The sequence below is a fragment of the Dehalococcoidales bacterium genome (genome assembly GCA_028716225.1).
Classification (GTDB): domain Bacteria; phylum Chloroflexota; class Dehalococcoidia; order Dehalococcoidales; family UBA5760; genus UBA5760.
The window spans coordinates 55895-113565 of sequence record JAQUQE010000005.1 but is presented as its reverse complement, the minus strand read 5'-3'; the positions used below and the strand labels follow the sequence as shown (position 1 = coordinate 113565).

Sequence of the window (57671 nt, the reverse complement as noted above, 5' to 3'; positions counted from 1 at the left end):
GCAGTTCGTTAGCTCTCTGTTCGGCCAGGTGTCCATCCATACCCTTGAGCGAGGCCAGATAGACGATGGAGTCCATTACCGTCATCTTCCGGTACAGTCCCCTTTCCTCAGGCAAGTAGCCGAGCCGGTGTTTGCTTTCTTCACTCAGCTTCTCGCCGAGAATTGTCACGGTGCCCGAGTCTGGCTTGACAATGTCCATCATCATCCTGATGGTGGTAGTCTTGCCGGCGCCGTTGGGGCCGATCAGGCCGAATACCTCATTCCGGGATACGAAGAAGGACAGATCGTCAACGGCGACCTTATCCCGGTATGACTTGACCACATGACTGACTTCAACTGCGGGCATATTAGAATCCTTTCGGGTTTCTAATATAGCATGTTATCGGGAGTGTTGACTACCCGGTTACCTCTTTGCACGAACCGGTGTTTTCAATTTTTTGCCTGCAGTTTTTTCGAGTTATGCTCACTAGGAACATGATTTAAGCTACCTCTTGACTCTCCGCTAACCGGAGGTTTTATACTGCTATCGAAGATCTTCAAAATAGGGAGAAAGGGGTGTCATGTTCAAGATCGGTGATTTCTCACGCCTGAGCTTCGTTACGGTGAAGACCCTGCATTATTACGATGAAATCGGTTTGCTGAAACCGGTTAAGGTGGACCGCTTCACCGGCTATCGCTATTACTCGGCGGATCAGCTGCCCCGGCTAAACTACATCGTTTCCCTGAAAAACCTGGGGCTCTCGTTGGATGAGGTAGGCACGCTTATCAACAACAGTCTGACGCCCCGGCAGATGCGAGACCTCTTTATCCTGAAGAAGGCGGAGCTGCAGCAACGCTTGAGCGAGGAGCAGCGGCGGCTGGAGCAGGTGGAGAAGTTGCTTAATCAAATTGAAAAGGAGGGTAAAATGCCGGAATACCAGGTGGTAATCAAAGAACTGCCTTCGATGAAGGTTGCCTCGGTCAGGGGCACCGTGCCCACGTACGGCGATATTCCTATACTCTGGGATAAGATATGCCCCGTTTTTGAAAAGCATATGTCAATCATCACCGGACCGCCGCTGGCCATCTACCATGATATGGAATACCGTGAGAAGGATGTCGATATAGAAGTGGCTATTCCTATCAGCACCACCATACCGTTGCCCGATCCCATTAAGGTGCGTGACCTTCCCGCCGAGGCTAAGGTGGCCTCGATGATTCACCGCGGCCCATACGAGAAACTCCATGAGGCCTACCAGGCGATGATGGCCTGGTGCGAGGCTAACGGCTACGAGCTGGCCGGGCCGGACCGCGAGGTCTATCTCACCGGTCCCAACGATACCCAGGATCCGGTCGACTACTTGACCGAACTCCAGCAGCCCGTCAAAAAGGTCTAACCCGGTGGCTTGTCCTGACTCAAGGGTCCCCCTTCCCGGGAAGGGGGACCCTTGAGGAGAAAGATTAACAGTTACTTCCCGCCGTTTATCATCTATTGCTCGACAGGAACGGGTATCTGCGCGAGGATCTCTTCCAGCACGGCTTCCGTCGAGTGTTTTCGTAGCTTGGCTTCGGGTTTCGCGATCAGGCGATGTCCCAGGATAGGGGGAGCGAGATACTTGACGTCATCCGGGATAACGTAGCTACGACCCCTCACGGCGGCCAGCACTCTGGAAGCCAGATCGAGGCTCAGCGAAGCTCTCGGGCTGGCCCCCAGTTCAATACTCTTATGTTCGCGGGTGGCCCTGATAATAGCGAGGAGATATCTCCGTACCGATTCTTCCACATATGCCTGGCGAGACAGTTTCTGTAATACCAGCAATTCTTCGGCCTCGATAACACTGGAAAGACTCGCCAGGGGATTCTCCTGATGAAACCGTCTTAGAATGGTGTCCTCCTCGTCTTCGCCGGGATATCCCATGGTGATTTTCATCAGGAACCTGTCCAGTTGTGCTTCAGGCAGAGGGAAAGTTCCTTCCAGTTCTACGGGATTTTGGGTGGCAATCAGCAGGAAAGGACGCGGTAGCGGTATTGTTTCGAGGTCGACGGTAACCTGCTGCTCCTGCATACATTCCAGGAGGCTTGACTGAGTGCGGGGTGTAGCCCGGTTTATCTCGTCGGCCAGTACGATGTTAGCCATTATCGGCCCGGGGCGAAATTCGAACTCGGATGTCTTCTGGCTGAAGTAATGAATACCTGTGATATCCGATGGGAGTAGGTCGGGGGTGCACTGAATTCTCTGGAAATTACAGTTGATTGACCGGGCGGTTGTTTTAGCCAGCATCGTCTTACCTGTGCCGGGAACATCCTCAATTAAGACGTGTCCCTCGCAAAGTAGAGCTACCAGAATGAGCTCTACGGCATCCTTCCTCCCCACGATTACCTTACCGACATTTTCCATAAATCGCTCGGCGAATGTCGCTATCCGGTTCAGTTGCTGAACAAACTCCCCCATAATAAATTGTTCCTCCTTTATAACATAGGTGCTAAACTAACTCGGGTGACCCCGTCGTACTTTTCGTATTCTTTGCCAGCTTTGTTTTAGATTAAGTAACTCGTCTTTACCGGGCGTTAAGCCACCGTAGCGGACACCAACAAACTGCCTGGTAATAAGACTGAATTCCTCATGGAAATCAGGAAGCAGGTTAACCAGACTGATCTGGTATTCATACGCAGTCTGCGTCGGATAGCGGGGGCACCCTCTGGCAGTTGCCCAGCGTACCATCTGGCGATAAATCTGCTGAATTGAGGCTAGCTCCGGTGACAAGGCCCTGGTTTTTCTCCCCAGACGTTGTAATAAGAAGATCAGGAATCTGGTCAGGATGCGCTTTACCAGCCTGGTTACATCGGACTTAAATGCCCCGGACAGCGATTCCGTCTTTATCCCTGCCATACCGGCCAACCGCTGGTTTAGCCAGTTGAGCATCTGTCCGGATGCTCGCCATAAGGCAAAGATGCACCAAAAAGCGATGTTAATAAACAGCGCAAACTTGACGATGCTTCTTATCCACTGGGGCATACCGAATATCCCTGACCCGGCCGGTTCCCGGATGATTTCTCCGGGCATCTCGCCTGCGGCGGGTATTTCCGTGGGAGGGGAGGTCGGTAGCAAACTGGCCGCCCATATTAATGCTCTTTTCGCAACCTCCCAGGCCCATTTGGCTGTGTTAAGGATACGCTCGAAGAAATCAGGGTTGACTGTAGAGCCGCTGAGTACGCCTAGCACAATGACCAGGCTGATGCCGGTAATGAGAATACCCAACCAGCGGCCCCGATATATCTGTGAAATCGAACCGTCTGTCTGCTGGGCGTGGCCGATGGACAATCCTGATAAAGCGAAGGCAAAAAAGGCAACCGCAATAAGTACTGCGTGTTCCAGTACGCCTGTGAAATATGAGCCGATAATGAAGGTGACGATTAATACCGGCATGCCGAACTGGAATTCGACGACAAGATTGGGAAAATCGGCCTTGAGATTGACCAACCGCTGACCGAGCCACCAGATGACGATGCTTCCGATAAACAACAGGACCTCGGGCCGAAAGTCATATGGTGCCTGCTTTAGTGCTGCGGGAATTTCCTTTAGCCAGCTCTGGTTCCATAATGACAGGCTGTCGTAGATCTGAAGCTTAACCAGTAACAGCATAGCGCCGGCCCAGATAGACCAGCTAATGAGATTAAGGTAGACCTTGGCTAGCTTGAACTGCGCGACTGTCTTATTGATACCGAAGGCGATGGGATAAAGAGCCAAAAGACCAATAATGGACAATTGTCCCTGCAAAACCAGCCCGTTTACCAGCGACAGGATGGCAAAGAGCCAGCAACTCTCCATGCCGATTATGGCGATATATAGCGCAATTCGAGGCCAGCCTGCTTTCATCGGATCTCCTCTTTTGCGGTTACCCCGACGGCTTCACTTTGATTTGGCGTATCGTTCTCTTGCCAATCATGGTCGCCCGTGAAAATAGTAACTGACTTGTGCCCTCTTTTGTTAGAAGAAGAGAGCAGCCTGGATGCGGAGGCGGTTGGTTGGGATAGTACGAAGATGAGCGTGGTGCCCCATGGTAGATGTTTTCGCTCGCCTTGTATCAGTTCGGTGAGGAGGCCGCTGGAGAGCGGGGTGACTTTAGCTAACGCCTCCAGGATGCTTACCAGATGACCGGTTCCGCTGCCGGGGGGAATTACCGCCGGTCGGCCCGAGTCGGCAAGACGGGTGTTGACAAATAGGCCTACGGCGCTTTTGTGCTCGATAAAATGTTTAACCAGCGAAGCGGCGGTACTGAGAGCTGTTTCAAATAATTCATCGGTTTTGCCGGATGGTGAACCGGTGCGTTCATTACCGACTCCGTCGTAACCAAAGCTTTCCAGGTCAAGGATCAGGGCTAATTTTGGATTGGTCGTCGGTTCGAAAACCTTCACCTGTAGTTTCTGATGGATGGCGGTTGCCTTCCAGTGAATATAGCGGGGGCTATCTTGGGGAGTATAGTCGCGTATCCCGATCACCCGGCTCGGGTCCCGGAAAATGTGCTGTGCGGCTCTGCTTTCTCCTAAAGGATACCGGGATGGTATTACCCTTTCGTTGATAGCGAAAATCCGGGGATAGACAATGATAGAGTCGCTCACCTTCTTCAAGCGGGTACGTCGGTAGAAGCCGAAGATGTCCCCGGACGTAATTCTGATCGGCCCCAGGAGGTAATACCCCCGTCTCGGGCAGACCAGCTTGTGTTGCCAGCTGGCTCGGGCGTACCAGAGAAGTGCAATCACTTTGCTGAGCGTCCCGTCCTGCTCCGGGGAAGTTTCCGAAGTAAGCCCGGCTGGTATCTTGCTATCTACTTTCAGCCAGGGTAGTGGCAGCGGCTTATAGTTTACGACACGCATGTTTACTTCGACACACTCTCCGGGGAAAACGCGCTGGCAGTCCAGTGAATGTTGGCAATGAACCCTGACCAATGACAGATAGCTATACAGTTTAGCCAGACCGGCTGCCGATAGGATTAGCCCGAGCAGGACGACGATTAATACCTTGCCGTTCCAGGCAGCGATGATTAACCCGGTGAGCATTATTATCAGGCTGTATTTGCCCAGTAAGTAGCTGGTTGTTTGAGATGTTATGAGTCTCTCTACGGGTTTTCTGTGTGCCATTTTCTATTTAACTTCCCACTTGTAGACTTTCTACTGCCTTAAGTGAATCCGAGCTTTTGAATTCTCTTATCTGACGTATCAGAAGTACCATAGTTAAGGTGAACGCAATTGCGTCAGAAATGGGGAACGATAGCCACACTCCGTCCACCTGCCAGAGCTTCGGCAGTATGAATATCAGGGGAATCAAAAACAAAGGGCGTACCAATGAGGTAACCATTGATTGGTTAGCCTTGCCGATTGATTGGAAGACCAGGGAGCCGAGCATTGTGATGCCGAGTAAATAAGCGGCCCGAAATACGTAACCGGTGGCGTGCGAACTCGACTCAATAAGCAAGAGGTCGGCAGTAAATATTTTGATTATCGGCTCGGGAAAGAAATTTAAGACTATAAAGGCTGCTATGCAGCATATCGTAGCGGCGATGCTGGCAATCTTGATAGATTTCAGTACTCTATCGTAGCGCCTGGCTCCATAGTTGAATCCCAGTATCGGCTGAAGTCCCTGCCCGATGACTATACCCGGCATCAGGGCGAACATGATAACGCGATTGATGATGCCGTAGGCAGATATTGCCATATCACCACCGTAGGTACCGAGGACTCTGTTTACGAAGACAGCGGATACACTGGTTGCCGCTATTTGTGCAAATGACGCGATTCCAATGGTAAAAATATCCCTGGCGATATTCATTTCGACGCGTAGGTTTCCGGGATATATCTTCAGGCTGCTTTTGCCGGAAAAATAATATCTGAAAAGATATAATGTGGAGATTGTCTGTCCGATTACAGTAGCTAATGCTGCTCCCTTGATCCCCATACCGAAGCTTATAATGAATAAAGCATCAAGGCCGATATTAATCCCAGCTCCTATTGTCATGCTCATCATCGGAACATGGGCATTGCCCTGCGCTCTGATGGTACTGCTTAGTACCATGGCAAAAAATTGGACGGTGGTACCGGCAAAAATAATGAACATATAATCGTTGGCGTACAGGAGCACCGCTTCCGATGCCCCCATGAGCTTAAGCAAGGGGTCAATATTGGATAGGCCGACCGCTGCTATTAAAATCGATATTATTGAGTGACTGATGGCGTTACCCAGTGTGCGTTCCGCCTTCCGGGGGTCATTAGCTCCCAGTGCTCTGGAAATCACCGAGGCACTGCCTATCCCTATCATCTGCCCCAACCCCATTATCATCATTTGAATCGGGAAGGAAATGGAAAGCCCCGCAATTCCGAGCGAGCCGACGTAGCGGCTAATGAAGATAGTATCCACCACGTTATATAGGGTCATCACGAATAACCCCATGAACGCGGGGAGGGATAATTTCAATAACAGTCTGCCGACTCTATCGTCGTTAAGTACACTCTGTTGCTGACTATCCACGCCTTGAAGTTTCGTCCTTTCCGATTAATGCTCTCGCGGGGGTGCTGCTGAAAAAACAGGCTTGGGGGTCTATCCCAGTTTGGAGAGTATTTCCCTTAACTTGGTTACCGAAGCCAGCAGTTCCTTCATCTCCTCACTGGTGAGAGAGGACAATGCTTCTTTGATATTGCCCTTGACCATTGCATCTATTTCCGCTAATAGTATTCTGGCCTTTGCAGTGAGCGTTACATTGATTGTTCGCCTGTCTGATGAATCCATTTGTCTTTCAACCAGGTTCAGGTCAGCCAGCTTATCTATCAGATGGGTCATCTGCGGTCGAGGTATCAGTAACCTTGAAGCAATTTCAGCAATGTGCAACGTTCCTTCTTTCTCTAGCGTCTTCAGGATCTCATGGTGAAGCGGTGAAATGTCTTCAGGAAAACCGGCAGGTAACCTGGAGATCTTTTTCCGGGTGATTCTTGCGATAAGAGGTAGCGTAGAGAATAGATCGTCGCAGATGCTATTTAAACTACCGTCTGTCATTTCACACCTCCGGATGATACTGTTCACTTAGTTAATAATTAATAATATAAACTATAAAATGCTAACATTGCTTTGAGGTGTTGTCAAAGGATAGATCAGCCGAAGGTTCAATCCTCGTATTACGGTTCCGAAGGCCGAAACTCTACAAGATTATGTTTAGCACCATTGTAGTATAATTAATTAAAGGATTATACTGAGGCATCGTCTAACCTTAGACTATTTATCGTATTGTTTGCTTAGGGATCATTTACGGATCCGGGCCATAGGCGAATGGATATGATTTCCAATGGGGGCAAAGTATGGAAGATTATGAAAAGCTAGGCGTTTTTTACCTGGGAAGGCCCTACAATCTGGCAGAAAAGAAGCCCGGGGACGGGCTGTTCCTTTATGATTCCAAGGACCTGGTTACCCACGCTGTCTGTGTCGGCATGACCGGCAGCGGTAAGACGGGTCTCTGTATCTCGCTTTTGGAAGAGGCTGGCATGGATGGCATTCCGGCGATAGCCATTGATCCCAAAGGCGACCTCACCAATCTGCTGTTGACCTTTCCGGACTTAAGAACCGAGGATTTCCTGCCCTGGGTTAATCAGGAAGATGCTCGCAAGAAGGGCCTGTCTAATGAAGAATATGCCAGAAAACAGGCTGACCTATGGAAGAATGGTCTTGCTTCCTGGGGACAGAGTGGAGAGCGCATCAGGAGGCTGCGTCAGTCGATTAGCGCTGTGATCTATACCCCGGGCAGCAGTGCCGGCATTCCGGTATCCATCATGAAGTCGTTTGCCGCTCCACCTCAGGCAATTCGCGAGGACGAGGAATTGTTCAGAGAGCGCATTAGTATCACGGCCACCAGTCTGCTCGGGATTATTGGTATTGAAGCCGACCCGATAAGGAGCCGTGAACATATCCTCATCTCCACTCTGTTGAATAGAGCCTGGCAAGACCGGCGTGATATGGATATCGCAGATTTGATCCGACAGATCCAGAGTCCGCCCGTTAACAGGATCGGGGTGATGGATCTGGATTCTTTCTATCCTGCTAAAGAAAGGTTTGAGCTGGCACTAGCCTTGAACAATCTGTTGGCTGCCCCCGGTTTTCATACCTGGCTTGAGGGTGAATCTCTAGACATCAATTCAATATTGTATACTCCCGAAGGTAAACCTAAGATCGCAGTTTTCTCTATCGCTCACTTAAATGATGCCGAACGGATGTTTTTCGTTTCCCTGCTACTCAATCAAATACTGGGCTGGATGCGTACCCAATCCGGTACTACCAGTCTCAGATCCATCGTCTATATGGACGAGATTTTCGGATTCTTCCCGCCGGTAGCTAATCCGCCATCGAAAACGCCATTACTGACCCTGCTAAAGCAGGCACGAGCCTTTGGGGTAGGTATAGTACTGGCCACCCAGAATCCGGTCGATCTCGACTACAAGGGTTTATCTAACACCGGAACCTGGTTCATCGGTAGGCTACAGACCGAACGGGACAAATCACGGGTACTGGAAGGTCTGGAAGGGGTAGCTGCAACCAGCGGCATGAAATGGAACCGTCAGGCTATGGAACAGACTCTGGCCGGCTTGGGTAGCCGGGTGTTCTTGATGAATAACGTTCATGACGACGTACCACTGGTGTTTGAAACCCGTTGGGCAATGTCATACCTGCGCGGTCCGCTAACACGGAATCAGATCAAGGGGCTCGTTGACCCGATCCGGACTCTATTCACTGCCTCATCTAAGGCGGGTGTCTCCGATACGGATACCTCGGGTCTAACTCAACCGGTACCAACAGTGGTAGGTAGTGATACTACCGGGGTCAGAGAAGTGCGACCAGTTCTACCGCCCAGAATAGACCAGTATTTCGTTCCTTTCAGGAGCAGCCAGCCGGCCGGACAAGGGCTTTTTTACCAACCGGAACTTATCGGAGCCGGTAAGATACATTTCAGCAATACAAAAACCGGGGTAAATTTCATCAAGGACGTGGTTTACAGAGTCCCCTTTACTGAAGGCCCTGTTGCCGTCAACTGGGATAGCGCTGTCGAGAGTGATCTTGACGTGAATGATTTTGAGCCGTCACCAAGGGAGCCGGCTCGGTATGGTAATCTACCGAAAATCGCCACCAGTGCCGACAGCTATAAATACTGGCAGAAGGAATTCTCGGGCTGGCTTTACCGGAATCAGAAGCTGGATTTGTGGAAAAGTCCCGGTTTCAAACAGTTTTCCAATGTTGACGAGTCCGAGAGTGAATTCAGGGTAAGGTTACAGCAGTATGCCCGAGAAAAACGGGACGAAGCTACTGAAAAACTGCGGCAAAAGTATGCCGGTAAAATCGCTACGTTGGAGGAGAGGATGCGCCGTGCCCAGGCCGCCGTTGAGCGTGAGAAGGACCAGGCGAAACACCAGAAAATACAGACGGCGCTATCCTTTGGAACGACTCTCTTGGGAGGATTCATGGGCAGGAAAGTTTTCAGCGCCGGTTCGCTGAGCGGAGCTAAGTCTGCTATGAGCGGAGTAAGCCGCTCCAGGAAAGCGTCTCAGGATATCGGCCGGGCGAAGGACACAGTTGAGTCTATCAAGCAAAGACTGCAACAGCTCGAGGCTGATTTCAAAGCCGATACAGACCAACTGGCAGCGAAAATGGATCCTCTTGCGGAAAGACTGGAGCAAATCTCAATACGCCCCACCAAGTCAAACATCTCAGTTCAACTTCTGGCGCTTTGCTGGTTGCCATACTGGCAGGAAACGACCGGCAAACTTACTCCTGCCTGGTGATGGTGTGCAGTCAGCAGGCATAAAGAGAGACGAGTTGGCAGAGGGTGTTCCTATTTGAAAGCTTTGCCGAGAATGTTTTTGAGCCCCTCACCACCCTTGCTCTGGACAAACGACAATATGATGGGAATGAACTTGCCGATCATACCGCTGTCTAGCCCTAATTTCGAGAATCCGCCGGCAAGACCCGCCAGAGAGCCCAAACCGCCTGCGGCACCACCGAGACCGGGAATCATCTTACCCAGATCGCCCAGACCACCCGGCATATCCCCGCCGCCGGATGGCGCCGCACCGATAATCTTATCCAGACCGGGTATCGCCGCGGACATCTTGGAAAAATCAGAACCGCTCATTTGCTCTTTAGCCTGCTTGAAAAGCAACCCGGCCCCACCCTTGGCCTGAGTCTCACTCACCCCCAGATTTTTGGTCAATTGGTCGATTAGTTCCACACTTCACCTCCTGTCTATCGATAACGTAGCTTACGGTACCCGACAGAATATCGTTGCCTTATGGTCGTATGATTGGTAGATTCCCGGCAACCTCGTCACTTTCTATTTGAAGATGAAAAGCGCTATTCCGAAAAGGACTACGCCAACAGCAATAAGGGCGGAAATACCGACACCAACTCCGGCGGCAATCAAGCAACATCCTATCACCCCGAGAATTCTCGCAATAATCGGCCCCATCACCATTTTCTTAATACCCATACCTTTTCATCCTTTCTGTAGATTTTGTTATTTGAATATCTTTGGATTATGCAGACCAAAGCTACACTAGATTTATCTTATTGTCAATAGGTAATTTATGCTTTGCCCGCTAACGTATTGCCGGCTGAGAGCATCAAAAGGATAATCAAGTTGGACAAAGTCGTAAAAGTATCCCTGGGAAGCACTGTAGCGGGTAAGGGAGGGCTTGAGTGTCTTAGATGGTCATGAACTATTCTCTGCTAATACCATGGTAGTGCTTCGCTCGTAGATAGTGTTGACAACGGGTATGGCAGTGCTATAATTCGGGGATAAATAGGGTATAGGAGGTTTTGGAGATGGTATTTTCCAGCGAAGTTCGTGACAAAGCGTGGGAAAGATCCGGGGGAAAGTGTGAATGCACCCGGCCGGGACATGGGCATACGGGGAGGTGCAACCAGCCGCTGCTGAAGACTACGAAGGGCAGTGAAGCCAGTTCATATGGTTGGACGGTAATCAGTGTGAGCGGCCTCTATAAGAAAGAAGTGGACGACTGCAAGATTTACTGTATGAAATGCGCCGAAGCATTTGCCAAGACCCCTCCGGCGAAAATGAGGCCCGCTGTAAAGGGGATGAAGCCTCCCATTCGTCCAATTAAGAAATAGGCGCTGGTCTAGTTGTGATTGGGCGTGGAAGGATGAGCAAATAACGCTCATCCTTCGGCTTTTGTTGTTGGCGTGTCTAGGAAACTGTCATACAGTAGGAAGTGATTTGGTTGTGTATTGGGTTGAATCTGATAGACAGCAATAAAATAGAGCCCCACGATTTTCCGTGGGGCTCTAAATTTTCTAATTAATAATCGACAGCAGCTTACTTTGTATCCGTTATTCCCGGTATCCTTGGCGCTAATCTTCGAGTAATTTCTGCTGGCTGGTGGTGAGATAGCTCTGGGCGTAGGGATGCCCCGGGAAGAGGTTCAAGACAGTCTCGAACTCATCCACCGCCTCGGCGTATCTTTCATCATAGAACAGCAGCATGGCGTTGGTATAATGTTCGTCGGTCAGGCCCTGTTCATTTTCAATATTCATTTCCTGCAGCATCTCGATAACGACGCTGCTGGGTACCAGGAAGTTAAAGCCTCCAATCTCCGCGTAGTCGCCGAGAACCGGGTCCCAGCCTGACGTGCCGAAGGTAGTAATACCGATTACCTCACCGTCCTCGTTGATAGCCGGTCCGCCGGAGTTGCCGTGGGTTATCGCAGCATCGGTCTGCAGTATCGGTGAGCCGTCATCGGCTTGTTTCAGGGCGCTGATGATACCGGAAGTTACCGAGGCTTCAAACTTGCTGTCTGAGGAGAGGTAATCATGGGTTACCACGGCACCGGGGTAGCCGATGGCCATTATGGGGTCGCCGACCATCATTTCGTCGGAATCGCCCAGGATCATGCTGGGATGGTTAGTGGCCTGCATCTTTAAGATAGCGACGTCCTTCCCGGATACGACTGTCCACTTACCGCCGGTGTACTTCCATTCCCGGGGACTGACCTTTCTGACTTCGGCCAGGCTGCTTTGCTCCATCAGCTGAACACCGCCGACGGATTTGCCCACGGTAACGTTGACTTCCTGCTTGATGTTTGCCACATCAAAGCTTTCATGTACGGCTGCCCAGAGGTCGTCCGCGTCCTGCTGGGTGGCGGGCCAGGGGTCAAGTCCGGCCTGAGCGAAGTATTGTGGGAATGTCCGTATACCCCAGTTCACAAATCCGCGGTATATCGCGCTTTCAATCTGCTCCTCGGTCTGGTGGACGACATGAGCATTGGTCACAACGTAACCGTCAGGGTTAATCACGAACCCGGTACCCTGCGACCCATAGCTAAAGGTGGGGATGTTAAGCGACTGGAACGTTTCATCATTGTGGCTTAAGTATGCCACTGACTCCCGGGTACTGGTGGAAACCAGGGTTCCCGACCATGTGGAGTAGATCAGCACTACCGCAGGCTCATTGATGACGGCCAACTGACCCATAGTCAGGTCTTCTACTTTCGGCATCGGCCTCTTGCCGCAGCCTGATGCTAACAATGGTACCAGTACCAGGATTGATAGAGCTATTGCACAAAGAGATAACCGCCTTCTAGAATTACCCTTCATCTTTATCCTCCTTGATGAATCAGGAAGCTGTTTTCTTCCCTAATTGAGGTATCACTTGGACTTAACGCTTTCAGGCTGTTAATTACAGCAGGCTTTTGTGAAATTGAGTGTATACAATTATGTGACAATTGTCAATACAATCCAGTGACATTAAGATGAAATCAAGCTCACATAGCGGTCGATGGCTGAGGAAAAAGACCGCAGGCATCGCTTTTACCTCGGAGGGTATTGTCGTGATAGAATATGGCATGGATGTGCGATATCGGTAAGAGTAAAGAAAAGGAGTTGAGTATTTGAAAATAAGCTGGACGGCTAAACTGATAGTCACTCTGGTGGCTATATCCGGCGTGTGCTACGGGATCAATTACCTTGTATTCAAGGATATTCCCTATATGCTGAGGCTGATTACATTGCAGGTCGGATTCGTGCCGGTATCGGTCGTGCTCATTACCCTGTGGATTAACAGACTAATCTCCCAGAGAGAAAATAAACATAGACTGCAGAAGTTGAATATCGTAATCGGCAATTTTTTTATGGAATTAGGGACCCCCCTGCTCGATTATCTTGCCGCATTCGATACGAGTAGAGACGCGATCAGTAAAATTCTGTCGGTAACGCCTAACTGGTCCGACCAGGATTTCGTCACCGCTAAGAATATGCTGCGAGATTACCACTACGCAATAGTAGCTGTGCCCGAAGACCTTGAGGCACTGCGCATATTACTCAACAGCAAGAGGTCGTTTCTGATGCTGGTTCTGGAGAACCCTAGTCTCCTTGAGCGTGAGGAGTTTACTGATCTGCTCTCCGCGATAGCTCACCTTACCGAGGAGCTGGCGAGACGAACCGATTTGACCACGCTCGGACAGGCCGATTATAAACATATTGCGGTCGACATCGAGAGGGCTTACGCGCTGCTTCTCCCCGTCTGGCTGGACTACATGAAGCACATAAAAAATGATTACCCCTATCTTTATTCACTGGCGGTTAGAATCAACCCGTTTAACCCGCAAGCCGACCCCGAGGTGAAATGAAGGTTCTCAGGCAGTCGGGAGTATGCCAGCCGAAGCTATAGAGTGACAGCAGAGCTGAAAAAGCCGGCCTGCTCTTAATCTTCGGTAAAGAAGGCCAGGTCGATATATGGTCCGTTAATGATAGCGGCTACCGGTGAAAGTTCAGTAAAATAGAACCGGGCAGGTTGGACTTCGGAAATGATCTTTTCTTTTAGTTCCTCCGCCGTATCTGGCTTATAGAGGTGTCCTGCCATAACATGCAGCTTCTTGTTCGCACTTCTCTTCTTCATTATCTCGAGCATATTTTCTAGTGCTTTGGCTACGGTTCTATGCTTCGATACCGCTTGCGTTACCCCGCCGGTGGCGGCATCTATCTCCAGGACCGGTGCCAGGGGAACCGGGGAGCCGGCCAGGGGACGTTCTTTGCCCAGTCTTCCTGACTTGTCGAAGTAATAAAGGGAATCTCGCACTGACAGAGCGGAGACGCGCTGCACCATCTGACGCGCAATCTCCGCCACCTCAGGCAAGCTCTTCCCCTCACCCGCCGCTTTCGCTGCTTCAATGGTAATAAGAGCCTCGGCGCAGGTAATAGTGAGGGAATCAACCGCCTCAACCACCACGCCGGGCAGTTCCTGCTCAATGCTTTCCTTAACTCCTGTTACCCTTTCATACTCTCCGGAGAAGCGGGATGTCATGGTGATATACAGGATGGCCCTGGCTCGCTGGCTTATCTTGCGGAAGGCCTCTGCCATCTCTCCCGGGGAAGGAGGTGCGACAGTGGGCAGTTCTTTGCTCATAAGCCGGGAGTAGAGCAGCTCTGTATCGATGGTAGTGTCCAGGTAGTCTTTGCCACCCATGGAGATATGGAAAGGTAATACCGTGATGTCATATTCCGCCAACACCTCTGGCGGCATTTTGGCGATGCTATCAACTACAACAGCTACTTTTCTCATCATTAATTGACCTCCTTTGCTGACATAGCTTTTGCAGTACCGGATTGACACAATTGTAGTCCTTGTCAAGAAAAAATTACAATACTCTTCCGGGCCCTGGGAATAGCCGGGCTGTCAACCGGGATTGGAGTGATTGTGCGATTGACAGTTTCACCAGCGTGATACTATCATTTAGACCAAGAATGAAAAACAAAGTCTCATCGTAGCTTCAGTGTGTTGAGCTTTAGGTTACCGATGTTTATCCTGTAGTGGGCAGGCATGGCATACCGCTGAATCCTTATCTTAACTGGTGGACTGAAGACTGAGACTGGAGGGGAATTGACTGGGGCTGTTATTCTCTTACTGACGTAGCGAGGAGTATATTGAAGGCTATCAAGGCAGTATTTTTTGATTGGATGGATACCATAGGACATCCTAAAGTGGAAAGGCATGAATTGCACGCCCGGATCTTTGCTAAATTCGGTATAGAGGTACCCTCCGAGAGGCTGATACGTCCTATCTATATTGCCGAGACCGAGGTACCCGGGGGTACTCCATATCGGTGGGATGAATCGAAGGATCCGGAGCCCTTTCTTCATTATGAGGAATTAATACTGTCCGGCATCGGCGTAACTTTGCCCGGGGAGACAGTTTTTCAGATTATGAAGATAGTAAGCCATGATGCGAAGAGGTTGGATTTCAGACTTTATGACGATGTACTCCCGACCATGAAGACCCTGAAAGGTAGCGGACTTATTCTGGGCTTGATTACCAGCATGAAAGAAGAAATAAACCTTATCTCCCGCCAGCTTGGATTGGGGGCGTATCTTGATTTCACGGTTACTTCCAGTGATGTAGGGGCTCCCAAACCAGAGCCGCCGGTCTTCTTATCAGCATTGAAACACGCCGATATCAGAGCTGCAGAAGCGATATATGTCGGTGACCAGTACAGTACGGACGTTATCGGTGCCAGGGGGGTAGGTATTAACCCCGTGCTTATTGATCGCTATGATGTATTCCCGGAGATAGAAGATTGCCCGCGAATACATACCCTGGCCGAGCTTCCTGATATTATCTGGTAATCGCAGCGTGATTCCCGTAGGGGATAGTCTGATCCCCCGGCACCAGAGATGAAGTGCTTTTCAGACGTGATGCGACTATTGACAGATGGCGGCGTTTCTGATACTGTGAAAAACGCTCAAACGGGTGATGAGGGTGGCGGTGGTGATAGTAATGATCGGGAAATTGATATCCAGGGACTTCGTTAAATATTCCGTAATAAGGGGGATAACCGATGTATAAGAAGATTCTGGTTCCTTTAGACGGCTCCAAGCTGGCGGAGTGTGCTCTTCCTCATGTTGAAGAGATTGCCTCGAAGTGCGGAGTGGATGTGGTACTAGTAAGCGTTACGGAGCGTGTCCGGGGCTACCGGCCGGTTGAGGGTTATGATAGTCCGTCAGGTGAAAGACTCATGCCTGAAATTGCGGGTAAAATGGAAAAGCAGGGCCAAAGGTACTTGGACAGAATAGCTAAGGGGTTGGAGAGCAAAGGAATTAAGGTGCGCGCGGAGATGCTGATGGGCAATCCTGCCGAAGAGATTATCATTTATGCAAAGACAGAAAAATGTGATCTCATCATTATGGCCAGTCACGGGCGCTCCGGTCCAAGCAGGTGGACCCACGGCAGTGTTGCTGATAAGGTCCTCAAATCCAGCCCCACAACGGTTATGATGGTTCGTGCACCGGGCTGTCCCCAAGCCGTCTAGGGCTTGGGGAACGCGCTTTCGTTTTAAACTCCCGGGCAGGCTGCCGGTTTCACGATGGTTTAAGGAATACACTCCAGCGTATTCTTTCGTCCCTTGCTCCTGTGAAACGGATTGCTCTCCTTTGCGGGTGAATTTGCTACACGAACCTTCTGGTATCGGTATCAATATCCACAATAACCGGCTTCGTTGACGACAGTGCCTGTTCGACGGCTCCTTCCAGTTCTGCCGGGTCTTTTACTTTGATTCCTATCCCACCACAGATTTGCGCATATTCCGCAAAATTGCAGTTGTACAGGTCGGTCTGCCAGTTGGGATAGTCCTCGATTTTTTGTTCCTGCATTATCATGCCGAGCTGCTTATTGTTAAACAGGAAGATCTTAACCGGCAGGTCATATTTTACGGCGGTGAGGAAGTCTCCCATCACCATCGAAAAGCCGCCGTCTCCCGTAATACAAACAGCCTGCCTGTCTTGATAGGCAAGCTGTGCCTCGATGGCTCCCGGAAGCCCGGTACCCATCGAGGCCAGATAACCGGACATAACCATCTTTTGGGTTGACTTCATCACGAAGTTTCTGCCAAACCACCAGCCGTTGTCACCGACGTCCAGGGATATTATGGCGTCTTCCGCGATTTTGTCGTTCAGCACCTTGATTATATACTGCGGCCTTATTGGAGTTCGGGATGAGTCTGCTTCTTTAGCAAGCAGCTTTGTCCACTCCTTCTTCAATCTGGTTATTTCAGCCAGATATTCCTTGTTTTCTTTTGCGGCGACCTTTCCTGTCAGTTTCGGCAGTATCTCGGCGCTGCTACCCCACAATGAGACCTCGGAGGGATAATTCTTGGCCAGTATCATAGGGTCTATGTCAATTTGTACTATTCTCTTCGGCGGTATCTGTGTCATATCGGAAAATGAGGACCCGACCACAATCAGCAGGTCGCTGCCCCGGACCAGTTTGGCAGCGGCCGTTGATCCGATTGTCCCGTGACTGCCGACATATAGTTCGTTAGTCTCGTCAATAACGCCCTTGCCCTTGAAAGTCGTTACCACCGGCGCATAGATTTTGCGGGCTAACTCCAGCAGCTTATCGCCCTGACCAACGGCTCCGAAACCGGCGATGATAACGGGCCTTTTGGCTGAATCGATCTTTACGGCAGCTTCTTTTATCAAATGCTCGCTCGGTAGAATACTTCGATTGGTGATTCTACCCTGCATTGGCAGTACATCGGTATCGTACGGAATCTTCTGGATGTCGTTAGGGATACTGATATGGGATACTCCTCTCTCCAGCAGGGCGTGCTTGATGGCCAATGTGACCAGGCTGGTCGTTTGTTCTTCCGCCATCAGTATCTTGTTGAAGACGCATATCGGTTCGAAAAATGAATGCTGGTCGATTTCCTGAAAGGATCCGGGACCAATCAGTTGCCTCTTCACCAACCCGGTCAGGGCCAGCACCGGAGCATGATCGAGCTTAGCGTCATACAGGCCGGTGGCCAGATTGGTTGCCCCCGGCCCGGCTATGGTCAGGCATGCTGCTATGTGTCCGGTTAGTTTTCCGTAGGCTGAGGCCATAAAAGCGGCGGTCTGTTCATGCCGTACCTGGATGAACTTCATCCGCTTATTCTTCCTGATTGCGTCGACCAGGCCGAGTGCGGATGTGCCAGGTAGGCCGAAGACATACCTGATGCCCCACTCGGCCATTTGTTCGACAAAGACGTCCGAAACCGTACTGGCCTCTTTCTTCTTTTCTCCGCTTTCTTCCGTCAGGGCGACGAAAGCCGCTTTAGGGGCATTACAGACAGGACACCTCCAGTTCTCCGGCAGCTCCGAGAACTTCCTGCCCTCCTTTGCTTCGTCGTAGATGTAGTCGCAGACCGTACACCTATATTTCTTCATTTATAAACCTCTCTGTAGGGGCTCTTTTCTTAATTATAACATCAGCCCGCCCCGTGATTTTAGTGACGAAATTGCGTAATTCAGGGGCTGTATTATACCAATGTAGTTTCATAATGTATTGACTGATGGCCAATTGGTGGTAAAATAGGGCGAATCCATCACCGGGGGAGTAGTCTTATGGAAGCGAAATATGATAAAGGGCACAAGGTGAAAATCGTCTCGGTGAAAGACAAGCAGGGGAATGTAAAATACCCCCATAATGAGAAGTATGTAGATGAGGTTGGCGTAGTCCTGGATTCGTTCTACCTGGGAGCATTTCACGTTCTTTATTACAGAGACCATCTCCCTGAAGACTCCTACATTTATAAGATCCGCCTTGGTATGAGTAATACCGTGGTGACGGCAGCGGAGGAAGAACTGCAGTCCTGCCCATGATAATATGCTGGTGAATTATTGTGCCACCGGTCGGCGGATCAGGATGGAGAGAATAACCGCATCCCCGGCAACCGTCAGACTGTGGGAGTTAACCTCCCAACCATCGGGGATGGCGGTCGGCAGGTGCTCCATGACCTCCCCGAGCTTCGCGGTCAGTGACTGCCCGTCGCTTTCCTTTCTGTAGTCGGGTTTCATTGAGCCCAACGTAGGGGCAAGGTATTCGACCAGTACGCGGTATTGATACGGGTGGCAGCTCATCATACCCTCCTCCTTCACTATGATTAGGTAGGTCTAGTTTCACCCGGAATGTTCTTGTCAATGTCCGGTACCTGATTCCCGATAGAGAACTCTACGGTCGCCGAGGCGGCGTGTTACCTTCGCCCCATCCAGGTATTCCAGCAGAGCCAGGGCATACTTGCGGCTGGTCTTAAACATATCCCGTACTTCAGCTACAGTCACGCTTCCCGCTTCCTTCAGGTGTGAGGTGATTCCGGCTACCATTTCATTATAGGCTTGACGGGAGAAGACCACCTCCTCGCTTATCTTGATCACCTGGTTGCGGGCCACGATCAGTTTGAGCAGGTCCGCTTCCGGTATGAGGCCGCCGGGTGGGGCGTAAGGACTCTCCGCCAGTGACTTGAGGAAGGTGTCTATCTGCGCCTGCTGCGTCTTGGTGAGCTGAACGTGATGGGTGGCAAGACGGATAGCAGCGCTATCCTCGATGACGTTGCCATCGTCAAGAAGCTTTTTTATAATCGCCGGACTAGGTGCCGTCATCTTGAGCCGGCTGCTCAACTCTGCCCTGGGCATCCCCGGGCGGGAGGGGAACCTGAGGTGATAGTCCTTAAGGATGGCGGTCACCCGGCCGGCCAGATTCTCCCAGCCGGTTGCAGTCAGAAGGAGCTCGCTTTCCCCCCTGCCTATCCTGACTATCTTACTCTGCTCGATAAGGGAGGCTACTGCCGGGCTAAGCTCGCTGACAGTTAGGCCGCTCTGTGTGGAGAGTTCGGACATCTTGAGCGGTTTACCCTCCAGTATTGCCATAATCATCTCTTCGGGGGTTCCCTGCGCTCTACGCCTGAGGTTCTCAATGACGTTCGGGTGCAGTCGGCGGTGCCGTCTGGTATGAGGCTCGAGAACTTCGCCACCGCCAAGAGTAGCCTCCGGCGAGCGGATAATAAAACGGTCGCCCTTAACCAGAGCCACCGGCTTATTCAGTAATAGCTGTGCCCAGCCCGTCTCACCGGGCTTGAGTTCGTCTTTTTCCAGCAGGCGGACTCTGGATTCAGCCTGGGTGGACCCGGCATAAAAGTTCACCGTGGTGCCGTGTGACAGGGGGTGCTGAAGATGGGGTAGCAGACACAGCTTAACCGAGAGCATCGTGGTGGGTGAGAGCCAGCCGGGTATGGTGAGTACATCGCCGCGCTGTGGTTCGGTGGCGGCGATACCGGTCAGGTTGACGCCGACCCTGCTCCCCGGAGCGGCCGTTTCGACAGAAGTCTTATGCGTCTGCAGCCTTCGTATCCGTGACCTGAGCCCGGCGGGGATCAGTTCTACCTCCTGTCCTGTGCTGAGCGAGCCGTCAATCAGTGTTCCGGTGACGATGGTGCCGGAGCCGGCAATAGTAAAGACGCGGTCTATGGGAAGCCGGGGACGGCCGATATCCTTCCTGAGTGGAGTGGAGCCGAGGAGCTTGCCGATAGCCGAGGTCAGATCAGCGAGGCCCTCTCCGGTCAGGGCCGAGACGGCAACAATCGGGGACCGGGCAAGGGTGGTCGGAGCGAGCAGCCTGGTGACTTCCCCCCTTGCCAGGGCCAGCCGCTCATCATCTACCAGGTCCTTTTTGGTGAGAACGGCGATTCCTCTCTCTATACCTAGTATGTTCAGGATAGCCAGGTGCTCCCTGGTCTGTGGCATCACTCCTTCACCGGCATCGATGATAAGCAGGGCCAGGTCGATGCCGCCCACTCCGGCCAGCATATTCTTAATCAGCCGTTCGTGACCCGGGACATCAACAATACCAACCTCCTGACCATCGGGCAGCTTCAGCCAGGCGAAGCCCAGGTCAATGGTCATACCCCGTTCCTTCTCCTCGCGCAGCCGGTCCGGGTCTATGCCGGTCAGGGCGCGCACCAGTACCGATTTACCGTGGTCTATGTGTCCCGCAGTACCGATTACAAACACCAGGTACTCCTTTTCGCTGCGGCGGTGTCACCTGTCCTTAAGGCTGGCAGCGGCATCTTGCAGGGCTTTGAGCACAATCCTGTCTTCTCCGGGAAGTACGGAGCGGGGGTCGAGCAAGAGGAGATTTTCGCTAATTCGCCCGATGACCGGTATCTCTCGCTGGCGCAGCCGCTGGCTTAAGACTTGCGCCATATTGCGCTTACTTTTACCTCCCTCTTCTCCGATAGCAACCAGCCTGGTCGGTAGAGTGGCCCCGGGCAGACTGCCGCCTCCGACCATCGTTTCTCCGGCGATCACCCCGGCCAGTCTCTTGAGTGGTCCAGCCCAGGTTACGGCCCGCTGCTCAATTCCGTCCAGAGGAGCGGCAATCATACGCCAGACCGGGATCTTGGTTATCGCTTCACCTTTCAGGTAGTGAACCAGGGTGGCCGCCAGACCGGCCAGTCCTATCTTATCGATCCGTACCGCACGCGCCAGCGGGTGTTTCTTCAATTTTTCTATCAGCTCTTTCCGACCGGTGACGATGCCGGCTTGAGGACCACCGAGGAGCTTATCAGCAGAGAAGAAGACCAGGTCGACACCAGCGGCAATGCTCTGCTGTACCGTTGGCTCCGGGTCAAGACCGAACTGGGTGGTATCCAGCAGACATCCGCTGCCGAGGTCATCGAGTACGGGGAGGTTGTGGTCTTTGCCCAGCGCTACCAGTTCCTCGAGAGTGACCGAATGGGTGAAGCCCATCATCCTGAAGTTGCTCAGGTGGATTCGCATCAGCGCCGCTGTCCGCGGGTTGATTGCCTGTTCATAATCGACAGCATAGGTGCAGTTGGTGGTGCCCACCTCGACCAGCCTGGCCCCGCTCTGGCGCATTACGTCGGGGATGCGAAAGCCGCCGCCGATCTGTACTGCCTGGCCGCGGGAAACGAGCACCTCTTTCCTTCTGGTCAGCGCACTGAGAGCGAGCAGCACCGCTGAGGTATTATTGTTTACCACCAGTGCCGCCTCGGCTCCGGTGAGCCGGCACAGCGACTGCTCGATGTGGCTGTTGCGCGACCCCCGCCGGCCGCTGTCCAGGTCGAACTCCAGGTTAGAGTAGGTGCTGGCGACCGTGTTCATCGCGGCGGCAGTCTCCTCGCTGAGAGGAGCACGGCCCAGGTTGGTGTGAAGTATGATGCCGGTAGCGTTGACCACCGGGCGCAGCCCCGGCTTTGTCATGGCGCAGCCCCGGGCGACAATAGCTTCTACTATATCGTCAAGAGAAGGGCAGGGGCTACCGGCAGCGATATCCAGCCGGGTTTGCTCAAGGTGGTTGCGTATCAACTCCATAAAGGACGTGTGGGAAAGCTCCTCCCCGAGCTGCCTCAAGCGCTCGTTGGAGGTTAGCTTGTCCACTCCGGGCAGGTGACGAAACTCCTTGTCCATATTCTCCGCTCTATTCTAATACATATCGCCCTCTTTTCAAAGGTGTTTTAGATGCTCCTGGACTAATATTTGACAAGACCTTTTTGTTGCGCTATATTTACGAGTATTGTGATAATAAAATTCAGAACAGGCCGGCTGGAGCTGTGAAACTCTCGACCAAGGGACGTTATGCAGTGCGCGCGATGATTGATCTGGCGGTCCAATCTGGGGGCAGTCCGACTCTGATCAAGGACATCTCGGCGAGGCAGCAGATATCGTGCCTGTATCTGGAGCAGCTCTTTACCCGGCTCAAGACAGCCGGTCTGGTCAGGAGCGTTCGCGGGCCCAGAGGTGGGTTCATGCTGGCCCGGCCGCCACGTGAGATAAGATTTATTGATATTGTGCAGGTGATGGAGGGGTCGATGGCGCCGGTAGAGTGTGTTGATAATGCGATGCTCTGCTCGCGTGCCGGTTCCTGCGTGACCCGCCGGGTGTGGGCCGAGGTGAAAGAAGCGGTGGATGGTGTACTCTCTGATATTACTCTGGAGGACTTGGTCGAGCGGCAGGGGCGGAAGGGGGGTTGAGGATGATAAACAAAAGGTGTAAGCTATACCCTGTAAGGAGTGAAAAAGGGTGAAAAAAGGGTTTTTGGGAATAGCGTTGCCCTGTCTGGCGGCGGCTTTGCTGGTACCGCTGGCAGCGGCGGCGTTTACCGCCAAGCCGGCTTATGGCTGAGGGCCTAGCTGTTCGTCGGTGACGATCAAGGTGGATATCAGCCCGAGCGGCGGCGGCACTGTCGAGATAAACGGGGAAGCTGTGCCCGAAGAGATAAACGGGGACGCTGAGCCCAAATACCCCGCTTATTTTTCAGTTGAGAGTAGTACCATCGTCAATGTAGAGGCGATTCCGGAATACGGCTACCGCTTTGTCAACTATGTGGCCGTTGAGAAATCACAGCGGGAAAAAATCATCTTCGATCAAATGTTTCCCATTGAGGCTGAACAACGGGATTGGAGTATCATCGCTTACTTTGCCCCCGATTCCGTTGAGTTCGTTTCTGAGGACGGGATGCTCAGCATTAATATTCCTTACGGAGTTACCGCTCTGGATGGAGAGGGCAACCCGCTGACCGAGGTGGAGTTTGCCGAAATTAAGCGTGCACCGGATCCACCTGAAGACTATAGTATTATCGGGTTGCCGTATCAGTTGAAACCCGAGGGGACCACCTTTGACCAGCCGGTAATGCTGACCTGGCGATATGATACCGGCGACATCCCGGAAGGGATAGCTGAGGAAGAACTGCTAATCACCCGTTGCGACAACTTTGACGTTGGTTTGCCGGAGATGGATTTTGAGGTTGACGCCGCGAACGATACCATTAGTGCCTATATCGAGCACTTCTCTTGCTTTACCGTGCTTGCTTTGGTCGATTCGTCCCCGGATAATCCGGAAACTCCTTCGCTGCCCGTTTCCCCGGCAGCTCCGGTTGCTTTTACCTCAAGTGCACTGAGTGTTTCACCCCAGGAGGTCAGTCCCGGTGCAGCAGTGACCATCAGCGCTTTGCTGATAAATCCTGGGGAGGCAGACGGTAGCGATATCGTAACCCTCAAGATAAACGGTGTCGTGGCAGACACGAGGAAAATCGATCTTGCCGGTGGGGCCTTTCAAATGGTTACCTTTACTACCGCTCAGAGTGCAGCAGGCACCTACCAAGTAGAGGTCAACAGCCTGGGTCCTTTGTTCTTTACCGTCAAGGAAGGAGATTTACTGACTAATACTACTTTGCCGTCTTCACCAACCGGATCGGAAAGATGGCCTATCATTTTTGTTATCATCGCTGTTTCCGCCGCTATCTCCATCCCGCTGGGGATGAGGTGGTGGCGTCGCAGGAGTGACCTCGGTTCACTCGGCGACTATATCTCGATGAGATAGGTGCGGTGCCGGCTGGGTCTTTCCTGTTCGGGTACAGTGGCCTTACCACTTACTACGTATGGGATAAGGAAACCCTGTTGTTTGACCTTCGTGGGCTCCGGTCTGATGCCCATTCAGCCATAGTCAGCTTAAGGTCTTTCCGTATCAAGCCGGCAGTAAACCCGGATCTGTGGTCTTCTTAATGGTGTATGTTCCCGGGCTGTTTGGCATCCATCGCCTTATTCAAATTACCCCCAGATTTCAGGACAAATAATAGTTGACAAACACTATATATTGTGGTAATGTATATCTCCTACACTATATAGTGTGGAGATTATTCGTGAATTGTCCTTATTGCGGCAATCTGGAGTCCAGGGTTATTGATTCCCGTGACGTTGATGATGGTGTCCGCCGCCGGCGTCAGTGTTCCTCTTGTAGTGCTCGTTTTACCACCTACGAGCGGTTGCAGGCGGCCAGTCTCTTTGTAATTAAGAAGGACAAGCGCCGTGAGGAGTTTAGCCGGGAGAAGCTCATGTCCGGCATCCGCAAGGCCTGTGAGAAGCGGCCGCTGCCTACCGGAGCTATCGATAAGCTTGTTGATGATATCGAAGCCGAGCTTTACCGGCTGGGTAAATCAGAGATACCCGGTGCTGTTATCGGCGATATGGTGATGAAGGGCTTGAGGGAGCTGGACCATATTGCCTACATTCGCTTTGCCAGCGTCTATCGGGAGTTCGCCGATATCACTGCCTTGAAGCAGGAACTGGACACTCTGATCGGAGATGAGGCGGCAAAAGCATCCCAGCCGGTGAGTCAACTGCCTTTGCTTCCGGTTGAGCCGTCACTGGCGCTGGCTGGAGGTCAACGGAGGCGTCGTAAATGAATACTAGGAATGGAACGGGAAAGAGCACGCACTGGCTGGACCGTACCCGGGTGGCCCGGGTTGTCTTTGCTGCCGCTGAGTCGATGGGCATTGCTGATCGGAGGTTGGTCGAGCAGCTCACCGCGCAGGTAATTGAGCGTCTGGAGCAGTTGAGGCCCGTCTCCGGGGCGGAACAGCCCCTGCCCGGCATGGAGGACCTGGTGCCCCGGTCTCAGCACAGGCTGCCGCGCCTGCCCAGCGGTTCTGAAATTCAGGCCGTGGTAGAGGAAATACTGGCCAGTAAGGAACTGGAAGATTACGGTAAAGAGTCAATGCCCAAGGAGGAGGTCGCACCCGAAATGCAAACTGATATGGTTAAGCCGGAGATCAAGTCGTTAAGCGGGGTCAGTCTTACCGAGAATGCCCTCCGTGTCCTGGGGAAAAGGTACTTGAAGAAAGACGCCAAGGGCCGGGTTGTGGAGACTCCGGAGGATATGTTTCGCCGGGTAGCCGGTGCGATTGCCTCGGCTGAGCTTGTCTATAACCCTGAGGCTGACGTCACAGTAGTGGAGGAGGAGTTCTACCGGTTGATGACCAGCCTCCAGTTCTTGCCCAATTCCCCTACCCTGATGAATGCCGGGCGGGAACTGGGCCAGCTCTCGGCATGCTTCGTCCTCCCCGTCGAGGACTCGATGGAGTCCATCTTCGATGCCGTGAAAAATACTGCCCTGATTCATAAGAGTGGCGGCGGGACCGGTTTTTCCTTTTCCAGACTCAGGCCGGAGGATGATAGAGTAGGCTCTACCGGGGGCGTCGCCAGCGGCCCGGTCTCCTTTATCCGTGCCTTTGATGTCGCTACTGATGTTATCAAACAGGGCGGGATGCGCCGCGGGGCGAATATGGGTATCCTCAGTATTGACCACCCCGACATTATGAGGTTCATTACGGCTAAGGAAGACCTTGCCTCGCTGACCAACTTCAATATCTCGGTGGCGGTGACCGGTGAATTCATGGAGGCGGTCAAGGCCGGCACCGACTATAACCTGGTCAATCCGCATACCAAAGAGGTTTCCGGCAGGCTCAATGCCAAAGAAGTGTTCGATAAGCTGGTCAGTATGGCCTGGAAGACCGGAGACCCGGGTGTTGTCTTCATTGACCGTATTAATGATGACAATCCTACCCCGCAACTGGGTAGGATTGAGAGCACTAACCCCTGCGGCGAACAGCCCCTGCTCCCTTACGAATCGTGCAATCTGGGCTCGATTAACCTGTCCCGGATGGTAATTCTCCAGGACGGGTCCTACCGGATTGATTATCCCCATCTGAAGGAGATAATCAGGACGGCAGTGCGCTTTCTGGACAATGTCATTGAGGTTAACAAGTTCCCCCTGCCCGCAATCGAGGAAATGACCAAAAAGACCAGGAAGATCGGTCTCGGAGTAATGGGCTTTGCCGATATGTTAATCAAGCTCGATATTCCCTATGACTCGGAAGAGGCGCTGAAGGTTGCCTCTGATATCATGCAGTTTGTCACCGAGCAGTCGGCAAAGGCCTCTGAGGAGCTGGCCGGGGAGCGGGGGGTCTTCCCCGCCTTTGCCGAGAGTATTTATGATGTCCCCTCCGGGCCCAGGTTAAGAAATGCTTCCTGTACCACCATCGCCCCCACCGGTACACTGAGTATTATCGCCGGCTGCTCGAGCGGTATCGAGCCTCTTTTTGCCTTGAGCTACAAGCGCAATATTCTGGATGGTGAGCAGTTTATCGAAGTAAACCCGTACTTTGAGGAGGTGGCCAAGAAGGGGGGCTTCTATTCCGAGGAGCTTATGCGCAAGCTGGCTGATGGGGTCAGCCTCCGTGGTATTGATGGTGTACCGGATGATATCAAGAAGACCTTTGTTACTGCTCACGACATAAAGGCCGGCTGGCACGTTAAGATGCAGGCTGCTTTTCAAAGGTTTACTCACAATGCGGTATCCAAAACGGTCAATTTTCCCAAAGAAGCTACTGTTGATGATATCGCCAGTGTCTATAAAATGGCCTATGAGGAAGGGCTGAAGGGGATAACCATCTACCGTGACGGCAGCCGGGAGGGGCAGGTATTGACTACAGGCAAGACTAAGAAGGTCGAAAGTACGGTACTGGTACCCAGAAAGCGGACCAAGACGACCTCAGGGGTCACTGAGAAAGTGACCACAGGCTGCGGTAACCTCTATGTCACGGTGAACTCGGATGACGAAGGTATCTGTGAGGTCTTCTCCAGCCTGGGTAAGACCGGAGGCTGTGCCTCAGCGCAGCTTGAGGCCATCTGCCGGCTCATTTCCCTGGCCTTACGCTCCGGTGTCGATGTCGCCTCGATAGTAAGACAGCTGCGCGGCATTCGCTGTCCGTCCATTGCCTGGGAGCAGGGCAAATCTATTCTTTCCTGTGCCGATGCCATTGCCAGCGTGCTGGAGAAGCATACCACCGGCTACGATGGTAAGCCCAGGTTGGAAGACTACGGGCTGGTCAAGAACCTGGCCGGACAGTGCCCGGACTGCGGCAACCTGCTCGTCTATCAGGAGGGCTGCTTCGTCTGTCCGAGCTGCGGCTATACCAAGTGTTGAAGTATGAGGTCCTATTACCATAAGGAGATGCGGTATGGATGAAAAGGCTAACAAGCAGCAGATAAAGATTGCCTTCCCGGAGGCCCTGCGGGGTGGGGTGTATGCCAATAACATGTTCGTTACCCATACCAGGGAGGAATTCATTCTGGATTTTATGATGGTGACACCTCCGGCCGGTTCGGTGACGGCACGGGTGGTCATCAGCCCCGGCCATATGAAAAGGATGGTCTCCGCCCTTAAGGATAACCTGAACAAATACGAGGCTAAGTTCGGCAAGCTGACCGAAGCCGTCGAGCCCAACAAGCCGCAGATGGGTTTCCACCCTTCAGCGGAGTAGGGGAGCAGTAACGAGAAAGCCCCGTTTCCTTAGTAGCTGCTGGAAGTAATCAAACCTGGTAAGTAGCTTTATGAGTTGGGATGAGATCAAAAAGGCAAGAAGCCGGCTTTCCCGGGAGGAGGGTGCCGTTATCAGGGATTGGGGTGGCAGGGTTCCTATCGCTCTCATCTATCCCAACTCCTACTATATAGCCATGTCCTGCCTGGGGTTGCATGCCCTCTATCGTCTCCTCAATAGCTACAGCGGAGTCGTCTGTGAGAGGGTCTTTTGGGAAAGAGAGCATCAGGCCCGCCGGTCGTCTCCCTTGAGTCTGGAATCGCAGCGGCCGCTGACCGATTTCGCCGTCCTTGCTTTTTCCATCAGCTACGAGGTCGATTATATCAATGTGGCGGAGATTCTTAAGGCCAGCGGTATCCCGCTCTATGCCGGCGACCGTGACGGAAGACACCCCCTGGTTATTGCCGGAGGGCCCTGCGTCACGGCTAATCCGTTACCCGTATCGCCGTTCTTTGATCTGTTATGTATCGGTGAAGGGGAGCCGATTGTGCCCACCTTGCTGCCGATCCTGGCTGACGGTATCGGCGGCGAGCGGGGTGAACTGCTTAGAACGTTATCCTCGCTGCCGGGCGTCTATGCACCGCAGTACCAGCCGGCAACCCCGGTGGTACGCCAGTGGTCAAAAGACCTGGATAATTTCCCGGTCGCTTCCACCATAGTTACCGGAGATACCGAACTGGGTGATTTATACTTGATTGAGGTAGGGCGGGGTTGCAACTGGGGGTGCCGTTTTTGTATGGTCAGCAGTACCTTCAGCCCCGTGCGTTTTCGCTCTACGGACAGCCTGATAGCCCAGGCTGAGGAAGGACTTAAATACCGGAGACGTTTGGGGCTGGTTGGACCGGCTGTGGCCGACCATCCGCAAATAGAAGAGATAGCGGTCAGATTGCGACAAATGGGTGCCGGACTGTCAGTGAGCTCGCTGCGAATAAAGCCTCTCTCCCGTATACTATTGAGAGAACTGGCCGGTGGGGAAGCACAGACGATAGCCTTTGCTCCTGAGGCCGGTTCTATGCGCCTGCGCCGGTTGATCAAAAAAGGAATTTCCGAAGACGATATCCTGAAAGCGATAGATATGGTTGCCGAGACGGGGGTAAAACAGCTCAAGCTCTACTTTATGATTGGTCTGCCCTCGGAGACCGACGACGATATTGAAGAGATTATCCGGCTCGTCATCAGTGGTAAAAGTATTCTTGACCGTAAGCAAAGCGGCGCACGTGTCATTATCAAAGCTGCTCCCTTTGTGCCCAAGGCAGGCACGCCCCTGCAGTGGTTGCCGATGGCTCCGCTGGCTGTCTTGAATCATCGGCTTTCTCGGATCAAGAACAGCCTGCAGCCGAGGGGTATTAAGGTTAATAGCGAAAGCCCGGCCTGGAGCGAGGTCCAGGCGGTCTTCGCCCGCGGCGGCGCCGATGTAGCCGGGGTGCTGGCCGCTCTGGAAGAGGTATCGTTATCCGGCTGGCGCAGGGCGGTGGCAAGGTGCCAGCCGGATGTTGATTTCTATGCTCACCAGAGATGGCATGCCGGCCAGAGATTGCCCTGGGCGATAATTGACTCCGGCATTGCCAAGGGCCGCCTGGAGCTTGAGTTAAACAGAGCGCTCTCAGGATAAATTCCTTTACTGGTAATACAGCAGCAGAAAAGGCAGTAAATAAAAACGTCTTTCAGGTTTCCGTACGGAAACGCTGCTGTGAGAATGGAACCGGGTAAGTGATGAAGTGGTTCTCTCTATATCCCCCTGGCCCACTTGACGGCGTTGATGAAGATAGGAAAGCCGTCCCCGTCTTTCCTGGCTCCCTCTCTGGTCCAGCGCGGATGCTGGGTACCGCGAATGTGGCGTTCGGGGTGTGGCATCAGGGCAAAGATGCGTCCTGATGCGTCGCAGATGCCGGCGATATGTCCTTCGGAGCCGCTGGGGTCGTCGGGATATCCGGGGTTGTTGTTTCCGTATTCATCGCTGTAGGTAAGAACTATGCTCGAATCCGGCAGTGCTTTTCCGCTGGTGACGACCTTACCTTCTCCGTTAGCCACCGGCAGGTACATACGGTCAATATCTTCGGTGAAAACGCAGGGGCTATTCTCATTCACCTTTAGGTATACCCAGCGGCACTCGAACCTGCCGGAATCGTTGGCGGTCAGGGTTATCGGCTGCTCTCTGCCGTCTCCACCGGGCAAAAAACCGGCCTTAACCAGAACCTGAAAACCGTTACAGATACCGAGTATCAACCCCCCACTATCGATAAAACTGTGGATATCCTGCCCCAGTTTTAGTTTAAGCTCATTGGCCAGCACCTTGCCGGCACTGATATCGTCACCGTAGGTAAAGCCGCCGGGGATAACAAATATCTGGTAGTCGGAAAGCGGTACTTCACGGCGGATTAGCTGATTGATATGGGCCGAGGTTACATTAGCCCCCGCCCGCTGAAAGGCGAAGGCCGTTTCAGCATCGCAGTTGGTTCCGGGGCCACGTAGTATCAACGTTCTTACCTTAGTCATTTGCTGCTACCACCGGATCGGTTGTTGCCAGGCCTCCTTGAGTTCGCTGATTTTCTGCTCAAGAACCGGTTTACCATCCAGGCCGTATATCTCCAGAGTCTTAGAGTCGGTAACCTGACCGATAGAGGCCAGGTTGACGCCCTCCTCCATAACCTCGATAAACTGCTCTTCATCCTCGGGTGCTACCTCGACCAGAAACCGGCTGTTTGATTCCGAGAATAGGATGAAATCGTCCCGATCCACCGGCTCACCCAGGGGCACAGGCTTCAGGTGGACCAGTGCGCCCAGCCCTCCGGCAAACGCCATCTCGGCAACGGCTACTCCGATGCCGCCTTCACTACAGTCGTGGCAGGCACGGACCAGTCCTTTTGCGGTGGCTGTGGCGAGCCGCTCCATCAGCCATTTCGCCTGATGCGGTCTTACCCGGGGCACGTTGTTTCCGGTAAGATTATAGAGCCTCAAGTATTCCGAGCCACCCATCTCGTTCCAGGTGGTGCCGACCATGTAAATCAGGTTGCCCGGTTTTTTGAAGTCCATTGATACTGCCCGGTTAACATCGTCCATCACGCCGATTGCCGAGATGAGCAGGGTGTGGGGAATAGAGATAACCTTACCCTCATCTTCAAACTCGTTATAGAGGCTGTCCTTCCCGGAGATGAAGGGGGTCTCGTAGACGACGGCCATATCATAGCAGGCCTGGGCTGCTCTGACCAGGGCGCCGAGGATATCCGGTTGCTGGACATTACCCCAGCAGAAGTTATCCAGCAGGGCTACCCGGGACAGGTTGCCCCCCACGGAGATAATCTGACGTAAGGCTTCGTCGATAGCTGAGGCTGCCATCCAGTAGGGGTCTATTTCCCCGTACCTCGGGTTTATCCCGCAGGAGACGATGGCACCCTTGTCCGAATCCAGTATCGGCCGGATCATCGCGGCATCACCCGGGCCGTCATTGTCCTTGCCCACCAGGGGTTTGAGAACGTTGGCCCCCTGTACCTCATGGTCATACTGGCGAATTACCCATTCCTTGCTGCAGACATTCCAAGCACCGAGAATCTTAATCAGTGCTTCACCCAGGTCCTGGGGACAGTCAAAATCAGGCTCGGCATGTGACGGCTGCTGCCAGTCTGCTACCCGCTCAACCTGGGGGATGCCCTGGTGGAGGAATTCCATTTCAAGATCGCATACCAGATTCCCCTGGTAGAAGAGCTGGAGCCTGTGGTCATCGGTAAACTCACCAATAATTACTGCCTCGACATCTTCGCTTGCGAAAATGGCCATCAGCTCTTCGATACACTCCGGCGGGACCGCCAATAACATCCGCTCCTGCGACTCTGATATCCAGATTTCGGAGTAAGAGAGTCCGGCGTATTTCAAGGGTACCTTGTCCAGGTAAACCTTTACTCCGGTGTCGGCTCCCATCTCGCCTATCGCAGAGGAAAGTCCGCCGCCCCCGCAGTCGGTTACCCGAGAGTACAGATGTCGGTCTCTGGCTTGAAGCAGGGTGTCGATAACCTTTTTCTCTACGATGGGGTTGCCGATCTGGACGGCGCTTAAGGAGGTGGCGCTGGATTCCTGGGTAAGCTGTTCCGAGGCAAAGGTTACCCCGTGTATGCCGTCACGTCCCGTCCTGCCGCCGACCACAACCACCAGATCACCGGGCTGTTGCTGGCCCCTATGGGAGTACTCCCGGGGCATAATCCCCAGCGTGCCGCAGTATACCAGAGGGTTGGCAACATAGCGTTCGTCGAAAAGCACCGCGCCATTAAGGGTGGGTATCCCCAGACGGTTGCCGTAGTCGGCTACACCGGCACGAACACCCTTGAAGATGCGCCGTGGATGAAGGACGCCCTGGGGCAGCTTTTCGTAAGGGAAATCGGGGGGAGCGAAGCAGAAAACGTCCGTGTTTAATATCGGCCTGGCGCCCAGTCCGGTGCCGAGCGGGTCGCGGACTACTCCGCCGATCCCGGTCGCAGCGCCTCCGTATGGTTCGATTGCCGACGGGTGATTATGGGTCTCTACCTTGAAGCACAGCGCCCGGCGGCCGTCGAAATCAATCACCCCGGCATTATCGCTGAAAACGGAGAGGCACCATGGTTTCTCCAGCTCCCTGGTTGCCTTGATAATAGTATTCTTAATCAGGTTATCTATGGTCTCCTCGCCCAGCCTTATTCTGGCCTTGAATGTCTTATGGACACAGTGCTCGGACCAGGTCTGAGCCAGGGTCTCCATCTCGGCATCGGTGGGGTTACGCCCTTGCTTGAGGAAGTAGGCGGTGATGGCCTTAAGCTCATCGTCGCTAAAGCCGAACTGCTGTACCGCCTGGTTCAGTTCTATCTCTTTCAGGGCGAATCGGTAGCGGGGGTTTTCCGGAAACCCTGATGGCTCATCGCTGACTGTGTGCTGAATAATCGGGTTTACCAGCAGCTTGCTGCTGATAGCCTCTAGCTGTGAAATGTCCAGCCGCCCGTCGATCAGGTATCTTCGGGCGGTCTTAATTGCCCTGACCCCGGTTACCCCCAGGTCGTTGAGCGCTTTGCGGATGGTAGCCTCAATCGGGTCGGTAACCCCGGCGTTGTAGGCGACCTCAATGCTGTGCTGATTAGGACCAATCTCGCCCTCGAGGTGGAGGGACTCTCCATACCAGTATTCCTGAGTCACCGGGTCGGCGAGTAAACGGGAGCAGATAAGCTCCAGCTGGTCCTGGGCAAGCTCGGCGTCCAGCCAGTAGATGTCAGCCACACGGACATAGGAGACCGAGGTTATGCCCAGGTCATGGACGTCCTTGACCAGCCCCAGACCCCTGGCGTCAGGCTGGTGTTTTTTCAAACGGACCTCGACTCTATGCATCAGGTTATCCTACTGTGATATCGGGAAGTATCTAGAGCGGCAACTGCGCCCCGCCGGTATCGCCGGAAGAGCATCCCTCTTGAATGACATGAAAGACATACTATTCAGTTAGCAGCCCGGTTACTATCTCGTTTATCTCCCGTCCGTCCGCTTTTCCTTTAAGACGGGCCATAATTATGGGCATCACCTTGCCCTTATCGCGGGGTCCCTGCGCGCCTGCTTCTTCAATAACCTGGCGGGCCTCAGCGATAATCTCGTCCCGGGACAATTGTCGGGGTAAATACTCCTTGAGGATGGCCAGCTCAGCCTCTTCCTGTGCTACCAGGTCCGGGCGGGCTCCCAGCTTAAAGGCCTCTATGCTCTCGTTGCGCTGCTTGATCTCTTTGGCGACAACGCCTAGGATATCCGGATTGTCCAGGCTGCCCCGTTTGGCAATCTCAGCATTCTTAACTGCGGCCAGGAGCAGACGGAGTGTAGAACGCCTGACATTATCCCGGTCCTTCATTGACTGCCACAGGTCGACTTCCAGCTTTTCTTTAAGGTTCGCTTCCATCTCTAACCCTCATGCCTGCTGACTTCAACGATAATGCTCAGACGATAAAGGAAATGATGCTGGTAAGGCGTAACGCAGGATTGATTAATCAATCCTATTTTAGTTGGCACGGGCTACCCTGTCAAGGACAAGGGTTATCCGTAGTAGTGATGCAACACTCTGGCCCGCATCCTTGCCCACGGAGGGTAGCGGTTGCTCCGGACATTTTTCCGGCAGAAGATGGTGTTAGCGGTGGTATCTCTTCAATATCTCGCGGGCGGCTATCACTCCTGAGGCCGATGCCTGGATTAGACCGCGGCTGACCCCGGCACCATCGCCGGCGGCAAACAAGTTGCTTACCTCGGTCTCAAGGCCGGAGCTTAAGTGGGGTCGGAAAGAGTAGAATTTGACTTCGACTCCGTAGAGCAGGGTACTTTTGTCAGCTACTCCCGGTGCCAGTTTGCCCATCGCTTCGAGCATCTCGATGATCCCGGTAAGGTGGCGGTAGGGAAGGACGAAGCTGAGGTCACCCGGAGTGGCCTCCTTCAGAGTGGGCTTTACTATACCCCGCTCGATACGGGCGGTTGTGGAACGGTGACCTCCCATCAGGTCGCCAAGCCGCTGCACCAGTACTCCGCCGCTGAGAATATTGGCCAGTCTGGCCAGATACTTGCCGTAGGCAATCGGTTCCCGGAACGGCTCGGTGAAGTCCGTGCTGACCAGCAGAGCGAAGTTGGTGTTACTGCTGTTAGGATTGGCGTAGCTATGGCCGTTGACTGTAGTTACGGGGTTGGTACCGCCGGTGGTCTCCATAGTGACCTCGCCGGCCGGGCACATGCAGAAGGTTCGGATACGGTCGTCAAAGCTTGTCGAGAAAAACTCCAGTTTTGCCTCGTACAGTACGCTGGTCAGTTCTTCCATTACGGCTACCGGTATCTCTACCCTGACCCCGACATCAACCGGGTTGTTGTGTATCTTTAGATTAAGCAGTTTTGCCTGTGTTAGTAGCCAGTCAGACCCTTCCCGGCCGGGAGCCAGAATCAGGTAATCGCAGTCAACTCTCTCTCCGCCGGTGGTCTCAATCCCTTTGATTTTACCGTTATCTACGATGATGGAGGCTGCTGCTGTTTCGAGTTTAAACTCCAGGCGTGAAATCAGGTAGTCACGCATCTCTCTGAGCACGGAGCGGCAGCGCTCGGTACCCATATGGCGGAGTGGTACCGGTATCAGGTGCAGTCCGGCCAGAGATGCCTGGCGGCCTAGCCGGGCAATATCATCACCTACGCCGTATAGCCGGTCGGGAGCACCGAACTTGAGGTAGATCTCATCGACGTATTTAATCAGGGCCTGGGTATCATCCTCACCAAGGTATTCCCTGAGGTGTCCTCCCACCTGTGATGAGAGTGTCAACTTGCCGTCGCTGTAGGCACCGGCCCCGCCCAGACCACAGACCAGGTTACTGCGCTTGTCGATATCACTCCCCTTCTCAATGAGCAGGATGCTGGGGCGTGATGACTGCGAAAGCTCTAAAGCGGCGAAGATCCCTGCCGGTCCGCCGCCGACAACGATAATATCGTATTTCTTGTTCATCTTACTTCAGCAGTGATATTTTATAACCGGTGACTTAAGCCGTCAAGAAATGAGGCTCGTTTTCCTGGTCGGTTAAGGTGGCTGATACTTGGCGCCATTAATTAAGCACGGTATAATGGTGATATTTGGATGGGAAGCCGGACCAGTATTGCGAGAAGTGGACGGAGGAAAAACTTGTCAGTAGACGTGGGCTCGCTGCGCAAGATTCTTAAGCTTGAGCAGCGGAAGGGGTACTCGGACTCATCAGTAATCGGTGGCCTGGATCAGTTTCTCCGCCGCTGGATGGGACAGGCAGGTGGGTCGTTTAGTGTTCCCGATCTCCTCACTCGCTCCAGCGGGCTTAATCTGGTCAATCCCGGCTACGCCTCTCTAAATCAGGGCCAGCGTGCTGAGTGGGTGGATGGTATGCTGACCTTGCTGGCTGAACTTGAGGAACAGGAAGGGCGGAAGGAGAAACCCGTAGTGCCTACCCTGGTAAGGCGTACTGCGGTGAGTCCTAAAGAGAAGGTGATGGCCGCTGGTAGGTCTGTGGATTTACCGGTTACCGTGGTTAAGGGTGTTAGCTCGGGCCTGGCCGCCAAGTTTAAAAAGCTGGGTGTCAGTACGGTACGTGACCTGCTCTATTTCTTTCCCAACCGACATCTTGACTACAGCCAGGGGAAACATATCTCACAGCTTACCGAAGGTGAAGAAGCAACGGTGGTTGCCAATGTCTGGCAGGCCCAGGAGGTCAGACTGGGCGGCCGGCGCGGTACGGAGGCCGTTGTCGGTGATGAGACGGGTAATGTCCGGGTGGTATGGTTCAACAACCCCTACCTGGCTAAGAAGCTGGCGACCAACACCCGGATAGTTATCAGCGGGCGGGTGGGATTGTTTAACGGCAGGCATGTCTTTGAATCGCCGGAGTGGGAGCAGGTCGGAGATGAAGACCTGGTTCACACCGGGCGTCTGGTTCCGATCTATCCTCTGACCTCGGGGTTACACCCCCGTCAGGTGAGGAAGCTGATGAAAGATGTCGTTGATCGGTGGGTAGTGCTGCTTGAAGACTTCTTACCTCAAGAGGTGCGGAAGCGGCATAAGCTTCTCGATTTGGTCCGGGCGATCGGTCAGGCGCACTACCCTGATGATGAAGCGCTTAAGGACCGGGCTCGGCTTCGCCTTGCTTTCGACGAGCTTTTTCTTCTCCAACTGGGTGTGTTGAGTAAGAAGCGTAATTGGCAGGAGAGCCAGCCGGGTAATCCTTTCAATATCGACGTGGCAGTGTTGGATGCCTTTCTCAAGGCTCTCCCGTTCGAACTAACCCCGGCCCAGCAGAGAGTGCTTCAGGAGATAATGGCTGACCTGGAGCGGGCACGGCCGATGTCCCGTCTATTGCAGGGTGAAGTGGGCAGTGGTAAGACAGTAGTGGCGACCGCCTCCTTACTGATGGCGGCGGTTAACGGCTATCAGGGAGCTTTGATGGCACCCACGGAGATTCTGGCCGAGCAACACCTGGCTACTATCCGGAAGCTTCTATCCGGGGTGAGCGGTGAGGAGAAACAGGAAGAAAATTTCTTCCGCTATTCCGGCCGGTTTGGTCGTCCTATCAGCGTAGCGCTTTTGATTGGTGATATTAACCTGAAAAAGAAGGAGAAGCTTAAACAGCGTATCGCGGATGGGGAAGTGGACATCGTTATCGGGACTCATGCCCTGATTCAGAAGGGGGTGGTATTCTCCCGGTTGGGGCTGGTGGTGATAGACGAGCAGCATCGCTTTGGTGTTGCCCAGCGCTCGGCAATCCGGCAGAAAGGTTTTAACCCGCACGTCTTGGTGATGACGGCCACGCCCATTCCCCGTACGCTGGCCCTGACCCTGTACGGCGACCTTGACCTGTCGGTCATTGATCAGTTGCCTCCCGGCAGACAGGTGATAAAAACAAAGTGGCTTAAGCCCGAACAGCGGAATAGCGCCTATAACTTTCTGCGCCGTCAGGTGGCCGGGGGACGTCAGGCGTTCATTCTCTGTCCCCTGGTAGAGGAGTCGGAGGCGATCCAGGCCAGGGCGGCGATTGCCGAGTATGAGCACCTCTCCCGGGACGTCTTCTCCGAGTTCAAGCTGGGTCTGCTCCACGGACGGATGACGGCAGCGGATAAGGATAAGGTGATGCGTCGTTTCCGCTCCGCCGAGCTGGATATCCTGGTCTCAACCCCGGTAATTGAGGTGGGTATAGATGTCCCCAATGCTACGGTAATGATGGTGGAGAGTGCCGATCGTTTCGGCCTGTCGCAGCTGCACCAGTTCCGTGGTCGGGTGGGGCGGGGGCAAGAGCAGAGCTACTGTATGCTGCTGGCCCATGACCCTTCTGAGGTGAGCAGGGAGAGGCTTGGTATCATAGAGAGGGTCCAGGACGGTTTTGCCCTGGCTGAAGAAGACCTCAAGCTAAGAGGGCCCGGTGAGTTCTTTGGTACCAGGCAGAGCGGGCTGCCCGATCTGAAAATGGCTAAGCTCTCCGATGTCGCTCTGCTCGAAATGGCCCGCAGTGAGGCGATCAGGCTCTTTGAGATAGACCCCGGTTTTGAAAAGACTGACCATCATCTGCTGGTCAAGGAGCTGGCTCGGGTCTGGCCTGCTGAGGGTGGTGAGTGGAGCTAGGTCCTTGTTGATTAGTATCATGCCTGCCGATGGTGCGGGCTACCCTCCCCAGTTAGCCCTGTGTTATAATTCGAACGTACAGTTAGCCTGAAATGACCCTGAAAAGGGCGCTCGGGTAGGGAGGCTGAAGCCGAACTTCCATGACTTTCATGATTAAAGATAAGCTGGTTGAGCTGCTGACGCAGGCGGTGACCGAAGCACTGGAACAGGGCAAGCTGCCGCCGGTGAGCTTGCCTCCGGTAACGGTAGAACATCCCCAGAATGAGGAGCATGGCGATTATGCCTCGAGCCTGCCCCTAAAATTGGCCCGGGCAGCCTCGGTCAAGCCGCTGGCGATAGCCGAGGATATCGCCGCTTCTATCGTTCCCGGTCCGGAGATCGGTACTGTTCGAGTGATGCCGCCCGGTTTTATCAATTTTACCCTTAAGGCAGATTGGTTGACCGCGCAGGTAGATTCAATCCTTGAGGCCGGGAATACTTATGGCAACGTTGGCCTGGGAGAGGGCAGGCGGGTACAGATAGAGTTCGTCAGCGTCAACCCTACCGGGCCGCTTCATGTCGGGCATGGCCGTGGCGCTATTCTGGGCAGTGTCTTAGCCAGCGTACTTGCTGCCGCCGGCTATAGCGTGGAGAAGGAATATTATATTAACGACGCCGGCGCCCAGACAAGGGCCTTTGCCCGTTCACTCCATGCCCGTTATCAGCAGCAATTGGGTGTTAGTGTCGAGGTGCCTGCCGACGGCTATGTCGGCAACTATATGATTGACCTGGCTAAGGATATTGTTGCCGAGGAGGGGGATAGGTTTCTTGCTCTCCCCGAACCGGAGGCGGTGTTGGGTTTAGGACAGCTCGGGCTGGACAGGATGATAGGGCAGATCAGGGCCGATCTTGAGGTATTGGGGGTGACTTTCGATATCTGGTTCAGCGAGCAGAGCCTCTATGACGGGGGGCAGTACGAGAAGGTTAGGTCAATCCTCGAGGATGGTGGCTATATCGCTGAAAAGGAAGGAGCTACCTGGTTTATCTCTACCGCACTGGGTGAGGACAAGGACAATGTCATCGTGCGTGGTGACGGTTCACCAACCTATTTTGCTGCCGATATCGCCTACCACTATAACAAGTTTATTGAGCGCCGTTTTGACAGGGTGATCGATATCTGGGGGGCTGACCACCAGGGGCATGTCTCACGAATGAAGGCTGTTCTCGGTGCCTTGGGGGTTGATCCGGAACGGCTGGGGGTGATAATCGCGCAACTGGTCACCCTGCGCCGCGGGGATGAACTGGTGCGGGTTTCCAAACGTAGCGGCGATATCATTACTCTGCGTGAGGTGATCGATGAGGTGGGGACTGATGCCTGCCGTTTTTTCTTCTTGTCCCGTTCGGCGAACAGCCAGATGGACTTTGACCTGGAGTTAGCCAAGAAGCAGTCGGCGGATAATCCTGTCTACTATGTGCAGTATGCTCATGCCCGCATCGCCAGCATACTTCGCCTGGCCCGGGAGAGCGGGATCGATTTTCGCGACGGCGATGTTTCGCTGCTTACCACCGAGCCCGAGTTGACCTTGATAAGGAAGATGCTGCTTCTACCGGAGGTAGTCGAGGTGGTCGTGAGCACCCTGGAGCCCCATCACCTTGCCTATTATGCACAGGAACTGGCTACCGTGTTCCACGGTTTTTATACGCAGTGTCGTGTTGTTTCCCGGCATGAAGAGTCGCTGAGTAAAGCCCGTCTCAAACTGGTAGCGGCAGCCCGGCTGGTTCTGGCGAGAGCTCTTCACCTTATGGGTATGACGGCGCCGGAGACGATGTGATGGATGGCCGCTGTCGGATTCAGGAGTGTCTGGCTTAATCAGGGGGTGCCCTGCCGTTTAATGGATAACCTAATCAAGGTGAGTTGAATACGATTTAAGGGGGAACCAGCGGGATGAAGAAGCGTGTTTTTTCCGGGGCCCGTCCGACCGGAAGGCAGCACCTGGGTAATTACCTGGGTGCGATACAGAATTACGTTAACCTTCAGGAAGAATATGATTGTGTCTATTGTATTGTTGATATCCATGCCTTGACCACGCTGGAGGACACCAACTCCCTGCAGTGGAATATCCGTGAGATGATGCTGGACTGGCTGGCGGCCGGTCTCGATCCCAGGAAGAGCATCCTTTTTGTTCAGTCTCATGTACCTGAGGTTACCGAGCTGCATACCCTACTCAGCATGGTTACTCCCTTGAGCTGGCTGCTCAGAGTACCCACCTTTAAGGAAAAGGTCAAGCTGCAGCCGCAGAATGTCAACTACGGTCTGGTCGGCTATCCCGTCTTGATGACATCCGATATTGTGCTCTATAAGGCTGAAGCTGTCCCCGTGGGTGAGGACCAGCTGCCCCACCTGGAGCTGGCCAGGGAGATTGTCCGTCGCTTCAATAATCTCTTCGGCGATACCTTCCCTGAGCCTGAAGCTAAACTTACCACCTTTCCCATGGTACTCGGGCTGGATGGTAAAGATAAGATGAGTAAACAGATCGGCAACGATATTGAACTGGCTCTCTCTGAGGAGGAGACGGCGGCCCGGGTAATGGAAGCGGTGACCGATCCGGCACGGCGCTATCGTAGTGATCCGGGACACCCCGAAATATGTAATATTTTCCGGCTTCACGGGTATTTCAACCCGTTCCAGCAGGATGACCTGGCCGCGCAGTGTCGCTCCGCCGGAATCGGCTGTGTTGACTGCAAGAAGAACCTGGCGGGGGAGATTAACGATACCCTCAGGTCATTCCGGGAAAAGCGGGCAGAGCTGGCTGGTAAACCTAAGTATATCAATGAATTGCTGGCTGACGGTGCCGCCCGGGCTCGGATTATTGCCCGGGAGACCATCAGGGAAGTAAAGGGGAATATTGGGCTTCTTTAACTCCCGACCAGCTCGGTTATCGACCACTGTTGATCGGTCTTGTTGTAGTAGAGCCTGAACCGCTTGTCGTCCGTAGTCTTGATCTGGAAGAGTCTTATCCCCGGTTCTTGCCAGGCCTTTTCTATCTTATCAATGTCATAGGTTACCCCCTGCCACTCGAAAGACTTGGGCCTTTCCGCGTAGGTATGGCCGGAGTAGCAGGTGACCTTAACCGTACTATTCTTCACCTATTGTCTCCTTGGTTTACCATTAAATATTCGGCTTTTGTTTGTGCCAGTCAGTTGCCTGTTCAAAGGCATAGGCAATCTTGAGGATGGTCTCCTCACTGAAGGGCTTGCCGATTATCTGCATGCCGATTGGCAGCCCCCCGGTAAATCCGGCCGGAATGGAGATAGCCGGTAAGCCGGCGATATTTATCGGTAGTGTACAGACATCGCTTAAGTACATCTGGAGGGGGTCCTCCGCCTTGTCGCCGATTCTGAAGGGGACGGTGGGTGATGTTGGTGTTACTAGGGCGTCGAACTTTTCAAAGGCCTGGTCGAATTCCCGGCGTATCAGGGTGCGCACCTTCTGCGCCTTCAGGTACCAAGCATCATAGTAGCCGGCGGAGAGAGCGTAGGTGCCCAGCATGATGCGCCTTTTCACCTCAGGACCAAAGCCGTATTGCCGGGTTTTCTCCAGGGCTTCCCACATATTGTCGGTATCGGAGTAAGAGAAGCCGTACTTTACCCCGTCGTAGCGGGCCAGATTGGCAGAGGCCTCCGAGGGGGCAATCACGTAGTATGCTGCCAGGGCATAGGAGGTGTGGGGTAAAGATACCTCCCAGTCTGCCCTCGCTCCCAAATCCTCCAGCTTGCTGACCGCGGCTCTTATTGCCGCGGATACCTCTGCCTGCATTCCTTCGACAAAGTATTCCTTGGGAACGCCGATACGGATGCCATTAAGCTCGCTAGTCAGACACCGGGTATAATCGGGGACGGGATGGGGTACTGAGGTGGAATCTCTGGGGTCATAGCCGGCGATAGTGTTTAGCACCAGAGCACAATCGGTAACGTCCCGGGTCAGCGGTCCGATCTGGTCCAGGGAGCTGGCAAAGGCAACCAGTCCATATCGGCTCACCCTGCCGTAGGTGGGTTTCATACCGGTAACACTGCAGAAGCCGGCCGGCTGGCGGATACTGCCTCCGGTATCTGAGCCCAGGGCATAGATAGCTTCGCTGGCGGCTACTGCTACTGCTGAGCCTCCGCTGCTGCCGCCGGGTACGTGCTCTAGGTTCCAGGGGTTATGAGTGGGGAACAGAGCGGAGTTCTCCGTGGACGAGCCCATGGCGAATTCATCCATATTTGCCTTACCGACAATTACCGTCCGGGCGTCGTTCAGCTTTTCCACCACGGTGGCATCGTAGGGCGGCACAAAGTCCTCCAGCATCCTCGACGAACAGGTGGTGCGCACTCCCCTGGTGCACATGTTGTCCTTGATTATTACCGGTATTCCGGTCAGGGGGCTCGAATCACCCGAGGCGATAAGCCGGTCTGCCTGTTCAGCCTGGGACAGCGCCAGCTTATCGGTAATGGTGACTAGGGCGCTCACCTTAGGTTCTACCTGCTGTATCCGTTCCAGGCAGGCTCTGGTCAGCTCAACCGAGGAAACCTGTCCGGTTTTCAGTAACTCGTGCGCTTTGTGTATGGTCAACCGGGTAGGGTCTAGTATGACACTCACCTCATCCCTGTCTACTTACGTGTTGCCGAGGACAGCCCGTACTTTGAAGAAGTCCCCGTCCTTCCGGGGCGCATTGGCCAGGACCATGTTCTGTGGTAGGGAGTCGGCCACCTCATCACTGCGCAGTACGTTTTCGAGAGTGATGGGGTGGGTGGTGGGAGGTACGCTGGTGGTATCTACCTGCTGCAGTATTTCAAAGCTCTCCAGGATATGGGACAACTGATCTTTAAACCGGTCTACCTCGACTTCAGACAGACCCAGCCGGGCCAGGATGGCAATACGCAGTACCTCTTCACGACCAAGCCTCACTATTTACCTCTTACCTCACTCATTGTTGATCTGTCTCCGGCAGGTGACTTCTCTCGAATTGCACTGGCTAATTATAGCATCCAGATTTGGGTGTCGGCAACAGAGGCAGTCCTGATATAATAGATGTGGTGCCAAGATGAAAGAAAAGCCCCGAATTATGTTGACCATTCTGGTTACTCTATTGGAAGAGATTGCCCTGGTAATCTTTATCTTTTTGGGTCTGCCGATGCTGGGGGTTGAGGTTCCGTTGGGTGGTCTGATTGCCATGATGGCGGCTATAGCTACCTATGGTATTATCTCTTATCGGCTGGGCAGCCGGGTGTTGCGCAAAAAGCCGGTGGCTGGTCTATCCGATATGGTCGGTATCAGGGGTGAGGTGGTAAAAAAACTGGCTCCGGTAGGTACCATTAGAATCGGCAGTGAGCTCTGGGACGCCAAGACTGACGATCAGGAAATAGAGAAGGGCAAGGAAGTCATCGTGATAAAGCGTGAGGGGCTTAAGCTTATCGTGCGTAAGGATAGCCTTCGTGATGCCGCAGAAGACCACACCCGGCCTTGATGCTACTCTTCAAGCCCGGTTTTCTTTCCCATCATTGATGAGGGTTCGGGAAAAACGGGTTGACTTAACTCTGTTTAATACCTGATAATGTATTCTTAGACTGGATATGCGGAGAGGGGGCTAGTGTATGTAAATAGTTTTTGTGACAGAGTATAGTCTAATAAGTATATTCTAATATTAGTGATTAGTGTTGATTAAGCATATTACGGAGGCTACTTTGGTGAAAAAGAAAAGGTTATGGGTTCTACTTGGTAGCATCGGCTTGATATTAACGTTGGCTTCGGTCTTTCCTTTGCTGAGCGGGTGCCAGTCATCTCAGCCGCAGATGTACAAGATTGGCATCACCCAGATAGTTACTCACCCGGCCCTGGATGCCAATCGCCAGGGATTTATAGATCAGATGACCGAAGAGGGTTTTGTTGAGGGAGTGGATGTGACATATGATTCCGATACCGCTGAAGGCGATATGTCTATCGCAGCTTCTATCGCCCAGAAGTTTGTTTCCGAGAAGGTGGATCTGATTCTGGCTATAGCTACGCCTACTGCACAGGCCTCTGTCGAGGCAGCTAAGGGCACTGATATACCGATAGTATTCGGTTCCGTTACGGACCCGGTGGCGGCAGGGCTGGTTGACGGTTGGGATAATCCGGGGGGTAATGTGACCGGTATAAGCGACTGGGCTGATATCGCCACTCAGATACAGTTGGTCCTGGATATTTGCCCTGAGTGTAAAAACCTGGGTACAGTCTACAATGCCGGTGAGGTAAACTCTAAGGTTCAGATAGATGAGCTCAAGGCGATTGCTCCTGGTCTGGGTATAGAGAGTATTGTCGAGGCTACGGTAGCGGCGTCGGCAGATGTCCTTGCCGCGGCACAGTCACTGGTGGGCAGGGTTGATGCCATTTGGATTCCTACGGATAATACGGTTGTCTCCGGTTTCGAGGCGGTGGTAAAGGCCTGCGAGGATAATCAGATACCTCTCTTCGCTGCCGATACGGCTACGGTGGAGAGGGGTGCTATCGGTACTCCCGGCATTGACTATTATGTCCTGGGTCAGGAGTGCGGTAAGATAGCTGCCCGTATCCTTAGGGGTGAGAACCCGGCTGATATCCCGGTTAAGAAGGTACCGATGACAGACCTGTACCTCAATCCGGCGGCAGCAGAGAGGCTGGGGGTGACCATCCCACAGTCCGTGTTGGATGGGGCTACCGAAATAGTTACTGAATAAAACCATACGGAGTTAATCTGCCGAATAACCAAGCGGACCGCTTGGTTATTCGGCGTGTGAGCTTCAGGGGAGGCGATTTTGGATGTTGGCAGCCTGCTGTCCGTATCCTTATACGAAGGCCTAGTCTTCGGACTGCTTACAATAGGTGTTTATCTAACCTTTCGTGTTCTTGCTTTCCCCGATCTCGGCGTAGATGGTAGCTTCCCTCTGGGTGGTGCCATTGCTGCCGTGCTTATTGTCGCTGGCGCCAATCCTTTTCTGGCGACACTGGCTGCCTTTGGCAGTGGCCTTTGTGCCGGACTGATAACCGGACTGCTCAATACCAAGCTCAGGATAAGCGCCCTGCTCTCCGGTATCCTGATGATGGTGGCACTATACTCGGTAAACCTGAGGATTATGGGTGGGGGGAATGTGCCGCTGCTTCGTGATGTCACCAGCTTTGACTTGGTAGCCCAGATTCTGGGCGTTCGCGGTGGTATGGCCTTGTCAATTGCCTTCGTACTATTGGTGGTTGCTGTTTTTGTCACCGGGCTGAACTGGTTTTTGCGTACTGAGATAGGGTTATCGCTAAGGGCCACCGGCGATAACGAGCAGATGGTACGTGGTCTGGGTGCCTCTACTGATAGAAACGTGCTTATCGGTTGTGCTATTTCCAATGGCTTGGTCGCCCTCGCCGGTGCCCTGGTCGCTCAGAATCAAGGCTTTTCCGATGTGGGGATGGGGATTGGCATGATTGTAATGGGTTTGGCTGCGGTGATAATTGGTGAAGGGGTCTTCCGTCCTCGGGGAATTACTTCAATTCTGCTGGCCTGTCTGGGCGGTACCTTTCTCTATCGCTTATTCATCAACATCGCTCTCAGGCTGGGTATGGCCCCGGGCGATTTAAAGTTGATTACGGCAATTTTGGTTGTGGTTGTTCTGGCGATTCCGTTTATCCGTAAAAAAATACGTGGCGAGTGGATGCCGCCGGCGGCGCGAATGTGAGGAGAGGGCTGTGAAAACTGGTGAAGCTAAGAAGCCTGGTATACTCCAGCTTAGAGGGGTGAGGAAGGTATTCGCCCGGGGGACTATCGATGAGGTAAAGGCCCTGGATGGGATCGATCTGGGGGTATACGAACGAGACTTTATCACCATTATCGGCAGCAACGGGGCGGGAAAGTCCACGCTGCTTAACATTGTCGCTGGCGTTTATCCTCCGGAGAGGGGGGGGCGGGTTGTTATCGGCGGTGTTAATGTCACCAATCTGAAGGAGTATAAGCGGGCTGCCTATGTCGGCCGGGTGTGGCAGCAGCCTGAGGCAGGAACGGCGCGTAACCTCAGCATCGAGGAGAACCTTTCTCTGGCCCTGCTGCGGGGCCAGCCGAGAGGGCTGAAGCTGGCTATTAACAGGCAGCGGAGGCAGCTATTCCGTGAAGCGCTGGCTGTACTCGGGCTTGGTCTGGAGGACAGGCTGAACACTCCGGTAGGCACCCTTTCCGGCGGGCAGAGACAGGCTTTAGCCCTGGTTATGGCTACCATAAGCAGGCCGACTATCCTGTTGCTCGATGAGCACATCGCCACACTGGATCCGAAGACCGCCCAGACGGTGCTCCAGCTAAGTGACATGATTATCGAGCGGGAAAAGATGACCGCGATAATGGTTACCCACAATATGGAGATCGCTCTTAACTACGGTAATAGACTGGTTATGATGCATAAGGGCAGGATTATTGTGGATATCGGTGAGAAGGACAAGAAGACGCTCAGCGTTGCTGACCTGGTAACCGCCTTTGGACGGGCGGCCGGGGAGCAGTTCAACGATGATTCTATCCTACTAAGTGACAGCTGAGAAATCCGGGCCCCGCTTCCTGACTGAAGCGGTTTTCTACGGGCTATCCTCGAAGGGTGGCCGCCAGCCTGTCAGTGTTAAGCAGCAACTCCAGGGCAGCATTAATATCGGTGACTACCACGTCGGCCCCCGTTATAGCGGTGACGGATGCGCCTTCCCTGCCGATAATACCGATGCCGATGGCGGCCCCTGTCAGCATGGCGGTATCGTTGGCGCCGTTGCCAATGCAGATAGTCTTGTCCCGGCCCAGTTTCTCCACCAATGCCAGCTTTTGAGCAGCTTCCTCTCCTTTTTTCACCAGGTGTATTTCAGCCTTCAGCTTCTTTATTAAGCTGGAAGCGCTGCCGAATGTATCTGCAGAAACGACGAACAGCTTCAGTAGTCCGTCAAGCCTTCGCAGCCTATCCTCTACCCCTTCAATGAGCTCACCGTCCAGTGCAATGGTGCCGTTAAGGTCCAGAACCAGATTGCTTAGCCTGTAGTTTCCTCTGCCGGGGATAGTTATCGTTATCAATCTATTCCTATCTTATTACAATCTTGCCCTTCGGCTCGGCGATCACCTCACCGATAATGGCTGCCTCGGCTGTACCCCTGCCGTGCAGACTCTGGAGCAGTCCTTCGGCTTGAGCGGATGGTGTTGAGATGAGCAATCCTCCCGAAGTCTGAGCATCGAAGAGAATGAGCAACAAGTCATCCGGGGTGTCGGCTGCCACCTCTACCATAGAGGAGCGGAACTCCTTATTGCGGTATGTACCGCCCGGAACCAGCCCCATTGCGGCAAACTCTCTTACTTCCGGGAGGAGCGGTACCGCCTTAGAGTAGATTACCATGCCAACATCGGCACCTTCAATCATCTCACAGGCATGACCCAGCAGGCCGAATCCGGTAACGTCAGTACAGGCATTAACCCCGGCTTCCATCATCAGCTCCGAGGCTATTCTGTTGAGGGTGGACATACACCGTACTGCTTGATCGATTGTTTCTTTACCGGCTATAGCACCCTTTGCGGCGGTATTTATTATTCCGGTGCCCAGCGGCTTGGTCAGGATGAGCCGGTCGCCTGCTCTGGCCCCGCTGTTGAAGACTACTCTGGCCGGGTTGATGGTGCCGGTAACGGAGAGCCCGTATTTCAGTTCCTGGTCATCTACACTGTGGCCGCCGACCAGGACAACCCCGGCCTCCCTTATTTTGTCCAGCCCCCCGGCTAAGATTTGCTTCAGTACCGAGATATCCATCGTCTTTACCGGAAAGCAGACGATGTTCATTGCGGTCAGCGGTTTGCCGCCCATAGCATAGACGTCGCTTAAGGCATTGGCGGCAGCGATCTGACCGAAAGCGTAGGGGTCATCGACAATAGGGGTGAAGAAATCGAGGGTCTGTACTATGGCCAGCTCGTCGTTCAGCTTATAGACGCCAGCATCCTCACACTTCTCCATGCCTGCCAGCAGGTTTGGATCGGTAGTGAGCGGTAATTCACACAATGCTTTCGCCAGGTCACCCGGACCTATTTTACAAGCTCAACCGGCACCGCGAACGGTTTCGGTGAGACGCGGTACCTTTGGTCGCTCTTCCATTTTCTGCCTCCCCAATAGATATAAGTACGAAGATGGATCAAGTGCAGGTTACTAAACACCTTTAGCACCCAGATAGTTGATGGTATCAAATTCCACCTGTGCCTTATCCAGCACAGACTTTACCTCTTCCCGGTAGCTCCAATCAAACCGCAAGGCGATACCGCAGTCGCTGGAGAACTGTCGCGGCGTCGGTATGAGCTTGATAGAATATCGTTCCTCTATTAGCAGCTTCTCTGCACGCATGACTGCCGAAGTGGTATGAAAAAGCACTACTCCATATCGCATCATGACTTTACGATTTTCCTTATTGCCCGTACCGTCTCTTGAACTTCGCTCACAGTGGTAAAAACACCAGGTGACAGCCGCACCGTTCCTTCAGGAAATGATCCTATCGTTTTATGCGCTGCCGGCGCACAATGCAGCCCTACCCGTGATAATATACCATATTCCTCATCCAACATCAGTCCTATCTCCGAAACATGTTTTTCGTCAATCTTAAAAGAAACGATTGCTGCCGAAAGGTCAGTATCAGTAGTTCCGTATGTAATCACTCCCGGAAGAGAGGATAGACCATCGATGAGCATCCGGCGGAGCTTCTTCATATTATCCCAGATTTCTGATATTCCCCTGTCCATTATCCACCTTAAGCCGGCGCCAAGGCCAGCAATTCCGACCAAATTAGCCGTGCCGCTCTCAAATTTGTCGGGGAGGTTCTCGGGCTGCTCCTCTGACTCGGAGCGACTCCCCGTACCTCCGCATATTAGCGGTTCAACCTGTGAAACGTTAACATCGTTATTTATGGCCAACCCTCCGATGCCGGGAGGACCCTGCAACTCTTTATGCCCGGTGAATGCCAGGAGGTCAATCCCTGAGGCCCGCATATCTATGGGTATGACTCCAGCCGCCTGGGCAGCGTCCACCAGCAGCAAAGTGCCGGCCTGATGGGCGATTGTGGCAATTTCATTAACCGGTAACAGCGTTCCTACCACGTTACTGGCATGGGTCATCACAATAAGTTTTGTGCCTGGTGTGAGAGCCCTGCTAATGTCTCTAACGTCGATACTACCGTTGGTAGAACACGGGATGATGCTGAGACGAACGCCCTGTTTTTCCAGACTGCGTAGCGGACGCATTACTGAGTTATGTTCCATAGAACTGGTGACCACATGATCGCCGGGTTTCAGTATCCCCTTGAGAGCCAGGTTGATGGCATGAGTGGCATTGCTGGCGAAGATTACCCGTAACGGGTCTGAGCTACCGAAAAAGCGGGCTACTGCTTCTCTGGTATCGTATATTACCCGCGCCGCTGCGATTGAGAGCCGATGCCCGGAGCGACCGGGGTTGCCCCCGGCACGCTCAATAACTTCGGTCATCGCTTTTAAGACTTCCGGCGGCTTCGGCCATGATGTTGCTGCATTATCAAGATAAATCATTTCGTAAGCACAATCCGGTAACTACTATCAGGCTGCTCTTGAACGGTCACCGCCCAGCCGGAATTTTTACCCAAACGGGAAACGTTCTCACGCGCGGTGTCGGAATCCACCAGTACTGCGACCGTCCCCTTACCCGTTTTTTGTATTGCCAGGCGGACCAGCATGGCCGGCTGAGGGCAGGACAGCCCCCGTGCATCAATACTTCTTAACTCACTCATTAGGCGCCTCCTAACAACTTTGTATCTCGCATTGTCAGCCCGATAATAACACAGACCGCTATGCCAATGATGACAATCGCAGGGCCATAAAGACCCGGTCCGCTTGCCGAGCTGGCTATGCCGAAGTTATGGGCGAAGCCGGCACCGGTGAGCATTCCGGTAACAAAGACCGCAGCGTCGCCGTCGCCTTCTCCGGTCAAAAAGAACTGCCTCCCGGGACAACCACCGGCCAGTGTGAAAGCAAGACCGGCGAGCACCATGCCTCCGAAGTTCCACAGCGAGTTTGTGTGAGCTATCGGCTGATCGGCAAATCCGGGGTTGAACTGGCCGAGTGCCAGGTTAGTGATCACAGCGGCCACAATCAAAGCAATTACACCCTTGAGCAGGTAGTTGTCACGCATCAGTATCGCATCACGAAAGGCACCCACGGTGCAGAAACGGCTGCGTTGCGCCAGGAAACCAATCAGTAGCCCGATACCGAGGGCAATAAATATAGGAGCGTGCTGGCTCCCCGGCCCGCTCGTTGAGAAAAAGATAGGCCCGATGGCATTACCATCGGCATCCCGCCCGAACTGAGGGGCTGCCAGTAGCAGAACAAGCATGGCAATCATGACAACAGGCATCACCCAGCCCATGGCCTTGGGCGCCGGCCGGTTGCGACCCAGGCTGAAGCCTGACCTTAGAAAAACAATTCCGATAACTATACCGACCACGAGACCCAGGATGCCGAATATGGCATTCAAATCACCGCCACCCAGCCGCAGATAAGCTCGCCACGGACATCCCAGAAATACCAGACCGCCAAAGGAAGCGAAGACACCCAGGATAAAACGGACAAAAGGCGATGATCCGGTACGGGGTTTAAACTCGCGAAAGGCAAGGGCGGCAATCAGTGCCCCGAGAACAAGCCCGACGATCTCCGGTCGGATGTACTGCACCACCGCGGCACGGTGCATCGCCAGCGCCCCGGCGGTATCACGGGTGAAGCAAACGACACACATACCCATATTGCCGGGATTGCCGAGTTTAACAAGCACCGGTGCCAGGATACCGACGACAATACCGGTGATAATGGCTCCCCACCGGATCATGAAACCTTTTACACTAGAAGACATGAAAAAACTCCTTTCGTTATGAATTCCGCCCAACTGCACGGAGAACTCACAGCGAAGGAGCTCGCGGCCTACCGGAGTAGAGCAGTCACGGAGATGACGCTATGAGCCTGCCATGTATTATTGGTAACAGCCTGTCGGGGATGCACAACGCGCATCACTGGAATATGAAATCACGTGTGGAGATTAAGAACAATCAAAGCATCACCTCCTCACATGAGAGCATATTGAAAAAGCTCATCTACAGTACTCTCTACTCTCGTTTTCGGTTTTACGCCGGGGTGTTATTCTTATAGTTCGCCATAGGTTTTGTTCTGACCATCCCGATGAACTCCCACTTTGAATTTTGATCATCCACCCGGGATGATATAGAATTACGGTAAGTGATTCTATCATAAGTTTCATTTATGGTCAAGATAATTTTTCATTATATATGGGAAAATATGGTATGAACCTGGATTATCTAAAGACCTACCTTGAGGTAATCAAACTGGGAAGTTTCTCAGAGGTGGCTAAGAAGCTCTCTATCAGTCAGCCGGCGGTATCCTTTCAGATACAAAAACTGGAGCATGACCTTGGTGTCCGTCTGCTTGACCGAAGTCAGAAGGCAATTACTGTGACCGAGGCGGGCAAGCGCTTCCTTCGCTTTGCAGAGGCTGTGGAGGAAGCGCGTGACCATCTCCGGCATGATCTCGACCAACTGCGTGAGGAAGTTAGGGGGAACCTGGTCGCTGCCGCCAGCACTATCCCGGGAGAGTTCCTGCTGCCGCAGCTCTTAGCCGAATTCAGGTTGCTGTACCCTGCTGCGGTAAGTGCCCGGTTGGTAGTTTCCGATTCCCTCTGTGTTGTTACCGGCGTGCGTGACGGCACCTACGAAGTAGGGTTCTGTGGTATTGCCCCGGACGTTCATGACCTGGAATTCTTCAAGATAGCACGGGATAGTATTGTTCTGATTGTCTCTCCGGGGCATCCCTTTGCGGAACGGAAAGAGGTGTCCCTGGCAGATCTGGAGGGAGAGCCATTCATTTCCCGCGAAGAGACTTCGGGAACTCAGCGGAGCCTGCAAACCTGCTTGTCTCGGGCGGGCTTGGATTTAAGGAAGTGGATGCCGAACCTTGTCCTGGGCACTACTCAGGCGGTGGTCTCGGCGGTGGAAACGGGGGTTGGGATTGCCTTCGTCTCCAACCTGGCAATCAAAAAGAGCCTTGCCCTCGGTCTGGTCAAAGAAGTCGCGGTTGGTGGTTTAAGGTTAAACCGCGACTTCTTCTGTGTCTATCGAAAGGAAAGGGTTACATCTCGACTGCTCGAGAAGTTTATCGCTTTTATTCAGGCAAGGGCATTACCGTTGTGAAATATCAGTGTTATTAGCGCCGTTGGCATAGGTCAACTCGTCTGTAGTTTGGAGGCTACGGATACATTTATCACCCCAGCCGTTATCAGGGAACTAGACCCATCCGCGCAGCTTCATTGCTTCCACGACACGCTCTACAGCCAAGACATATGCTGCCTGCCGCATATTTATCTGGTGTGCCCGGCTGGTTTCCAGTACGGAATGATATGCCGTGGTCATTTTCTTGTCCAGCCGCTCGCGGACTTCGGCTTCTTCCCAGGAGTACATGTAGAAGTTCTGTACCATTTCGAAGTACGAAACGGTCACCCCTCCCGCATTACACAGGAAATCAGGTATGACGTGAACGCCTTTACGGAATAAAATATCATCGGCCTCCGGCGTAGTTGGACCGTTGGCCAGTTCGGCAACGATCTTGGCCTTGATATCGGGGGCATTCTTGTCTGTTATTACATTTTCTATAGCGGCGGGGATAAGTATATCCACGTCAAGTGCCAGTAGTTCTTCCTTGGATATACGTTCCATACTAGGCAGGTTACAGACCGAGCTTGTTTTCGATTTGCAGGCAAATGCTGCCTCCGGGTCAATTCCAGTTTTACAGCATACCCCGCCTTTGCTGTCACATACCGCTATTGTTTTGGCCCCAAAGATTTCGTGGCATAGTCGGGCTGCGTGATATCCAGCATTTCCGTAACCATGTACGGCGATGGTAGCTTTACTCAGGTCAATCCCCAGCGCCTGGGCGGCTTCACGGATGGTATACATACCACCACGAGCGGTAGCGTCCCCCCGCCCGGGAGAACCGCCGATAGTCAGTGGCTTGCCGGTAATAACGCCAAATTGTGGCTTCCCGGCTATAACCGAATACTCGTCCATCATCCAGGCCATAATTTGCGGGGTGGTATAAACATCAGGAGCAGGGACGTCTTTCTCCGGCCCGATAAACTGGAATACGCTACGTACGTAGGCCCGACTTAAACGCTCTAATTCACCTATCGACATTTCTTTGGGATTGCAGATGATACCGCCTTTTGCTCCTCCCAGCGGCAAGTCGAGTAGGGAGCATTTCCAGGTCATCCAGGCTGCTAGAGCTCGAACGGTATCGATGGTTTCATCAGGATGGAATCTGATACCGCCCTTGGTGATGCCTCTAGCGTCGTTGTATTGAACCCTGAAACCCTGGAAAACCTTGACCGAGCCGTCATCCATCCGTACCGGCAGCGACACATGAAGTTCCCTCATCGGAGTCTTCAGCATCATGGTTACGTCGTGGTCCAGATTTAAGATTCCGGCACAATTGTCTATCTGTTGCCTTACGATGTCAAAAGGATTAATATTCGCCATTTCTTTTCACCGCTCCTTAATATTAATTATCCCAGATAATTCTCCCGGATTTATTTCTGTTTGTTCTGAGCAAACTGTCTCAAATTGTGGTACTTACGGAAACAGCAAGGTTATTTCTTAATCGCTATCCCCCTTTCCTTCAGGTACTTTTTGGCCTGGGGGATGGAGATTTCGCCGAAGTGAAAGATTGAGGCAGCCAGCACTGCCGATGCTTTACCGGTTACTACTGCCTGGTAGAGATGCTCCAAGGTTCCGGCACCACCGGAGGCGGTAACCGGGATGGCAACAGCCTCGGCGACGGCTCTGGTCATTTCCAGGTCATAGCCTGCCTTGGTACCGTCGGCATCCTTACTGGTGAGCAGAATTTCTGCCGCTCCGAGTTCCTCTACCCGCTTTGCCCAGTCGACGATATCAATACCGGTAGGCTCATCGCCGCTTTTGATCACCACTTCGAGACGGGGGCGGCCGCTTTCCGTCGGGTTCTTTCTACCGTCGATAGCGACGACAAGCCTATCCCTGCCGAATTCAGCCGCAGCTTCAGTTATCAATTGGGGCCTTCTCACGGCAGCGGTGTTGATAGAAACCTTGTCCACGCCGAGGTCAATTAGTGCCTTCATATCCGCGATGCTGGCGATGCCGCCGCCGACAGCGAATGGAATGGTGGTAACTTTCCGGACTCCTTTCACCCACTCCAGTCTGGTCTTTCTGTTTTCTACGGTAGCGAAGATATCAAGGAAAACAAGCTCGTCGGCACCTTGCTTACAGTAGGTGGTAGCGGCTTCTACCGGGTCGCGGGCATCTCTCAGGTTAACGAACTTCACTCCCTTAACCACTCTACCTTCTTTAATATCCAGGCAGGGTATGATTTTTATCTCTTTCATATTAGCTCCTCAAATTTGATTAGGTTTTGGTAGTCTAGAACGGTGCTCATTGCTCGGCTCTCACACTCAATACCGGCTTCGGTAACTGCGGCTACCGGATTGAGGCCGCCGAGCAGGACTATACCGATGCGGTTGAGCTCTATCTGGACTTCGCAGACTGCTTCGCTGGTCTCTCCAATTACCAGCACTCCGTTAAGGCCGGCCTTCTTGAGTCTGGCGATCACCTCCTCGGCAACGGGCCGGCAGATAGCTGGTATCTCGCGAAAGTTGGCCAGTATTTTGCCGCAGCCATCTTTGGTTGCCTGACCCACCGAGGTCATTTTGGCACTGATGAATACCTCGGAGGGGTCTACTGATGAACCGGCATAGTGAATAAGTTCCACGAAACGAATCGGCTGATGGTTACGGGTCTGGAGTATGCCGCCGAACCTCGAATCGATGGGGACGCCGGCCTTAAGCAAGGTGCCGTTTATCACCAGACTGCATACTGTCGCCAGAGCGGTCTTTCCCTCGGGGACGGTTAGCTCGCCGAGCGACTCTCCCTCATCGGCTATCGCTACCAGCTTGCTTACGCAGAGACCTGCCGAGAAAGCAGTACACATCTCTTTAAGAGCCTTGTTGAATTTATCCCTGGGAAAGAAAGAGATATTTACCGGAATTCGACCGGTGTGCTTATCCAGGTCAAAATCGGTGCGGAAAGAAAGCATCTCAATTCTGGAGATAGAGAGTCCTACCTTATCCCTGACCAGGGCGCTCTTTAGCTCTTCGATTCCTGAATCGGTAATCAGCCTGCCGTCTCTTCCGATGAGACTGGTTAGCCCACGCTCATCCATTAGCTTGAGATGATACCTTACCGCTCGTTCCCCCAGCTCTACCCCGTGTCTCTTCAACTGACGGGCAATCAATCTCGCCCCCACCGGCTGGGATGACTCATTGATAATCTTAAGTATAGATACAGACTTTCTTTCGACCTCAAGGTCATTACGGCCGATCATCTAAAACGCTTCTCCACGGAAATAGGCAACCGTTTTCCTATGATAACGTAGTGTAACGTTTTTGTCAATATTCTCTCCGGGACATTTCTAGTGCCAGGGGTTGGCTATCGCTGAGGCTGTTGGCATAGCTCGGCAACCAGGATATTGAGGGCCAGTTCGTCGTGATATTTTCCGGTCTTAATGGCGAGGTCGGTTGCTAAAAGCCTGTGGTATACTTCTTTAATGCGCCCCAGAGGGTAGCGGTTTGACTGCTCTACTGTCTTACGAAAGGCAAAATCTGAGGCGATTCCCAGCTTAGTCTGGATTTCTCTATCCGCTCCGCCCTGTTTTTTGAGCTCTTTTACCCGGGCTATCATGCGGAACTGTCGTGATATCATAAAAAGAAGATGGGTCGGTGCCGCCCCGTTTTCCAGTAACTGCTCAAGTAGTCCTTCGGCCAGTCCGGTCTTAAATTCAATGACGGCATCGACCATAGCAAAAACACTAGCTTCCTGGGCATGGCTTGCCACCCTGCTGACATCATCTTCTTCAATGCAGCGGCCTGAGGTAAACAGGGCAAGCTTTCTGATCTCATTTTGCATAATCCAGAGGTTACTGCCTATTAGCCTGGCCAGCAACTCTACCGCCGGAGGAGATATCTCGGCGCCTTCCTTACCCGCCTGCTCCCTGATCCATTGCCTGAGCCCGGTGCCCTTGAGCAGGGGAAAGGTTCTTACCTCTGCCCCGGCCGAGAGTTCCTTAAAGAGCGGACTTTTGTTTCGCGTTTTATCATCTATTACGTCTACCAGTGCCAGTATCGTGCTGGCGGGTATGCTACTGAGCAGACCCAGCAGTGATCCCTGTTCATCTTGCTGCTTGACCGATGGCGTGGCCTTTTTCTGCCGTCCCGGTTTACCCTTGGGGACAAAGCGTTCCAGCAGTCCTTTGATGATGACTAGCCTCTTGTCTGCTAGAAATGGAGCCGTATCTATAACGTTCCTTAGCTGCTCTGCAGTTATCTGCTGACCATCAATTACTGTGGTATTAGCCGTTAGTAGCGCCTCGCTGCCGATGCCTCTCTTTATTCCCTCCAGCGACTCGTTCAGGGAGAAATCATCCTGACCGGATAGTATATACAGCAAGTCTTCTTCCTTTTCGTGGTTAACATCCATTTTATCACACCTGGCGGTGAAATTATTGAAGAATAGCGGTGGTAAGGATTAAAATAAGACATGAGTGTTGACATCGGTATCATCGGACTTTCCAAGAGCGGCCGGACGACTGTTTTTAATGCCTTGACTGGAGGTAAGGTTACCACCGGAAGCTATACCCAGGAAGCCAGGTCTCCCCATGTCGGGGTGGCTAAGGTTCCCGATCCCCGCTTAAAGGTCCTTGCCGATATGTTCCATCCCAAGAGGGTGGTCCCCGCCGAAGCGAGGTATGTTGATATCGGGGCTTCCGTCAAGGAATTGGCTAAGGATAAGGGTATCGGTGGCGAGCTTTTGAACCAGCTCGGTAATGTTTCCACTCTGTTTCATGTCGTACGTGCCTTTACTGACGAAAGCGTTCCCCATAGTGAAGGCAGTCTGGATATCGACCGGGATATTGCCACCATGGACATGGAGCTTGCCTTCTCCGACCTGGTTATTATTGAACGAAGACTGAAGAGGATAGAGGAGTCCCTGAAAGGGGCTAAGGCCACCGAGCGTCAGGGGCTGCTCCGGGAGCAGGAATTACTGATCAAGATTAATGCCAGCCTGGAAAAGGATGTGTCCATCAGGGAGCTAAACCTGGCTGATGAAGAGAGCAAGACTATCGCCAACTACCAGTTTCTCACCGCCAAACCACTGCTTATCGTGGTTAATATCGGGGAAGAGCAGCTACCTCAAGCAACCTCTCTGGAAACAGAACTGCAGGAGCGCTACTCGAGAACCAATTGCAGCATTATTACCCTTTGCGGTGAGCTGGAGATGGAGCTGGCTCAATTGGAAGGGGATGCGGCTGAGGAACTCCGTGCTGAGTTCGGCATTGCCAAGCCCGGGCTGGAGCGTGCTATCAGGCTATCCTATGAGTTACTCGGGCTGGTCTCCTTTTTAACCGTGGGCCCGGATGAAGTCAGGGCCTGGCCGATTAAGGATGGCA

General features: G+C 53.1%; 53 protein-coding genes (2 of these 53 running past the window's edge). 22 read left to right on the top strand and 31 right to left on the bottom strand.

Translation table 11 applies throughout. The features are described from left to right. Positions 1-346 carry the start of an ATP-binding cassette domain-containing protein gene (locus PHI12_05070; GenBank protein ID MDD5510160.1) on the bottom strand. The gene continues 551 nt to the left of window position 1, outside the view, so only the first 346 of its 897 coding nucleotides appear in the window; the start codon lies at positions 344-346; its stop codon lies beyond the left edge, outside the window. A gap of 214 nt (positions 347-560) precedes the next feature. Here PHI12_05070 and PHI12_05065 point away from each other — a divergent pair, with 214 nt between their 5' ends. Continuing rightward, positions 561-1376: a MerR family transcriptional regulator gene (locus PHI12_05065; GenBank protein MDD5510159.1), complete on the top strand. Its 816-nt coding sequence runs from the start codon at positions 561-563 to the stop codon at positions 1374-1376. 92 nt (positions 1377-1468) lie between these two features. On the opposite strand, the gene PHI12_05060 is transcribed toward PHI12_05065, so the two are convergent. The 5 genes from PHI12_05060 to PHI12_05040 form a co-directional block, all read right to left on the bottom strand. Then, positions 1469-2431, bottom strand: coding sequence for a MoxR family ATPase (locus PHI12_05060; protein MDD5510158.1), 963 nt, complete (start codon positions 2429-2431; stop codon positions 1469-1471). 36 nt (positions 2432-2467) lie between these two features. Next, positions 2468-3856, bottom strand: a complete 1389-nt coding sequence (locus tag PHI12_05055; GenBank protein MDD5510157.1) for a DUF4129 domain-containing protein — start codon at positions 3854-3856, stop codon at positions 2468-2470. Then, positions 3853-5118, bottom strand: a complete 1266-nt coding sequence (locus tag PHI12_05050) for a DUF58 domain-containing protein (protein MDD5510156.1) — start codon at positions 5116-5118, stop codon at positions 3853-3855. The genes PHI12_05055 and PHI12_05050 overlap by 4 nt, the downstream gene beginning before the upstream one ends. A gap of 7 nt (positions 5119-5125) precedes the next feature. Next, positions 5126-6424 carry an MATE family efflux transporter gene (locus PHI12_05045; GenBank protein ID MDD5510155.1) on the bottom strand — a complete coding sequence of 433 codons (1299 nt, stop codon included), beginning with the start codon at positions 6422-6424 and terminating at the stop codon, positions 5126-5128. A gap of 147 nt (positions 6425-6571) precedes the next feature. Further along, entirely contained in the window at positions 6572-7024 is a 453-nt protein-coding gene (locus PHI12_05040; GenBank protein MDD5510154.1) for a MarR family transcriptional regulator, read from the bottom strand. A gap of 299 nt (positions 7025-7323) precedes the next feature. On the opposite strand from PHI12_05040, the gene PHI12_05035 reads away from it, so the two are divergent. After that, positions 7324-9792, top strand: coding sequence for a hypothetical protein (locus tag PHI12_05035; GenBank protein MDD5510153.1), 2469 nt, complete (start codon positions 7324-7326; stop codon positions 9790-9792). 50 nt (positions 9793-9842) lie between these two features. On the opposite strand, the gene PHI12_05030 is transcribed toward PHI12_05035, so the two are convergent. Together PHI12_05030 and PHI12_05025 are read right to left on the bottom strand one after the other, a co-directional pair. After that, positions 9843-10238, bottom strand: a complete 396-nt coding sequence (locus PHI12_05030; GenBank protein ID MDD5510152.1) for a DUF2780 domain-containing protein — start codon at positions 10236-10238, stop codon at positions 9843-9845. Between the two features lie 102 nt (positions 10239-10340). Then, positions 10341-10496: a hypothetical protein gene (locus PHI12_05025; GenBank protein ID MDD5510151.1), complete on the bottom strand. Its 156-nt coding sequence runs from the start codon at positions 10494-10496 to the stop codon at positions 10341-10343. A gap of 335 nt (positions 10497-10831) precedes the next feature. Here PHI12_05025 and PHI12_05020 point away from each other — a divergent pair, with 335 nt between their 5' ends. Further along, positions 10832-11137 (top strand): hypothetical protein, encoded by a 306-nt coding sequence (locus tag PHI12_05020; protein MDD5510150.1) that lies wholly within the window; start codon positions 10832-10834, stop codon positions 11135-11137. A gap of 240 nt (positions 11138-11377) precedes the next feature. On the opposite strand, the gene PHI12_05015 is transcribed toward PHI12_05020, so the two are convergent. Further along, positions 11378-12619 carry a trypsin-like peptidase domain-containing protein gene (locus tag PHI12_05015; GenBank protein MDD5510149.1) on the bottom strand — a complete coding sequence of 414 codons (1242 nt, stop codon included), beginning with the start codon at positions 12617-12619 and terminating at the stop codon, positions 11378-11380. A gap of 293 nt (positions 12620-12912) precedes the next feature. On the opposite strand from PHI12_05015, the gene PHI12_05010 reads away from it, so the two are divergent. Then, positions 12913-13650, top strand: a complete 738-nt coding sequence (locus tag PHI12_05010; protein MDD5510148.1) for a hypothetical protein — start codon at positions 12913-12915, stop codon at positions 13648-13650. Positions 13651-13724: 74 nt separating this feature from the next. On the opposite strand, the gene PHI12_05005 is transcribed toward PHI12_05010, so the two are convergent. After that, complete coding sequence (locus tag PHI12_05005) at positions 13725-14585, bottom strand: DegV family protein (GenBank protein MDD5510147.1); 861 nt, start codon at positions 14583-14585, stop codon at positions 13725-13727. Between the two features lie 359 nt (positions 14586-14944). Between PHI12_05005 and PHI12_05000 the strand changes: the two genes are divergently transcribed. Both PHI12_05000 and PHI12_04995 read left to right on the top strand, forming a co-directional pair. After that, a complete protein-coding gene (locus tag PHI12_05000) occupies positions 14945-15643 on the top strand; it encodes an HAD family hydrolase (protein ID MDD5510146.1) in 699 nt (232 codons plus the stop codon). Positions 15644-15855: 212 nt separating this feature from the next. Further along, the gene (locus tag PHI12_04995) at positions 15856-16326 is read left to right on the top strand and encodes a universal stress protein (GenBank protein MDD5510145.1); all 471 of its coding nucleotides are present in this window, start codon (positions 15856-15858) and stop codon (positions 16324-16326) included. 136 nt (positions 16327-16462) lie between these two features. On the opposite strand, the gene PHI12_04990 is transcribed toward PHI12_04995, so the two are convergent. After that, positions 16463-18220, bottom strand: coding sequence for a thiamine pyrophosphate-binding protein (locus tag PHI12_04990; protein MDD5510144.1), 1758 nt, complete (start codon positions 18218-18220; stop codon positions 16463-16465). Positions 18221-18397: 177 nt separating this feature from the next. On the opposite strand from PHI12_04990, the gene PHI12_04985 reads away from it, so the two are divergent. After that, complete coding sequence (locus PHI12_04985) at positions 18398-18655, top strand: hypothetical protein (GenBank protein ID MDD5510143.1); 258 nt, start codon at positions 18398-18400, stop codon at positions 18653-18655. Positions 18656-18670: 15 nt separating this feature from the next. Here PHI12_04985 and PHI12_04980 read toward each other — a convergent pair whose 3' ends face one another. From PHI12_04980 to selA, 3 genes are read right to left on the bottom strand one after another with little or no spacing between them, the layout of a single operon-like run. Beyond that, a complete protein-coding gene (locus PHI12_04980; GenBank protein ID MDD5510142.1) occupies positions 18671-18916 on the bottom strand; it encodes a hypothetical protein in 246 nt (81 codons plus the stop codon). Between the two features lie 54 nt (positions 18917-18970). Next, the gene (gene selB, locus PHI12_04975) at positions 18971-20839 is read right to left on the bottom strand and encodes a selenocysteine-specific translation elongation factor (GenBank protein MDD5510141.1); all 1869 of its coding nucleotides are present in this window, start codon (positions 20837-20839) and stop codon (positions 18971-18973) included. 27 nt (positions 20840-20866) lie between these two features. After that, a complete protein-coding gene (gene selA, locus PHI12_04970; protein ID MDD5510140.1) occupies positions 20867-22258 on the bottom strand; it encodes an L-seryl-tRNA(Sec) selenium transferase in 1392 nt (463 codons plus the stop codon). A 143-nt stretch (positions 22259-22401) separates the two neighbouring features. Between selA and PHI12_04965 the strand changes: the two genes are divergently transcribed. The 6 genes from PHI12_04965 (at position 22402) to PHI12_04940 (ending at position 29619) form a co-directional block, all read left to right on the top strand. Beyond that, entirely contained in the window at positions 22402-22821 is a 420-nt protein-coding gene (locus PHI12_04965) for an Rrf2 family transcriptional regulator (protein ID MDD5510139.1), read from the top strand. 169 nt (positions 22822-22990) lie between these two features. Next, positions 22991-24169 carry a hypothetical protein gene (locus PHI12_04960; GenBank protein ID MDD5510138.1) on the top strand — a complete coding sequence of 393 codons (1179 nt, stop codon included), beginning with the start codon at positions 22991-22993 and terminating at the stop codon, positions 24167-24169. A gap of 304 nt (positions 24170-24473) precedes the next feature. Beyond that, the gene (gene nrdR / locus PHI12_04955) at positions 24474-25031 is read left to right on the top strand and encodes a transcriptional regulator NrdR (GenBank protein MDD5510137.1); all 558 of its coding nucleotides are present in this window, start codon (positions 24474-24476) and stop codon (positions 25029-25031) included. 350 nt (positions 25032-25381) lie between these two features. After that, the gene (locus PHI12_04950; GenBank protein MDD5510136.1) at positions 25382-27613 is read left to right on the top strand and encodes a vitamin B12-dependent ribonucleotide reductase; all 2232 of its coding nucleotides are present in this window, start codon (positions 25382-25384) and stop codon (positions 27611-27613) included. Between the two features lie 34 nt (positions 27614-27647). Then, positions 27648-27950 carry a DUF3467 domain-containing protein gene (locus PHI12_04945; protein ID MDD5510135.1) on the top strand — a complete coding sequence of 101 codons (303 nt, stop codon included), beginning with the start codon at positions 27648-27650 and terminating at the stop codon, positions 27948-27950. 70 nt (positions 27951-28020) lie between these two features. Continuing rightward, complete coding sequence (locus PHI12_04940) at positions 28021-29619, top strand: radical SAM protein (GenBank protein MDD5510134.1); 1599 nt, start codon at positions 28021-28023, stop codon at positions 29617-29619. A 116-nt stretch (positions 29620-29735) separates the two neighbouring features. On the opposite strand, the gene purQ is transcribed toward PHI12_04940, so the two are convergent. The 4 genes from purQ to PHI12_04920 all read right to left on the bottom strand — a co-directional run bounded on the left by purQ (position 29736) and on the right by PHI12_04920 (position 35472). Then, positions 29736-30503, bottom strand: coding sequence for a phosphoribosylformylglycinamidine synthase I (purQ, locus tag PHI12_04935; GenBank protein MDD5510133.1), 768 nt, complete (start codon positions 30501-30503; stop codon positions 29736-29738). A gap of 6 nt (positions 30504-30509) precedes the next feature. Beyond that, complete coding sequence (gene purL, locus PHI12_04930; GenBank protein ID MDD5510132.1) at positions 30510-33350, bottom strand: phosphoribosylformylglycinamidine synthase subunit PurL; 2841 nt, start codon at positions 33348-33350, stop codon at positions 30510-30512. A gap of 100 nt (positions 33351-33450) precedes the next feature. Next, a complete protein-coding gene (locus PHI12_04925; protein ID MDD5510131.1) occupies positions 33451-33903 on the bottom strand; it encodes a GatB/YqeY domain-containing protein in 453 nt (150 codons plus the stop codon). Between the two features lie 225 nt (positions 33904-34128). Continuing rightward, positions 34129-35472, bottom strand: a complete 1344-nt coding sequence (locus PHI12_04920; GenBank protein MDD5510130.1) for an FAD-dependent oxidoreductase — start codon at positions 35470-35472, stop codon at positions 34129-34131. A gap of 174 nt (positions 35473-35646) precedes the next feature. Here PHI12_04920 and recG point away from each other — a divergent pair, with 174 nt between their 5' ends. The 3 genes from recG to trpS all read left to right on the top strand — a co-directional run bounded on the left by recG (position 35647) and on the right by trpS (position 41002). Further along, positions 35647-38103: an ATP-dependent DNA helicase RecG gene (recG, locus tag PHI12_04915; protein ID MDD5510129.1), complete on the top strand. Its 2457-nt coding sequence runs from the start codon at positions 35647-35649 to the stop codon at positions 38101-38103. Positions 38104-38252: 149 nt separating this feature from the next. Next, a complete protein-coding gene (argS, locus tag PHI12_04910) occupies positions 38253-39914 on the top strand; it encodes an arginine--tRNA ligase (protein ID MDD5510128.1) in 1662 nt (553 codons plus the stop codon). Positions 39915-40027: 113 nt separating this feature from the next. Then, positions 40028-41002 carry a tryptophan--tRNA ligase gene (gene trpS / locus PHI12_04905; protein MDD5510127.1) on the top strand — a complete coding sequence of 325 codons (975 nt, stop codon included), beginning with the start codon at positions 40028-40030 and terminating at the stop codon, positions 41000-41002. On the opposite strand, the gene PHI12_04900 is transcribed toward trpS, so the two are convergent. Genes PHI12_04900 through gatC form a run of 3 tightly spaced genes read right to left on the bottom strand, consistent with a single transcriptional unit; the run spans position 40999 to position 43030 of the window. Then, positions 40999-41229: a hypothetical protein gene (locus PHI12_04900; GenBank protein MDD5510126.1), complete on the bottom strand. Its 231-nt coding sequence runs from the start codon at positions 41227-41229 to the stop codon at positions 40999-41001. The genes trpS and PHI12_04900 overlap by 4 nt on opposite strands. 22 nt (positions 41230-41251) lie before the next feature. Further along, on the bottom strand, positions 41252-42721 hold the full coding sequence (gatA, locus tag PHI12_04895; protein ID MDD5510125.1) for an Asp-tRNA(Asn)/Glu-tRNA(Gln) amidotransferase subunit GatA: 1470 nt from the start codon (positions 42719-42721) through the stop codon (positions 41252-41254). 15 nt (positions 42722-42736) lie between these two features. Then, positions 42737-43030 (bottom strand): Asp-tRNA(Asn)/Glu-tRNA(Gln) amidotransferase subunit GatC, encoded by a 294-nt coding sequence (gene gatC / locus PHI12_04890; protein ID MDD5510124.1) that lies wholly within the window; start codon positions 43028-43030, stop codon positions 42737-42739. 136 nt (positions 43031-43166) lie between these two features. On the opposite strand from gatC, the gene PHI12_04885 reads away from it, so the two are divergent. The 4 genes from PHI12_04885 to PHI12_04870 all read left to right on the top strand — a co-directional run bounded on the left by PHI12_04885 (position 43167) and on the right by PHI12_04870 (position 46645). After that, complete coding sequence (locus PHI12_04885) at positions 43167-43589, top strand: NfeD family protein (GenBank protein MDD5510123.1); 423 nt, start codon at positions 43167-43169, stop codon at positions 43587-43589. A 220-nt stretch (positions 43590-43809) separates the two neighbouring features. Beyond that, a complete protein-coding gene (locus PHI12_04880) occupies positions 43810-44817 on the top strand; it encodes an ABC transporter substrate-binding protein (GenBank protein ID MDD5510122.1) in 1008 nt (335 codons plus the stop codon). Between the two features lie 78 nt (positions 44818-44895). After that, positions 44896-45801, top strand: coding sequence for an ABC transporter permease (locus tag PHI12_04875; protein ID MDD5510121.1), 906 nt, complete (start codon positions 44896-44898; stop codon positions 45799-45801). Between the two features lie 10 nt (positions 45802-45811). After that, positions 45812-46645, top strand: a complete 834-nt coding sequence (locus tag PHI12_04870) for an ATP-binding cassette domain-containing protein (GenBank protein ID MDD5510120.1) — start codon at positions 45812-45814, stop codon at positions 46643-46645. Positions 46646-46688: 43 nt separating this feature from the next. Here PHI12_04870 and PHI12_04865 read toward each other — a convergent pair whose 3' ends face one another. Genes PHI12_04865 through yedE form a run of 6 tightly spaced genes read right to left on the bottom strand, consistent with a single transcriptional unit; the run spans position 46689 to position 50985 of the window. After that, entirely contained in the window at positions 46689-47159 is a 471-nt protein-coding gene (locus PHI12_04865) for a hypothetical protein (GenBank protein ID MDD5510119.1), read from the bottom strand. 7 nt (positions 47160-47166) lie between these two features. Then, the gene (gene selD, locus PHI12_04860) at positions 47167-48219 is read right to left on the bottom strand and encodes a selenide, water dikinase SelD (GenBank protein ID MDD5510118.1); all 1053 of its coding nucleotides are present in this window, start codon (positions 48217-48219) and stop codon (positions 47167-47169) included. 51 nt (positions 48220-48270) lie between these two features. After that, complete coding sequence (locus PHI12_04855) at positions 48271-48507, bottom strand: DUF3343 domain-containing protein (GenBank protein ID MDD5510117.1); 237 nt, start codon at positions 48505-48507, stop codon at positions 48271-48273. Then, a complete protein-coding gene (locus PHI12_04850) occupies positions 48504-49652 on the bottom strand; it encodes an aminotransferase class V-fold PLP-dependent enzyme (GenBank protein ID MDD5510116.1) in 1149 nt (382 codons plus the stop codon). Before PHI12_04850 ends, PHI12_04855 begins: the two co-directional genes overlap by 4 nt. Then, positions 49649-49870, bottom strand: coding sequence for a sulfurtransferase TusA family protein (locus tag PHI12_04845; GenBank protein MDD5510115.1), 222 nt, complete (start codon positions 49868-49870; stop codon positions 49649-49651). The genes PHI12_04850 and PHI12_04845 overlap by 4 nt, the downstream gene beginning before the upstream one ends. After that, positions 49870-50985 (bottom strand): YedE family putative selenium transporter, encoded by a 1116-nt coding sequence (gene yedE / locus PHI12_04840; protein MDD5510114.1) that lies wholly within the window; start codon positions 50983-50985, stop codon positions 49870-49872. Before yedE ends, PHI12_04845 begins: the two co-directional genes overlap by 1 nt. Before the next feature lie 445 nt (positions 50986-51430). Between yedE and PHI12_04835 the strand changes: the two genes are divergently transcribed. Beyond that, positions 51431-52333, top strand: coding sequence for a selenium metabolism-associated LysR family transcriptional regulator (locus PHI12_04835; protein ID MDD5510113.1), 903 nt, complete (start codon positions 51431-51433; stop codon positions 52331-52333). Positions 52334-52426: 93 nt separating this feature from the next. On the opposite strand, the gene PHI12_04830 is transcribed toward PHI12_04835, so the two are convergent. The 4 genes from PHI12_04830 to holA all read right to left on the bottom strand — a co-directional run bounded on the left by PHI12_04830 (position 52427) and on the right by holA (position 56701). After that, complete coding sequence (locus tag PHI12_04830) at positions 52427-53674, bottom strand: Glu/Leu/Phe/Val dehydrogenase (protein MDD5510112.1); 1248 nt, start codon at positions 53672-53674, stop codon at positions 52427-52429. 110 nt (positions 53675-53784) lie between these two features. Continuing rightward, complete coding sequence (hisF, locus tag PHI12_04825; protein ID MDD5510111.1) at positions 53785-54555, bottom strand: imidazole glycerol phosphate synthase subunit HisF; 771 nt, start codon at positions 54553-54555, stop codon at positions 53785-53787. Next, a complete protein-coding gene (locus tag PHI12_04820; protein ID MDD5510110.1) occupies positions 54552-55550 on the bottom strand; it encodes an NrpR regulatory domain-containing protein in 999 nt (332 codons plus the stop codon). Before PHI12_04820 ends, hisF begins: the two co-directional genes overlap by 4 nt. Positions 55551-55654: 104 nt before the next feature. Next, on the bottom strand, positions 55655-56701 hold the full coding sequence (gene holA / locus PHI12_04815; GenBank protein ID MDD5510109.1) for a DNA polymerase III subunit delta: 1047 nt from the start codon (positions 56699-56701) through the stop codon (positions 55655-55657). 60 nt (positions 56702-56761) lie between these two features. Here holA and ychF point away from each other — a divergent pair, with 60 nt between their 5' ends. Continuing rightward, a protein-coding gene (ychF, locus tag PHI12_04810; protein MDD5510108.1) for a redox-regulated ATPase YchF crosses the window boundary here: on the top strand, positions 56762-57671 show its 5' portion. 197 nt of this gene lie beyond the right edge of the window; the window shows 910 of its 1107 coding nt (coding positions 1-910); the start codon lies at positions 56762-56764; its stop codon lies beyond the right edge, outside the window.

Bases quoted from the DNA above. Each gene is read 5' to 3' on its own strand.
- PHI12_04945 (MDD5510135.1), top strand. From the start codon at position 27,648: ATGGATGAAAAGGCTAACAAGCAGCAGATAAAGATTGCCTTCCCGGAG.
- PHI12_05045 (MDD5510155.1), bottom strand. From the start codon at position 6,424: ATGGGGTTATTCGTGATGACCCTATATAACGTGGTGGATACTATCTTC.
- PHI12_04820 (MDD5510110.1), bottom strand. From the start codon at position 55,550: ATGATCGGCCGTAATGACCTTGAGGTCGAAAGAAAGTCTGTATCTATA.
- PHI12_04980 (MDD5510142.1), bottom strand. From the start codon at position 18,916: ATGATGAGCTGCCACCCGTATCAATACCGCGTACTGGTCGAATACCTT.
- purL (MDD5510132.1), bottom strand. From the start codon at position 33,350: ATGCATAGAGTCGAGGTCCGTTTGAAAAAACACCAGCCTGACGCCAGG.
- PHI12_05040 (MDD5510154.1), bottom strand. From the start codon at position 7,024: ATGACAGACGGTAGTTTAAATAGCATCTGCGACGATCTATTCTCTACG.
- PHI12_05005 (MDD5510147.1), bottom strand. From the start codon at position 14,585: ATGATGAGAAAAGTAGCTGTTGTAGTTGATAGCATCGCCAAAATGCCG.
- PHI12_04990 (MDD5510144.1), bottom strand. From the start codon at position 18,220: ATGAAGAAATATAGGTGTACGGTCTGCGACTACATCTACGACGAAGCA.
- PHI12_04995 (MDD5510145.1), top strand. From the start codon at position 15,856: ATGTATAAGAAGATTCTGGTTCCTTTAGACGGCTCCAAGCTGGCGGAG.
- PHI12_05055 (MDD5510157.1), bottom strand. From the start codon at position 3,856: ATGAAAGCAGGCTGGCCTCGAATTGCGCTATATATCGCCATAATCGGC.
- PHI12_04885 (MDD5510123.1), top strand. From the start codon at position 43,167: ATGAAAGAAAAGCCCCGAATTATGTTGACCATTCTGGTTACTCTATTG.
- PHI12_05065 (MDD5510159.1), top strand. From the start codon at position 561: ATGTTCAAGATCGGTGATTTCTCACGCCTGAGCTTCGTTACGGTGAAG.
- PHI12_04950 (MDD5510136.1), top strand. From the start codon at position 25,382: ATGGTTAAGCCGGAGATCAAGTCGTTAAGCGGGGTCAGTCTTACCGAG.
- PHI12_05020 (MDD5510150.1), top strand. From the start codon at position 10,832: ATGGTATTTTCCAGCGAAGTTCGTGACAAAGCGTGGGAAAGATCCGGG.
- PHI12_04855 (MDD5510117.1), bottom strand. From the start codon at position 48,507: ATGATGCGATATGGAGTAGTGCTTTTTCATACCACTTCGGCAGTCATG.
- PHI12_05025 (MDD5510151.1), bottom strand. From the start codon at position 10,496: ATGGGTATTAAGAAAATGGTGATGGGGCCGATTATTGCGAGAATTCTC.
- holA (MDD5510109.1), bottom strand. From the start codon at position 56,701: ATGGATGTTAACCACGAAAAGGAAGAAGACTTGCTGTATATACTATCC.
- yedE (MDD5510114.1), bottom strand. From the start codon at position 50,985: ATGTCTTCTAGTGTAAAAGGTTTCATGATCCGGTGGGGAGCCATTATC.
- PHI12_04830 (MDD5510112.1), bottom strand. From the start codon at position 53,674: ATGGCGAATATTAATCCTTTTGACATCGTAAGGCAACAGATAGACAAT.
- PHI12_04925 (MDD5510131.1), bottom strand. From the start codon at position 33,903: ATGGAAGCGAACCTTAAAGAAAAGCTGGAAGTCGACCTGTGGCAGTCA.
- PHI12_05035 (MDD5510153.1), top strand. From the start codon at position 7,324: ATGGAAGATTATGAAAAGCTAGGCGTTTTTTACCTGGGAAGGCCCTAC.
- PHI12_04835 (MDD5510113.1), top strand. From the start codon at position 51,431: ATGAACCTGGATTATCTAAAGACCTACCTTGAGGTAATCAAACTGGGA.
- PHI12_05050 (MDD5510156.1), bottom strand. From the start codon at position 5,118: ATGGCACACAGAAAACCCGTAGAGAGACTCATAACATCTCAAACAACC.
- selA (MDD5510140.1), bottom strand. From the start codon at position 22,258: ATGGACAAGGAGTTTCGTCACCTGCCCGGAGTGGACAAGCTAACCTCC.
- purQ (MDD5510133.1), bottom strand. From the start codon at position 30,503: ATGACTAAGGTAAGAACGTTGATACTACGTGGCCCCGGAACCAACTGC.
- argS (MDD5510128.1), top strand. From the start codon at position 38,253: ATGATTAAAGATAAGCTGGTTGAGCTGCTGACGCAGGCGGTGACCGAA.
- trpS (MDD5510127.1), top strand. From the start codon at position 40,028: ATGAAGAAGCGTGTTTTTTCCGGGGCCCGTCCGACCGGAAGGCAGCAC.
- PHI12_04985 (MDD5510143.1), top strand. From the start codon at position 18,398: ATGGAAGCGAAATATGATAAAGGGCACAAGGTGAAAATCGTCTCGGTG.
- PHI12_05015 (MDD5510149.1), bottom strand. From the start codon at position 12,619: ATGAAGGGTAATTCTAGAAGGCGGTTATCTCTTTGTGCAATAGCTCTA.
- PHI12_04850 (MDD5510116.1), bottom strand. From the start codon at position 49,652: ATGATTTATCTTGATAATGCAGCAACATCATGGCCGAAGCCGCCGGAA.
- PHI12_05060 (MDD5510158.1), bottom strand. From the start codon at position 2,431: ATGGGGGAGTTTGTTCAGCAACTGAACCGGATAGCGACATTCGCCGAG.
- PHI12_04845 (MDD5510115.1), bottom strand. From the start codon at position 49,870: ATGAGTGAGTTAAGAAGTATTGATGCACGGGGGCTGTCCTGCCCTCAG.
- PHI12_04920 (MDD5510130.1), bottom strand. From the start codon at position 35,472: ATGAACAAGAAATACGATATTATCGTTGTCGGCGGCGGACCGGCAGGG.
- PHI12_04940 (MDD5510134.1), top strand. From the start codon at position 28,021: ATGAGTTGGGATGAGATCAAAAAGGCAAGAAGCCGGCTTTCCCGGGAG.
- hisF (MDD5510111.1), bottom strand. From the start codon at position 54,555: ATGAAAGAGATAAAAATCATACCCTGCCTGGATATTAAAGAAGGTAGA.